Annotated in this window: 44 protein-coding genes (2 of these 44 running past the window's edge); 5 read left to right on the top strand and 39 right to left on the bottom strand. The window is 49.6% G+C overall.

Annotation, left to right across the window (positions count from 1 at the left end; genetic code table 11):
• The 3 genes in view from larE to PJDR2_RS09210 are tightly spaced (at most 27 nt apart) and all read right to left on the bottom strand, a layout consistent with a single transcriptional unit that may run on beyond the window.
• Nucleotides 1-503, bottom strand: partial view of an ATP-dependent sacrificial sulfur transferase LarE gene (gene larE / locus PJDR2_RS09220; RefSeq protein ID WP_041613387.1) — the 5' portion only. 307 nt of this gene lie to the left of the window's left edge; 503 of the gene's 810 nt are visible here — the first part of the coding sequence; its start codon is at nt 501-503; its stop codon lies off the left edge, out of view.
• Between the two features lie 8 nt (nt 504-511).
• A complete protein-coding gene (locus PJDR2_RS09215) occupies nt 512-1,285 on the bottom strand; it encodes an SDR family oxidoreductase (RefSeq protein ID WP_015843397.1) in 774 nt (257 codons plus the stop codon).
• A 27-nt stretch (nt 1,286-1,312) separates the two neighbouring features.
• Entirely contained in the window at nt 1,313-2,581 is a 1,269-nt protein-coding gene (locus PJDR2_RS09210) for a lactate racemase domain-containing protein (protein ID WP_015843396.1), read from the bottom strand.
• A gap of 174 nt (nt 2,582-2,755) precedes the next feature.
• Between PJDR2_RS09210 and PJDR2_RS09205 the strand changes: the two genes are divergently transcribed.
• Nucleotides 2,756-3,919 (top strand): ROK family protein, encoded by a 1,164-nt coding sequence (locus PJDR2_RS09205; protein WP_015843395.1) that lies wholly within the window; start codon nt 2,756-2,758, stop codon nt 3,917-3,919.
• Nucleotides 3,920-3,964: 45 nt separating this feature from the next.
• Here PJDR2_RS09205 and cysI read toward each other — a convergent pair whose 3' ends face one another.
• From cysI to PJDR2_RS09180, 5 genes are all read right to left on the bottom strand, one after another.
• On the bottom strand, nt 3,965-5,689 hold the full coding sequence (gene cysI / locus PJDR2_RS09200) for an assimilatory sulfite reductase (NADPH) hemoprotein subunit (protein WP_015843394.1): 1,725 nt from the start codon (nt 5,687-5,689) through the stop codon (nt 3,965-3,967).
• Between the two features lie 71 nt (nt 5,690-5,760).
• Nucleotides 5,761-7,620: an assimilatory sulfite reductase (NADPH) flavoprotein subunit gene (locus PJDR2_RS09195; protein WP_015843393.1), complete on the bottom strand. Its 1,860-nt coding sequence runs from the start codon at nt 7,618-7,620 to the stop codon at nt 5,761-5,763.
• Nucleotides 7,621-7,761: 141 nt separating this feature from the next.
• Entirely contained in the window at nt 7,762-8,625 is an 864-nt protein-coding gene (locus PJDR2_RS09190; RefSeq protein WP_015843392.1) for a phosphotransferase family protein, read from the bottom strand.
• Entirely contained in the window at nt 8,622-9,191 is a 570-nt protein-coding gene (locus tag PJDR2_RS09185; protein WP_015843391.1) for a TetR/AcrR family transcriptional regulator, read from the bottom strand. The genes PJDR2_RS09190 and PJDR2_RS09185 overlap by 4 nt, the downstream gene beginning before the upstream one ends.
• A 133-nt stretch (nt 9,192-9,324) precedes the next feature.
• Nucleotides 9,325-10,314, bottom strand: a complete 990-nt coding sequence (locus tag PJDR2_RS09180; protein ID WP_015843390.1) for a cell wall hydrolase — start codon at nt 10,312-10,314, stop codon at nt 9,325-9,327.
• A gap of 308 nt (nt 10,315-10,622) precedes the next feature.
• On the opposite strand from PJDR2_RS09180, the gene PJDR2_RS09175 reads away from it, so the two are divergent.
• Complete coding sequence (locus PJDR2_RS09175; RefSeq protein ID WP_015843389.1) at nt 10,623-11,273, top strand: hypothetical protein; 651 nt, start codon at nt 10,623-10,625, stop codon at nt 11,271-11,273.
• A gap of 897 nt (nt 11,274-12,170) precedes the next feature.
• Here PJDR2_RS09175 and PJDR2_RS09170 read toward each other — a convergent pair.
• The 17 genes from PJDR2_RS09170 to PJDR2_RS09090 all read right to left on the bottom strand — a co-directional run bounded on the left by PJDR2_RS09170 (nt 12,171) and on the right by PJDR2_RS09090 (nt 35,762).
• On the bottom strand, nt 12,171-14,219 hold the full coding sequence (locus tag PJDR2_RS09170) for a GxGYxYP domain-containing protein (RefSeq protein WP_015843388.1): 2,049 nt from the start codon (nt 14,217-14,219) through the stop codon (nt 12,171-12,173).
• A gap of 266 nt (nt 14,220-14,485) precedes the next feature.
• Entirely contained in the window at nt 14,486-15,016 is a 531-nt protein-coding gene (locus PJDR2_RS09165) for a hypothetical protein (RefSeq protein WP_015843387.1), read from the bottom strand.
• Nucleotides 15,017-15,156: 140 nt separating this feature from the next.
• Entirely contained in the window at nt 15,157-16,908 is a 1,752-nt protein-coding gene (locus PJDR2_RS09160) for a glycoside hydrolase family 2 protein (protein WP_015843386.1), read from the bottom strand.
• Between the two features lie 22 nt (nt 16,909-16,930).
• The gene (locus PJDR2_RS09155) at nt 16,931-17,830 is read right to left on the bottom strand and encodes a carbohydrate ABC transporter permease (protein ID WP_015843385.1); all 900 of its coding nucleotides are present in this window, start codon (nt 17,828-17,830) and stop codon (nt 16,931-16,933) included.
• A gap of 18 nt (nt 17,831-17,848) precedes the next feature.
• Complete coding sequence (locus PJDR2_RS09150; RefSeq protein WP_015843384.1) at nt 17,849-18,763, bottom strand: ABC transporter permease; 915 nt, start codon at nt 18,761-18,763, stop codon at nt 17,849-17,851.
• A 96-nt stretch (nt 18,764-18,859) separates the two neighbouring features.
• Nucleotides 18,860-20,605, bottom strand: a complete 1,746-nt coding sequence (locus tag PJDR2_RS09145; RefSeq protein ID WP_015843383.1) for an extracellular solute-binding protein — start codon at nt 20,603-20,605, stop codon at nt 18,860-18,862.
• Nucleotides 20,606-20,800: 195 nt separating this feature from the next.
• Entirely contained in the window at nt 20,801-21,754 is a 954-nt protein-coding gene (locus PJDR2_RS09140) for a family 43 glycosylhydrolase (RefSeq protein WP_015843382.1), read from the bottom strand.
• A gap of 218 nt (nt 21,755-21,972) precedes the next feature.
• Nucleotides 21,973-22,812, bottom strand: coding sequence for a helix-turn-helix transcriptional regulator (locus PJDR2_RS09135; protein ID WP_015843381.1), 840 nt, complete (start codon nt 22,810-22,812; stop codon nt 21,973-21,975).
• Nucleotides 22,813-22,926: 114 nt separating this feature from the next.
• The gene (locus PJDR2_RS09130) at nt 22,927-24,012 is read right to left on the bottom strand and encodes a peptidylprolyl isomerase (protein WP_190276185.1); all 1,086 of its coding nucleotides are present in this window, start codon (nt 24,010-24,012) and stop codon (nt 22,927-22,929) included.
• Nucleotides 23,963-25,447, bottom strand: a complete 1,485-nt coding sequence (locus tag PJDR2_RS09125; RefSeq protein ID WP_015843379.1) for an alpha-L-fucosidase — start codon at nt 25,445-25,447, stop codon at nt 23,963-23,965. Before PJDR2_RS09125 ends, PJDR2_RS09130 begins: the two co-directional genes overlap by 50 nt.
• A gap of 21 nt (nt 25,448-25,468) precedes the next feature.
• On the bottom strand, nt 25,469-26,299 hold the full coding sequence (locus PJDR2_RS09120; protein ID WP_015843378.1) for a carbohydrate ABC transporter permease: 831 nt from the start codon (nt 26,297-26,299) through the stop codon (nt 25,469-25,471).
• A gap of 1 nt (nt 26,300) precedes the next feature.
• Nucleotides 26,301-27,185: a carbohydrate ABC transporter permease gene (locus PJDR2_RS09115; RefSeq protein ID WP_041613386.1), complete on the bottom strand. Its 885-nt coding sequence runs from the start codon at nt 27,183-27,185 to the stop codon at nt 26,301-26,303.
• Between the two features lie 242 nt (nt 27,186-27,427).
• Nucleotides 27,428-29,560, bottom strand: a complete 2,133-nt coding sequence (locus PJDR2_RS09110) for a discoidin domain-containing protein (protein ID WP_015843376.1) — start codon at nt 29,558-29,560, stop codon at nt 27,428-27,430.
• A 184-nt stretch (nt 29,561-29,744) separates the two neighbouring features.
• A complete protein-coding gene (locus PJDR2_RS09105) occupies nt 29,745-31,211 on the bottom strand; it encodes a carbohydrate ABC transporter substrate-binding protein (RefSeq protein WP_015843375.1) in 1,467 nt (488 codons plus the stop codon).
• A 135-nt stretch (nt 31,212-31,346) separates the two neighbouring features.
• The gene (locus PJDR2_RS09100; RefSeq protein WP_015843374.1) at nt 31,347-32,906 is read right to left on the bottom strand and encodes a response regulator transcription factor; all 1,560 of its coding nucleotides are present in this window, start codon (nt 32,904-32,906) and stop codon (nt 31,347-31,349) included.
• Nucleotides 32,899-34,674, bottom strand: coding sequence for a sensor histidine kinase (locus PJDR2_RS09095; protein WP_015843373.1), 1,776 nt, complete (start codon nt 34,672-34,674; stop codon nt 32,899-32,901). Before PJDR2_RS09095 ends, PJDR2_RS09100 begins: the two co-directional genes overlap by 8 nt.
• A gap of 140 nt (nt 34,675-34,814) precedes the next feature.
• Nucleotides 34,815-35,762: an aldo/keto reductase gene (locus PJDR2_RS09090; protein ID WP_015843372.1), complete on the bottom strand. Its 948-nt coding sequence runs from the start codon at nt 35,760-35,762 to the stop codon at nt 34,815-34,817.
• Nucleotides 35,763-35,923: 161 nt separating this feature from the next.
• Between PJDR2_RS09090 and PJDR2_RS09085 the strand changes: the two genes are divergently transcribed.
• Complete coding sequence (locus PJDR2_RS09085) at nt 35,924-36,589, top strand: TetR/AcrR family transcriptional regulator (protein WP_015843371.1); 666 nt, start codon at nt 35,924-35,926, stop codon at nt 36,587-36,589.
• A 22-nt stretch (nt 36,590-36,611) separates the two neighbouring features.
• On the opposite strand, the gene PJDR2_RS09080 is transcribed toward PJDR2_RS09085, so the two are convergent.
• The gene (locus PJDR2_RS09080; RefSeq protein WP_015843370.1) at nt 36,612-37,565 is read right to left on the bottom strand and encodes an AraC family transcriptional regulator; all 954 of its coding nucleotides are present in this window, start codon (nt 37,563-37,565) and stop codon (nt 36,612-36,614) included.
• 147 nt (nt 37,566-37,712) lie between these two features.
• Between PJDR2_RS09080 and PJDR2_RS09075 the strand changes: the two genes are divergently transcribed.
• On the top strand, nt 37,713-40,421 hold the full coding sequence (locus PJDR2_RS09075; RefSeq protein ID WP_015843369.1) for an MGH1-like glycoside hydrolase domain-containing protein: 2,709 nt from the start codon (nt 37,713-37,715) through the stop codon (nt 40,419-40,421).
• Between the two features lie 52 nt (nt 40,422-40,473).
• Here PJDR2_RS09075 and PJDR2_RS09070 read toward each other — a convergent pair whose 3' ends face one another.
• From PJDR2_RS09070 to PJDR2_RS09035, 8 genes are all read right to left on the bottom strand, one after another.
• Nucleotides 40,474-42,279: a sensor histidine kinase gene (locus tag PJDR2_RS09070; protein WP_015843368.1), complete on the bottom strand. Its 1,806-nt coding sequence runs from the start codon at nt 42,277-42,279 to the stop codon at nt 40,474-40,476.
• A 28-nt stretch (nt 42,280-42,307) separates the two neighbouring features.
• A complete protein-coding gene (locus PJDR2_RS09065; RefSeq protein ID WP_015843367.1) occupies nt 42,308-43,753 on the bottom strand; it encodes a response regulator transcription factor in 1,446 nt (481 codons plus the stop codon).
• A gap of 144 nt (nt 43,754-43,897) precedes the next feature.
• Complete coding sequence (locus PJDR2_RS09060; RefSeq protein WP_015843366.1) at nt 43,898-45,511, bottom strand: extracellular solute-binding protein; 1,614 nt, start codon at nt 45,509-45,511, stop codon at nt 43,898-43,900.
• Between the two features lie 117 nt (nt 45,512-45,628).
• Nucleotides 45,629-46,525, bottom strand: coding sequence for a carbohydrate ABC transporter permease (locus PJDR2_RS09055; RefSeq protein ID WP_015843365.1), 897 nt, complete (start codon nt 46,523-46,525; stop codon nt 45,629-45,631).
• Nucleotides 46,519-47,463: an ABC transporter permease gene (locus PJDR2_RS09050; protein WP_015843364.1), complete on the bottom strand. Its 945-nt coding sequence runs from the start codon at nt 47,461-47,463 to the stop codon at nt 46,519-46,521. The genes PJDR2_RS09055 and PJDR2_RS09050 overlap by 7 nt, the downstream gene beginning before the upstream one ends.
• Nucleotides 47,464-47,677: 214 nt before the next feature.
• Nucleotides 47,678-48,574: a haloalkane dehalogenase gene (locus PJDR2_RS09045; protein WP_015843363.1), complete on the bottom strand. Its 897-nt coding sequence runs from the start codon at nt 48,572-48,574 to the stop codon at nt 47,678-47,680.
• A 94-nt stretch (nt 48,575-48,668) separates the two neighbouring features.
• The gene (locus PJDR2_RS09040; protein WP_015843362.1) at nt 48,669-49,517 is read right to left on the bottom strand and encodes a helix-turn-helix domain-containing protein; all 849 of its coding nucleotides are present in this window, start codon (nt 49,515-49,517) and stop codon (nt 48,669-48,671) included.
• Between the two features lie 18 nt (nt 49,518-49,535).
• Nucleotides 49,536-50,186 (bottom strand): MarR family transcriptional regulator, encoded by a 651-nt coding sequence (locus tag PJDR2_RS09035; RefSeq protein WP_015843361.1) that lies wholly within the window; start codon nt 50,184-50,186, stop codon nt 49,536-49,538.
• A gap of 166 nt (nt 50,187-50,352) precedes the next feature.
• Between PJDR2_RS09035 and PJDR2_RS09030 the strand changes: the two genes are divergently transcribed.
• Nucleotides 50,353-50,970 carry an NAD(P)H-dependent oxidoreductase gene (locus tag PJDR2_RS09030; protein WP_015843360.1) on the top strand — a complete coding sequence of 206 codons (618 nt, stop codon included), beginning with the start codon at nt 50,353-50,355 and terminating at the stop codon, nt 50,968-50,970.
• A 48-nt stretch (nt 50,971-51,018) separates the two neighbouring features.
• Here PJDR2_RS09030 and PJDR2_RS09025 read toward each other — a convergent pair whose 3' ends face one another.
• The 5 genes from PJDR2_RS09025 to PJDR2_RS09005 form a co-directional block, all read right to left on the bottom strand.
• Nucleotides 51,019-52,065, bottom strand: a complete 1,047-nt coding sequence (locus PJDR2_RS09025) for a glycoside hydrolase family 88/105 protein (protein WP_041613384.1) — start codon at nt 52,063-52,065, stop codon at nt 51,019-51,021.
• Nucleotides 52,066-52,121: 56 nt separating this feature from the next.
• A complete protein-coding gene (locus tag PJDR2_RS09020; protein ID WP_015843358.1) occupies nt 52,122-53,783 on the bottom strand; it encodes an ABC transporter substrate-binding protein in 1,662 nt (553 codons plus the stop codon).
• A gap of 37 nt (nt 53,784-53,820) precedes the next feature.
• Nucleotides 53,821-54,720 carry a carbohydrate ABC transporter permease gene (locus PJDR2_RS09015; RefSeq protein ID WP_015843357.1) on the bottom strand — a complete coding sequence of 300 codons (900 nt, stop codon included), beginning with the start codon at nt 54,718-54,720 and terminating at the stop codon, nt 53,821-53,823.
• 72 nt (nt 54,721-54,792) lie between these two features.
• Nucleotides 54,793-55,758, bottom strand: a complete 966-nt coding sequence (locus tag PJDR2_RS09010) for an ABC transporter permease (RefSeq protein WP_015843356.1) — start codon at nt 55,756-55,758, stop codon at nt 54,793-54,795.
• Between the two features lie 245 nt (nt 55,759-56,003).
• Nucleotides 56,004-57,671 carry the 3' portion of an AraC family transcriptional regulator gene (locus PJDR2_RS09005; RefSeq protein WP_015843355.1) on the bottom strand. 600 nt of this gene lie beyond the right edge of the window, so only the last 1,668 of its 2,268 coding nucleotides appear in the window; its start codon lies off the right edge, out of view — the gene reads right to left on this strand; the stop codon is at nt 56,004-56,006.

The raw sequence follows: 57,671 nt of genomic DNA, 5'->3' as shown, positions 1-57,671 counted from the left end.
GGCAGACCGAAAACTTTCGACAGTTCCCGAATTTCCTGTTTATATAAATCCGCCTCCAGAAGCGGCCCTCTCACGCCTCTTTCCTTGGCCGCCTGCATGCCGGGACGATGTTCATTTTTGTCATCCGCAATAACGCCATACACGAGATTGGCGAAAGAACGCTCTTCGAGCAGCGGATACAGGTGATCAAACAAGCTGCTTTTGCAAAAATAACAACGGTTCTTATTGTTCTCCGCATACCCCGGAATGGCCAGCTCCGAAGTCGAAATGACTTCGTGCTGTACGCGGATTTGCTTCGCCAGCTTCTTGGCCTCTTCCAGCTCGCTTGTCGGATAAGTCTCCGAATCGGCCGTGACGGCAAGCACGTTCCCCGTTCCAAGCGTCTCCACCGCCGCTTTTAACAGAAAGGTACTGTCCACCCCTCCGGAAAAAGCAACCACAACCGATCCCATCTCGCGAAGAATGTCCTGCAGGGCAACATATTTTTCAGTTGGCACTTCCATTCCCCTCTCTAGATCGTCATGCTGCCGAAACCGCCGTCCACGCGGATCAATGTTCCTGTTACGAAGCCCGATGCTTTCTCCGAAGCCAGCCATACCGCTGCGCCTTGAAGCTCCTCCGGCGTTCCGAACCGGTTCATCGGCGTATGACGCATGATGGAAGCAACTCGTTCCTCGCTTAATATTTTACGGTTCTGTTCAGCCGGGAAGAACCCCGGAATAATGGCATTAACCCGGATGCCTTGCTCCGCGAATTCGCGGGCGAGAAATTGCGTAACGCTGTTAAGACCGGCCTTGGATACCGAATAAGTGAATACTTTGGATAACGGAGTTGTTGAAGATACGGACGAAATGTTAATAATGCTGCCCGTCCGCTGCTGCTCGATCATCCGCTTCGCGAAGATTTGGCAGGTCAGCACGATCCCTTTCAGGTTGACGTCCATAATGTCATCCCACTCTTCCATTTCCAGCTCGAAGAATGGAGTTGGGCTGTTTTTACCCGGAGCATTCAGCAGAATGTCGCATCCGCCTCTCCATGCTTCAATTTCCGACTGTACCTTAAGCAGCGATTCCTTCGACAATACATCAGCCTGGAACGCCTTTGCGCTGCCGCCATCGCTGATAATGGAGTCTACCACATCCTGTGCCTTTTCGAGATTCCGTCCAACAATCGCAACATGAGCGCCGTGAGCGGCAAGACCTGCTGCCATGTAAGAACCAAGTACGCTGTTACCGCCAATTACAACCGCTGTTTTCCCCGTCAAATCAAATAAGTTAGTCGTCATATCTCTTCTATCCCCTTTGACTCTGATCTAGAACAAGTTTCCATCGATATTGAAATCAAGGTCATACAAATCCTTTACAACTTCCATGCGCGGATGATGCTTCACGTATTCCAGGAGAGCTTCCGAGACTTCAATCTCGCCAATCTCCAGCGTGTTTTTGATCCGCACCATTTTCACCTGGTCAAAATGCAGAATATTGCAGGTCTTAATCGACGCCTGAATCGTCTCACGGTCATTAGGAAGCGTAGTGGCTATCTTGGTCGGCGCCACAACCGTCGAAGTCAGACCGTTTGCGTACGTTTTCTCCAGATCCATCTTGTCCACGAGACGCTGCGTCGTAAAATCCGCCGTTCCAACGCCGTTTGCATTGCCTTCCGTCTGATGCGTCAGGTCGAGCACGGCCATTTTGTTCACGTCCGGCCCGCCATGAGCGTAAGGAGTTGGATAACGGCCCGTAATGTTAGGATCCATTCCGTCGCCGCTGATGTTCTTGCCGATTTGATCAATAATGAGAACATCCAGCTGGTCGAAGAACAGCTTCGGCAGCAGCTCTTTCGCTTGGGCGAGGAATTGCGGCTCCCGCTCTACGATTTCATCCGGCGTAAGCGTTTCGATGAACCTGACTTTATCAAAAGCATTCTCGATGGACGCTACGCCAAACAATACCGGCTTCTGCTCCATAATAAGCTTTGCCATAGCCGGAACATTCTCCGCCATGTATTTGAAGCCAAGCTGATGGCACGCCTCCGCGCCTCTTTGCTTGCCAAGACCGATGCTGATCATCTTCATGATACCGCTTTCCACATTGCCTCTAAATGCCGTATGCGGCTTCACGCGGTTAATCACTACAATGCCGTCCGCTGCGGCAGCGAATTTATCCAGATAGACGGGAAGGCCGTTCGGAAGCTCGCCAAGCTGTACAACTCCCATTGAAGAGCGAATCTCGCATCCTGCCGTTTCCTCCGTTACGCCCAGATGAGCAAGCACTTCGCGTTGACCTTCCGCCGTTGCTCCGCCATGGCTTCCCATGCTTGGCACGATAAAAGGCTTCGCTCCGGCATCCTTCAGGAACTTCACGGTTACCGCCGTTATCTCCACCAGACGGTCAAGTCCGCGGCTGCCCACCGCGATTGCAATCTCCATGCCCGGTTTGACGCGGCTTGTAATTTGCTCCCGCTGAAGCTTCGGCAGCAGCTCGCTTGCGATATCCTCAATTTTTGCATCGTCGAAATTCACTTTCACCTTAGCCATGCGCGGAATCGGAATATCCTTGACCAGATCCTGCAAAATACCCATCCTGTCATCGCTCCTTTTTTCGCTCTTATATTTTGTTTGTTTAATGAACAAATTAATTGTATTATAAATGTAACAAGCACTTTCTCCATTGTCAATTCCGTATTTATGCTACTATGCTTACGATGCAAGAATCGTCACAAAAAGCGTGTGACGATTCTTTTTAGGAGGAAAAAAATGATTACCGGCGACGCTTCTTATATAAAGAAAATGAATCGCTCTCTGATTCTGAAAGAAATTTTGAAGGAAGGCATGCTTTCGAGAGCCGACGTCTCCAAAGTAACCGCCCTCACCCGGGCAACGGTATCGGGTCAGGTCGCGGATCTGCTTGACGAGGAATTGGTTATCGAGACAGAAATCGAATACAATCAGGTCGGCCGCAAGCCAATTATGCTGTCCATCAATGCGGAGGCCGGCTACGCGATCGGCATCGATCTGGAGTATGATCAGATATCCTTTGCGATCTCGGATCTTAAAGGCTCTCTTGTCCTGACCGACACCATTAAACTGCAAAGCCATGCTTATGCAGATATCTTGTCCTTACTGACCGGGCAGATCAAGCATTATCAGGAGCGCTTCGCTGCCAGCCGTTACGGTATTATCGGCATTGTAATCGCCATTCACGGCCTTGTCTCAACGGATGAAGTGATTCATTATATCCCGTCCTTTGGCTGGCATGACGTACCGCTGAAGAGTGATTTGGAGAACGCCCTTGGGCTGCAGGTCAAGCTGGAGAACAACGCGAATCTCAGCGCTTTTGCAGAACGCGTTTTTTTTCACCACGAGACTGACGATTTGATAAGCGTGACACTCTATTCCGGAATAGGGATGGGCATGATGATTAACCACTCCTTCTTCCGGGGACAGGACGGCTTTGCCGGGGAGATCGGCCATATGATTGTTGTTCCCGGAGGCCTTCCATGCAATTGCGGCAATAAAGGCTGCTGGGAGAAATACGCTTCCGAGACAAGCGTCTTCCAACTATTGCGTGCCAAGAAGCCTGACGCGGACATCACCTACGCGCAAATCGGGAACTGGATCGAAGCGAAGGAACCGGATGCGACGGAGCTAATTGAGCAGTTCATCTATTATCTGTCCATCGGCCTAAATAACATTATCAATATTTATAATCCCGAGGTTGTTGTTCTGGACAGCGAATTACTGCGGATTTATCCGGACTCCCTGCAGCATATTGAATCGAATTTGAACTCCAGAGTCAGCCACTACCGGGAAATCAAGATTTCTACCATTGGGAAAAAATCCTGCGTGCTTGGCGCATGCGCGATTGCGATCCAGAACTTCCTGAGGGTCCCCGTCTTGAATCTTCCCTATAAGAGGTAAAAAATAAAAAGCGGTGCAGAGTTTGTTCTCTGCGCCGCTTTTCTGTTAGTCGTGGAAGTTTGTTCCGTCCGTTACAGCTTTCACATAACCCGCACGGATTACAAAGTCGCCAAAATTCTCGCCTTTGTTGCGTTCAGACGCATAGCGATCAATGATTGGCGTAAGGGTATCAATGATTTCGTCTTCGCCGATGTTTTCTTTGTACATCTTGCTGAGGCGGTCGCCCGTAAAGCCTGCACCCATGTACATGTTGTATTTGCCAGGCGATTTGCCGATAAACGAAATTTCGCCAAGCGCCGGACGCGCGCAGCCGTTCGGGCAGCCAGTCATCCGGATGTTGATTTCTTGATCCTGGAGTCCTGCGTTTGCAAGGATTGGCTCAAGACGGTCGATCAGCGACGGCAGGTAACGCTCTGCTTCGGCCATGGCAAGACCGCAGGTTGGAAGCGCTACGCAGGACAATGCGCTGCGGCGGAGCGCCGAATAGTTCGAACCTTCCGCAATGCCGAATTCCTTCAGAAGAGCAACGATTTTTGTCTTCTTCTGAGCCGTAACGTTCGCGATAACCAGATTCTGGTTAGCCGTTAAACGGAAATCTCCCGTATGGATCTTGGCAATTTCGCGAAGTGCGGATCTCAGCTTATTATCTTCCGTATCTACCACACGGCCGGCTTGAACATACAAGTTCAGATTCCATTTGCCGTCTTTGCCTTTAATCCAGCCGTAACGGTCGCCCGTATGCTCGAAGTGGAATTCGCGGGCAGGCGCAAGCTCCCAGCCCAGACGGTCTTGCAATTCATCCATGAACCAAGGAAGGCCATGACGGTCGATCGTATATTTGAAACGAGCGTATTTACGTACGGAACGGTTTCCGTAGTCGCGTTGAATCGTTACGACTTTTTCAGCCAAATCCAATACTTGATCAGGCGTTACGAAGCCGATGACCTTTGCAAGCTGCGGGTAAGTCGCCGTATCGCCATGCGTCATGCCCATGCCGCCGCCAACGCAAACGTTAAAGCCGGCAAGCTTGCCGTCTTCGCCAAGGATCGCAATATAACCAAGATCCTGCGAGTACACGTCCACGTCGTTCGAAGGAGGTACGGCAATGCCGATCTTAAATTTACGAGGCAGGTAGACCGGACCGTAGATCGGTTCAACCTCTCCTTGCTCCGCACCGTCTACTACCTTCTCGCCATCCAGCCAAATTTCATGGTAAGCAGGCGTTTTTGGCGCCAAATGCGATGTAAGCTGCTGGGACCAGTGGAATACTTCGCTATGAAGCTCCGACTGGTACGGATTTGGGTTGCACATCACGTTACGGCTAACGTCGCCGCATGCAGCCAGTGTCGACAGCATAGCCGCATTGATTTCTTGAATCGTTTTCTTCAGGTTCCATTTCAATACGCCATGCAGCTGGAAAGCTTGACGCGTAGTCAGCTTCAGGCTGCCTGTACCGTATTTGTCAGCTAGGCTATCCATCAGAAGCCATTGCTCCGGAGTCGCTACACCACCCGGTGTAACGACGCGAAGCATAAATTGATAATAAGGCTCGAGCTTTTGCTTCTCGCGCTCGTTGCGATAATCGCGGTCGTCCTGCATATAGCTGCCGTGGAATTTCAGAAGTCGGTTATCCAGATCAGGAAGGCCGCCGGTAATCCGGTTTGCCAGCGAGTCGGTCAACGAGCCGCGCAAATAGTTACTTTCGAGTTTCAGATGTTCCACGTCGCTCGGCGGTCCGCCGACGGGCTCGACTTTATGGTTCTTTGCCATTGCTGTTAGCTCCTTTGCCCCATGTAATGGGTCCATACTTATCTATTTGCTATGCGCTGCCGATCGAGCGCCTAGTATACGTCGCGTTGGTAACGTCCTTGCTCTTGCAAAGCCGACAGGTATGCTGCCGCATCCTCAGGCGATTTGCCGCCGTATTGGCCGATAATCGTCAGGAGCGCGGATTGAACGTCATGCGCCATGTGCTTCTCGTCGCCGCAGACATAAACATGAGCGCCGTTTTCCAGCCACTTGTACAGCTCAGCGCCGTTTTCCAGCATGCGGTGTTGCACGTAAACCTTCTCATCCGAATCACGGGAGAATGCTACGTCCAGCTTCGACAATACGCCGTCCTTCAGCATGCGCTGCCAATCCGTCTGGTACAAGAAGTCCGTCACGAAATGTCTGTCGCCGTAGAACAGCCAAGTTTGGCCATCGGCACCCGATTCCTCGCGCTCTTCCAGGAAGGCGCGGAACGGAGCAACACCAGTGCCAGGACCAACCATGATCACAGGCGTTTCCGGACTAACCGGCGGCTTGAAGTTCGGATTCTGCTGGATAAAGACCGGCAGCTTGTCGCCAGGCTGCAAACGTTCGGATACAAATACCGAGCATACGCCTTTGCGGTCACGGCCATGCGCTTCATATTCAACCTTGCGGATGGTCAGATGCACTTCTTCCGGATGCGCTTCGATGCTGCTTGCGATCGAATAAAGACGTGGAGGCAGCTTGCGGAGCAGGCTTGCGACATCCGCCGCTTTCAGCGTCCAAGGCGCGAAATCGCGGAGCAGGTCAAGCAGATCGCGTCCGTTCAAATACGCCTTCAGTTCTTCTTTATTTTCCGGTTTAACAAGCTCAGCCAGCTTGGCATTGCCGGAGAAAGCAACGGCTTTTTCCAGCAGCGGCTTTGTTAATACCGTGATTTCATAATGGTGGAGAAGAGCTTCACGCAGCGCTGAAGTCTCTCCGGCTTTACCCGTTACGACTTTTTCATCCGCATTCCAGTTAAGAAGCGTGATGATGTCGTCTACCAAAGCAGGTTCGTTTTGCGCGTATACGCCAACCGCATCGCCAGGCGCATAAGTCAGACCGGAGCCTTCGAGCGACAGCTCCAAATGGCGTGTCTCGCGATCGGAGCCTCTGCCGTTCAGGTTCAAGCTGTCCAGCAATTCGGCCATAAACGGATTCGAACGGGAGTATTCGGACTCGCCGGCTGCTGCCGGAGAAGCCGATACTGCTGCTCCTTGCGGAGCCGCCGCTGCCGATGGTGCAGCGCTAACCGCGCCGCTAACTGCCGCAAGCCAGCCGGCTGCCGCATCTTCGAAATCAACGTCGCAGTCCACGCGGTCAACGATACGTTCAGCGCCAAGCTCAGCGAGACGGGAATCAAAGTCTGCGCCTGTTTTACAGAAGAATTCGTACGATGTGTCGCCAAGAGCCAGAACGGAGAACTTCATGCCATCCAGCTTAGGTGCGCGTTTGCCATTCAGGAATTCATAGAACGTTAATGCGTTATCCGGCGGATCTCCCTCGCCATGCGTGCTTGCGAGGATAAACAAATATCCGACTTCTTTTAATTTGTTGGTCTTAAACTTGTTCATCGCCGACAACGTTACTTCAAAACCTTGGGCTTTCAGCTTTTCAGCCAGACGGCCGGCCAGTCTTTGCGCATTGCCTGTTTGCGATCCGAACAAAATGGTAGCATCCTTAGGACCCTGCGGCACGGCAGGTACTACAGTAAGTGCAGTCACAGGCGCTTCCGCAACAGCGGCTCCTGCGGCAACCGATGCCAGAGCCGTGTTATTGCCCGCGCCGTAAAAAGCTAAATAACCGCTCAACCATTGCATTTGAGATCCTGTTAAAGTTGGGAGCAGCTTGTTAAGCAGTTCTGCCTGCTCGCCTGTAAACGGACTATTCGTCACTTGAAGTTGCAAACAACATCCACCTCACATCAATCTATAAAATCCGACTTCGATACTCTGTTTTTACTATACTTAATACTAACGCAGGCTTTCGTAAGGTTCAATGTGTTAGTCGAAAAATGTCTATAAGATATTCTGTAATATTAATCACTTTTATTTATAAAGCTGCGTATCCGGACCTATTCGGCTTAATTTTTCCCTAATTATGGCTGTAAGATGCTTTTTCTCCTCTTCCTGCAAGGCATCGGCCGATAATTTGCGGGCAGCAACCGGAAGAATCCAGGCATCAATCTCTTCATCGGTAACTCCGCTCAGCCTCTTATATTCATCCAAGAAAATGTCATTAATCCTACTGCGGTGGGCCTGGAAATAATCTTTTAATGAAGCAGGGGTTTCAGGAGGCCACACATAGGCAATAAAAATCAAAATAAACTCCGCGATGTCAGCTAACGGATTGCCTACTGTAGCGTTCATCCAATCAATCATAACCGGATTTCCATTGTGTATCATGAAATTGCCAGGGTTAGGGTCGCCGTGACAGAGGCGGTCTCCATCCGGCAGGCTGTCCAGATAAGCAAATACCCGTTGCTTCTCGCCGTTGCTTAGATAAGCAGGCCAGGCAATCGAGCGTTTCAAATCATCTTTCTGGCCATTTAAGCCGGCCGGCGTTTTTATCTGATGAATAGCATGCAGCATCCTTGCCATAACGCGTACGTCGCTGTCCATAACATCCAAGCGGACATCCCGCTCAAGATGCTCGGGAGCAAAGAGTCGCTCCTTAATTGATCGCCCAGCAAGTTTTTCATATATAATGCCGCAGCTTCCTTCGTAATCCATAAGTTCGTACGGTCTGACAGCAGGCAAGCCTGCTTCCCATGCAACCATGCTGCTTCGAAACTCATTAGATACCGCTTCTCTTGTCGTGTCGGAACGGAACAGCTTGAGCACCCGATCATCGCCCCATTCGTATACTTCCGCACAACCACCAGTACCAACACATGCTCCCGGCTTAATCATTGTTGGTCCTCCTTCATTAATAATGCTTCGTACATATCCTGAATCATCGCCGTTGCTTCTTCAATGCTGAGGTCAAGCGTATTCGTATTGATCATCGTTCCTAGCCCGATTAAATAAACGGACAATGCCTTAACGATCTTTCGAAGCTTTTCGTCGGAAATCCGAGACAAGCGCCCACGGCTGCGGAAATAGGCGGTATACATTTCTTCCGCAATAAATTTGTCTTTCTGGCTTGTGTACTTTTTATGACCGGATAGATATACCGCTTTGAACAGCTGCTTCTCCGCTTGGGCGAAATGCAGGCTGCCAATCGCCAGATTGAGTACCGGCACATTGCTGTCATTCTCGTACGCTTTCATGCTGGATAGGGCAAATTGTACTGCCTTTTCATATACATCGTCTTTCAGATCGTTCATGTTGCCGTATACGCTGTAAATCGGCTGTGTCGAGCAGCCGAGCTTCTGGGCTACGCTGCGTGCGGTCAATGCAGTCAGCCCTTGTTCCCGCACAAGTTCAAACGCGGCAGCTAGCACCTTTTCCTTGGTCATTTCCGCTTTTGGAGGCATGCATAATCCCCTTCATTAAATAACAGTTATTATATAACATATGTTATATATCGGGCTATATATTGTCAATCCTTAGTAAAAAAAGAAAAAAGCACCTCATTTACATGAGATGCATTTGAAATATCATATCCTATTATCTTGCGAAGTTATGTCCGCCAATTCTGGCTACAACCTCGAGGTTGCTCCAGAACGCCCCTCTAGTGACGTTAGGATTATAGAAATAAACGGCGTCGTATACATTATTTCTCCCGTTCAAGGCATCCTTAGCTGCGCGAAGCGCGCTTGCGTTCGGTTTGCTCTTGTCTAGCAGCCCGTTGTGGGCTGGAGGGAATTGCTTGCCGGAGTAGATTACATCGTGAATGGAATCCGGAAAACGGGAGTCCTTCACCCGGTTCAGAATAACATTCGCAATGGCAAGCTGTCCTTCGTAGGAGTCTCTGCCTGCTTCAATTTGGGAAATCTTCGCAAGCAGCGTTAAATCGCTTTGCGTAAAAGATGAGGCCGGATTATCCAGGAATGAAGGGATAACGACTTTTAATTTTGTTCCGGGCTTTACCTGTTCCTTGCTGTTTAATCCGTTGCGCTTGAGCAAAGTTGCAGCGCTGATTCCGTACTCCTTGCTGATCTCGGCAAGACCGTATTCATCGGTTACGGCCGCACGGTCCACATCAGTCAGCTTTGCCGTATTCGAATCGGTATCCCAAGCAAGATCTGCGTGGAGCGTATCAGCCAGCTGGCGGAGAGGCACATACATTCTGCCGTCTTCCATGAACGGCACCGCATCCATCTTGTAGCGGCTGCCGTTGAAATACACGACCGGTACGCCGTTGCCGAATACAACTTCATCATTATAGGCTGTATCTATTGTAAGTTCTTCGTTATTGCTGTCCCAGCTGACCTCGGCGCCAAGCATTGTAGCAATTCGCGCTGCCGGTACATACATTCTGTTCTTTTGTGTAATAATGGAATCTGACAGCTTCGCGTTCTCGCCGTTTACCCGAACCGTTGCGCCCGCTTCTGCTGCAGAAACGCTTGCAAGCGGTCCAGCACTAAGCCAGAGAAGCGCTAAAGCCATTACACAAGACATGATCTTCACAGATTTTTGCATGCTATGTATGATCATATATACCTCCTCAAATAAATGTAGGTATAAAGCCCTGAACCATTCATGCTCTGGGTAATTGTACCACATGCAAATATGAAGTTTGGATTAACATTTTCACAGAAAAGCTGAAATACGCTAGAAATTCTTTCATTTTTCTCATAAAAGAGCGATTTGTTTCTCATTTATTATTAATTTATACTATTAATAAATAGTTGGTCGTGAAGCACACGCCGTTTTGATTTTCGTTTTATCTCCGTGATAAGACGATTTCGAAGCGGCGTTTTTGTTTGTCTTCATGACTATTTTCAGAAAAGGATGTGCTGGAAATGATCAAATTTGAACAAGCCTTTGACGAGTGGATGCAGGGCATGATTAGCGAGGAAGACAACCAACGAAGACGTGAATTACTGGAGAAAGGACTGGGGCATGGCACGATAGAATTTCTGCGTTTAGTCTGGTTCCCGGCCGCCGGAAGCTTTAAACACCTGTATCCGGAATGGGAAGTGCAAGACTTCCATAACGGTTACCGCTATCTCGATTTGGCTTATATGCCGGGCGGAGACGCAAAAGGCGGCATAGAAATCCAAGGCTACGGGCCTCATGCCCGGGATCTGGATGTGCGGCGGTTTAAGGATCTGTGCTGGCGACATTGCCTGTTAGCATTGGATAACTGGGTGTTTCTGCCGCTCGCTTACCTCTCCATCGTTGATGAACCTAAACGCTGCCAGCAGCTCGTGCTTTCCTTTATAGGTAAATTTATTGCGACGGATGTGCCGGAGTCGTTGGGATGTCTTGAAGCGGAGACCATCCGTTACGCCAGAAGGCTGCTGCGGCCGTTTATGCCATCGGAGCTCGCTGCCCATCTGCGTGTTTCGGACCAATATGCACGCAGGATCCTAATCAGACTGGTTGAACTTCGGCTTCTAAGAGTAGCCAGCGGCAAACAGCGGTACCGTACTTACGCTTTACGGGTCTGATGATGGTCTGCTCACCGACCGAATAACTGCTAATGCTACTACTGCTATTGTTACTGCTGCTAAGCTAATGCTGCTGCTCCAAAAGGCTAACGAAACTACGTATCGCTATTCGCCCGTTTTTGGGGCTTTTGATATTCTAACGAAACTACACATCGTTATTTGCTGCTTTCGTGCCTCATATGGTCTCTATTCAGCCAAATAGCGTTACTCAGTTTCGTTAGAATCCGAATGCAACCGATTTCCGGGCAAATAACGATACTACGTTTCGTTAGCGCGACGAGCTACTGAAAATGTTCCAGGTTTGGTTGCTGGCGGATGGGACTGGTGCGATGATCAGAGTCTAGGGAGAATTGTGACGGTACGCCTAAAATGGATCGCGTGCGATACTCCAGTAATATGCATTGCCACCAGCTGACGCGGCAGATCCCCCGTTGCGGCCATCGGCTAACGAAACTATGTATCGCTATTCGCCCGATTTTGGGGATTTTGAAATTCTAACGAAACTACAGATCGTTATTTGCTGCTTTCGTGCCTCATATGGTCTCTAATCAGCCAAATAGCGTTACTCAGTTTCGTTAGAATCCGAGTGCAGCTTAATTCTGGCAAATAACGATACTACGTTTCGTTAGCGGGACTAGAACGACGCGGGAGTGAATGTTCGCACGCAAATACGCGGAACGAGCGGACGAGGGTGTGACGATTCGCACGTAAAGTCGCGGAACGAGCGGACGAGGGTGTGACGATTCGCACGCAAAGTCGCGGAACGAGCGGACGAGGGTGTGACGATTCGCACGCAAATACGCGGAACGAGCGGACGAGGGTGTGACGGTCCGCTCGCTAACACGCGGACATAATCAAAGACCTCCGAGAACCCCGGAGGTCTTTGATTAGATCGGGTTACTTTTTCAAGCCATTGGCATCGCGGATCAGCGAGAAGTATTGGTCCGCCAGCACAACTTGATACTCAGGACCAAGCTCGGCTGTGACATTCGCCAGATCCGTTGGCGTCATGCCCCATGCCAGGATGCCGAGGGATACGAACAGCGGCGATTTGCCGTCCCATTTCGCTTTGGCATCGGCGAGAGCTTTTTTCGTATCGTTTACGGAGCCTACGCCTTGGATGTTGGACGTAGGAACACCGTCTACAATGTCTACCTTTGTGAAGTTATCCCAGCCGATGAACAGACCAGGCACTTCATATTGATCGCGGTATGCCGCATTGTTCGCTTTGCTGAGCGGCAGGTTTTCACCATTCAGACGGTTAAGCACATACGGAATGTTCATGCCGGTTTTCTTCAGGTAGTCTTTCGTGTTTTTCAGATAATCGGTAAGAGCCTTCTCCGGCCAAGCTGCCGGGTAGAAATAACCCGCTCCGGAAGGTCCTGCGATAATCTGATCGTTAGCCGTTGCCGTGCCATAGAAGTAGTTCAGCATGGCAGGAGCGGCATCGTAGAGCAGCGGGCTGGAAGTCCAGTTGATCGGCACCTGGCCGCGCTTTGGATCATCCCACAAATTCCGCAGTCTATGCTGGTTATATTGCAGGTTGTCGCCTTCGCTGAAGGTATACGTTACGTAGATTTTGTTATCGAGCTTCACCGGCTTCGGAGCTTTAGGCTTCGAGAATTCCGGCTTTGTGCCGGAGAACACGGTCATATTGCTGAACCAGTCCGCCGCAAGCACGTATACGCCATGATTCGAAGCAACCTCTACGCCGCTGAACTCTCCTTGGAAATCGTTGCTGAACCATCCGAGGTACGGAGTTCCCGGCTTCACATCGGACAGGATTTTCTCGAACAATTCCTTCTCCGCCGGATCATTGGAATCCAGCCAGAAGACCATCGCTTTGTTCGCTACAGCATAATCGCGCAGGTAACCATATGGCTCCTTCGTCAGGGAAGAGAACGGCTGGTCATTGGTCGCGCTCACCTTGTACTCGTTCCACATCTCAACCGACATGGTCAGAGCTTTCGTGCCGGCAGGAGGCGTGAACTTGTAAGTGAAGTAGTTGCCGCCATCCGCAAAGCGGTGGCCGCCGCTGCCCGAAGAGACCTGGGAGCTTTGCGGGTCATACAGGAAAGGCTTTTCTGCATCCGTACCCGGCAGGAAATGCGCAACCTCTACGCCGTCAGCCTTCACCGTAATTTCGTGAACGGCCGATCCCCAGCCATCCTGGGTGAAAGCATCCCCGAACTTCACATACACATCAGGCTTTGCCAAAAACGAAGACAAGTCGAGATCATATACTTGACGGTTCTTGGCATCGCGCTCTTCCGTTTTCTCCTGCGCTACAACCTTGTAAGTATCAGGCTGATTCGCAGGCGGGCGCGCGGATACTTCCGGACTCAAACCAACCAGCATCCGGTGGCTTGTTTCCTTCCACAAATTCTCGTACTCCCATGTATAAGCATCTACGCGGTCTTTGAATTTGCCTTGAAGATCCTCGATTACTTTGAGATTATACGGTGCAGCTTGCAGCTTTGCGGCGAGCTCAGGGCTTACAGCCACGCCATCGCGAAGTCCGGCAAGCGTTGTTGCCACGTTTACGGAATCCGGTACGTTAGGATCATAGACAATGATACCTTTTACTTCTTTTTGGAACTTTTTCAAAAGGTCGAAATAATCGTCACGCACTTTATAGTCGACGTCCAGATCATTCAGCCATTTGTACTTGCCCTCTTCCTTGCTTTCCAGCAGGTAAATACGGGGCTCTTTACGGTTGACGATCCCCTGCAAGGTAGACAGCATAAGCTTCACATCGCCCGGAGCATCATAAATGTCGGCAACCTCCAGCTGCTTAGGCTGCTTGAAGGTCGGAAGCTGTTGTTTATCCGGCCATGAAATGGTGGATCCTTGTGCCGCTGGCTGCGGATCGGCATACGATCCTGCCGCCGTGAAAGACAGCGTACTGACAATTGCTAGACTGATTGCCGTTAACTTTCGAATCATGTTCTCACACCTCTTATGGTTTAATTAGTGATGCTGCAAGTTCGAAAACGAAACGCTGGCTCCCCACCTCCTAGCGGTGTATTATAGCTGTGGCTCACACACAAGACATATTATATATATTGTATATGTCATTTCAATAACTTCGACAAAAATTACCAAATAAATAGTGCTTTACGTCCCCATCGGGGTCTTAAGAAGGAGACATATACTTCCGCAAAAAGACAAAAAAAGACTTCCGGAAATCCGGAAGTCTTAATCTGTTAGATCTATTTGTTCTCCTTGATTACTTGTTCAGTCAGACTTGTAATAGCTGCTTCATCTAATTTGTTATACTCCAACGTTATCGAACCTTCTTCTCCGTTAAAAACAAGCAAAGTGCGCTCGCCTGCTGCAACTGCTCTCTGAACTTGCTCACCGCCTATTATTATCACCTGACTATTATCCAGTTCGGAACCATAATTACTATAGGTTATCGCAATTAACGTTTCACCTTGATAGGGTCCGTATAATATGTCCTTATTTGCTTTCTGTTCGCCTGCCGGTTTAACCAGCTTGCCTTTATGATTGGCGTAAGCAACAAGAACCTCTTGCTTGTCTCCAATGGCTTTTCCCTGCTCATCCTTTGGCGGACCGACGCGTTGCACATAAATAACTTCGTAGCCGTCTAGTTTCGGAATTTTAAAAGAGAGATTGGATTGCTCGATCTTCTCCTGGGCATTAGCTAGCCCATTATCGGAGCTCCGACATCCGTATAGTAACAGCAAGCACACACAGAATAACATTCCTAGCTTTTTCATAAAACCACCTCGTAGCTACATATTAAAGAGTCACCATCCATATTCCTCTTTATAACAAATAGAAAAAGACTTTCGGTTACCCGAAAGTCTTGCGTCGCTCAAATAACAAGAGACTTCCGGTTACCCGAAAGTCTCCCGCATCAGTCCTCTATTGCCGCCTTGCGGCTGTTAATGCGGCGGATCAGCTCGGGGTCAAATTTCTCCCGTCTGTCGTACGTGTACAAGCCGTTTACTTCCTGCTCCACGTCATACAGCTGCGTATAGCAGAAGCCAAACATCATCGGATGATCCAGCAGCGTATCCGTGAGTCCCGCGTAACGGGCTAGGAAGTCCTCCTCCGACACCGGTCGGTCTCCATAGCCCCACGACTTCTCGTCCTTCTGTTCCGGATTCCACCAGATCCCGCCGTATTCGCTGACGAAATAAGGCTGGCCTTCATACTGCTGCCTCTTAGGGAACGTATTAAACACTTCGCCGCCGTTCCTCATCGGCTCGTATCTCGCCCGGAACGTCTCCGGGTTCTGGTCGTAATCATGAACGTCAAATATATCCGTGATGACATGGAAGTTACCGCTTGTATCGATAACGGGACGCGTCGGGTCCATCCGCTTCGTCACTTCATAGACGATGCGGAGCACCTCGTTATTTTGCTTGGTCCCGTCCTTATCCCAAGTCTCGTTAAACGGGCACCAGCCAATAAGCGCGGGATGGTTGAAATCGCGTTCCATTCCTTCCAGCCATTCCGGCAAAAACCCGGCCAGCCCCTCTGAAGTCGTTATGTCCAGTCCCCAGTTGGCATGCTCGCCCCACACAAGGTAACCAAGCTTATCCGCCCAATACAGGAAACGGGGCTCGAATATTTTCTCATGCAGTCTTGCGCCGTTAAAACCAAGCCCCATCGAGATTTCGATATCCTTGCGGAGATCCTCGTCGCTTGGAGCCGTATAGACGCCATCCGGGTAAAATCCCTGATCCAGCACAAGCCGCTGGAACACGGATTTGCCGTTAATGCGGAAAGCCATCCCGTCCAGCTTCACCGAGCGAAGCCCAAAATAAGACTGGACCGAATCAAGCGTCTGCCCATCCCGAACCAGACTGATCTCCAGATCATACAATTCCGGACTGCCCGGCTGCCAGAGATGAACCGTCGACAACGGGAGCGTCAGCTTCGCCGACGGACCCGATACGGTAATTGCCGCTTCGCCAGCTGCCGCGCCTTCATACAAGGCTTTTACAGCCAGCTTGGTGCCGGCCTTAAACCCGCTTCCGCCAAGCTGCAGCTCCAGATGCGCACATGCATTGTCCGGATCCGGGACAAGCTTCATTCCTGCCAAATAAGCTTCCGGTACCCGCTCCAGCCATACCGTCTGCCAGATTCCCGTTGTTCGGGTATAATCGCAGCCTGAGGAGTAATACCCTCCGCATTGCTTGCCCCGCGGCTGACGTCCCGAACGCAGGTCGTCTACCGCGTAGACGGTAATCACATTGCTCCCCGCCGAGACAGCAGAAGTGATATCAAAGCTGAAGGAGGAATAACCGCCGCGGTGCCTGCCTACCGCCGTGCCGTTCACCCATACCTCCGCTTCGTAATCGACAGCGCCAAAGTGAAGCAGAACTCGCCCGTCGTTTGCCCAATCATCCGGAAGAATAATTTCTCTTTTGTACCAGACCGCTGCCATAAAATCCTTGTATTCTACGCCCGAGAGCTTGCTCTCCGGGCAGAACGGCACGTTAATCGTACCGGACAGCTCAAGTCCGGGCTCCTGGAAGCCGCGCTCTTTGCCGCTTTTGCCATGGTCGATTTCGAACTGCCACTGCCCGTTCAGGTTGATCCAATCAGGCCGAACCCACTGAGGACGCGGATATTCGGGACGGGGAATCGTAAGTTTCATAAGTTAGCAAGCTCCTTTGCAATTAGCCTTTAATTGAACCGACATAGACGCCTTTAACAAAATATTTCTGCAGGAACGGATACACCATCAGAATCGGCAACGTGGAGAAGACGATCGTGCAATACTTCACCAATTCCCGGAAAGCGGTCGCGCTGGATGCGCTGTCGATCACAACGCCGCCGGCGCTGCCCTGAGTCGTAGCCGTTGAATCGTTAGCCACCAGAATCTCCTTGAGCAGCAGCTGCAGCGGGAACTGATCCCGGTCCTTCAGCAGCACCATCGCGTTAAACCAGGAGTTCCAGTTGCCTACGAGATAATAGAGGAAAATAACGGCGAGCGTCGCCTTGGACAGCGGCAGAATAACGTTTACGAGCAGCTTCAGCTGGCTTGCGCCGTCAATAATCGCCGCTTCCTCGAGCTCGGTCGGAATCGACTGGAAGCCGGTACGGAGCACGATCATATTCCAAGTGTTCAAGGCCGTAGGCAGAATCATCGCCCACAGATTGTTGTACAGGCCGATATCCTTCATTAATAAGAACCACGGAATCAATCCGCCGCCAAAAAACATCGTCACGGTAATAATGATCATGATATATTTCTTGAAATACAAATCCCGCCTGGACAGAACGAAAGCGCCCATAATCGTCATGAGCATATTCACTAACGTTCCAAGCCCTACATACAAGATTGTATTCTTATAGCCCACCAATAGACTGTTATCCTTAAAAATCAGCTTGTAGCCGTCAATCGTAAGGCCAAGAGGTTTTAACAGAACGCCTTTATGCGCAACCAGTCTTGCCGGATCGCTAACGGAAGCGAAAATGATATGGACGATCGGATACAGGCAGCACAATGTTAAAACCGTGAGCAGGACATAGATCATGACATCAAATGTTCTGCTGCTGATCGACTGATACTTCATCGTAAAAGCCTCCCCTTTCTACCATAAGCTCACTTCGGATTTGCGGCTTGCTATTTTGTTCGTTACCCACAGCAGGGCAAAGTTGACTAACGAGCTGATAAGACCAACGGCCGTCGAATAGCTCAAGCTCGCTTCGCGCAAGCCTCTCCGGTAGACATAGGAAGCAATAACATCGGCTCTATCATAGGTAAGCGGATTATAGAGAAGGATAATCTTCTCATAGCTGGACGCCATGATGCCGCCTACGGCGAAGATAAATAGAATAATGATGACCGGGCTGATCTGCGGCAGCGTAATATGCCACATTTTCTTCAATCTGCCGATTCCGTCCATATCCGCCGCTTCGTACAGCGTTGAATCAATCGAGCTCATGGCAGCGAGATAGATGATGCTGGACCAGCCGATCGTCTGCCAGATGTCGGAGAATGTATAGATCGGCCTGAAAAACTGGGAATACCCGAGTAAAGAGGTATAATCCTTGCCTGTAATCAGCTGAAGCAGTTGGGTAATAACCCCTTCATCCTCCGTAAAAATATGAATCATCCCGCACACGACAACCAGAGAGATAAAATGCGGCATGTAAGTGATCGTCTGTACCAGCTTCTTGAATTTGCCGTCTCGTACTTCGTTGAGTAATAACGCCAATACAATCGGAGCGGTGAAACCAAAAGCAAGGCCCCATACGTTCAGCATCAGCGTATTTTTAACGACCCGCCAGAAATACGGCCCCCCGAAGAAATCGATAAAATGCTTCAAGCCTACCCAGTCGCTGTTCGAGAAGCCCAGCAGCGGCTTAAAGTCTTTGAATGCGATCAACAATCCCCACATCGGCCCATAGCAGAAAATGACAAACCATGCGATAACAGGTACCGCCAATAAATAGACAAACCAGTTTTTTCTAACGTCCTTTTTGATGATTTGACCCGTTCTCATGCATCCACCGCCTTATTTCCCAGGTAGGGCATCGCCGCCTGCGGAATCCGCAAACAGCCATGCCCGTATATCTCCTGTATAAACCTAAACTTGAAATTACCGCGCGTTATACCGGTCAAGCGCAGCCTGATGGATGCTCAGGAATTCGTCAAGTCCCATCTTCTTCGCTTCGCTCAGGAATTTGTCGTACGCATCTACCGGCAGCTGTCCTTTAATAATCTTGGCAAAATATTCATTGCGCAGCGTCGACAGCTGGTTGCCAAGCTCCGCTTCGCGGGAGGCTTCTTCCGTCGTGAACGTAATCGGAGGCATCGCTACGCTTGTGTCCATATTTTCCGTCCAAGTTTTCCGAATGTCGCCCGAGTAGCTGCCTTCTGCCACGATCAGCGGGTTGGAGTTATGCTCGTCGCGGATATCCGGCCAGGAGTGCATGCGGTATTTCACAAGAGTTGTCGCTACCGGCTGACCGTCCGGATCTTTGTAAATATAGCTGTCAGGCTGGAAGTAAGGCTTGCCCGTCTCGTCAACCAGATGCACCTTGCCGTATTCGCCGTAGTTCAGAATCTCCCAGCCTTTCTTGCTGTAAGCAAAATCAAGAAATCTCATAGCCGCTTCCACATCATCGGCCTGCGTCGTAACCGCAGCGGATCTGCCTGTTCTCTTGAAGTTCTTGTAGGTGGTAGCCGCCTTGTCGCCGGCGTTCAGAACCGGGTTCAGAGCGCCAACGAAGTCGATATTGTTCTGCTGCTTCCAGTAGCTCCACATCGTATCCGGGGAATCCATCATAACGGCTGTTTTAGCCGAAATGGCGCTTGCCATCCGCTGGTTGAAGTCCGCAGTCGCCCAGTCTTTGTTCAGCAGTCCCTCTTTGTTCCATTGCTGCATGGTAGCCAGATAGTCCTTCGCTTTAGGCTGGGCCGGGCCCCATTGCACCTTGCCGTCCGCATCCATAAACGTCCAGTCCCATACGCCATAAGCACCGTTGATGATGCCCGTAAAGATCTGACCGTAAGTGGAACCGTAGTTGAGCGGCTCGCTGTAGCCGACTTCCTTCGCTTTGGTCAGGAACGTATGCCATTCGTCAATCGTATTCGGCACTTCGAGTCCCGTCTTATCAAGCGCTTCCTTCTTGATCAGCATGCCGAACCACATCCATTCGGAATAAGGAGCGATGCCATAGAAGCCCAACAGCTTGCCGCTGTCCGTTACCGTTGTTTTTCTTCTTGTCTCATCGGAGTTGCGCCATTCGCTATAGTTCGGAGCGTATTTATCCATATAATCCGTCAAATCCAGATAAGCGCCGTCTTTAACGCCCGCTTCAAGTCCGCCCGGGTAACGTTCCGGCTCGATAATAATGTCCGGCAGCTCGCCCGAAGACATCATCAGCGTAAACGCGTCCGCTTCCTGGCCAACCGGAGGCGTAATGAAATTAACCTTGATGCCGGTTAATTTCTCGACCTGCTTCTGTACGACCTGATTGTTCATATCCGGAATTTGGGAATCGGCCGGCAGCCATACGTCCAGCGTTACGTCCTTTTTATAAGGGTACGCGTCATAATGGCTTGGAATTTTCTCGTCGTACAGATCGCCGAGATAAGTATCGTTTAACGTGTTGTTGACTTCATCCATCTGCTCTTGGGTTGGGGCTTTATTGCCGCGGATGGTTGGGCTGATATCCGAGAAAGCCGTCGTTACAGCCGGCGCCTGCGAGCTGTCGGTTGTTGCGGCAGGATCAGCGGACTCCTTCGGATCATTATTGTTGTTGCTGCAGGCCGCTAGAGCGGAACCGGTTAGTACGGATACAAGTAACAGGTTAAGCAAACGTTTCTTCATCGTTCCCATGTTTTTATCCCCCTGCTTCACGTTTAATGAACTTCCATACTTGAATGTCAACGTTTTCATTTTTAAATATTGGAACTAACAAAGCTGATCTCATCAATTCCCGCCTATAAAAAGGCTTTTCCTCCGTTGTAGTTCGCAGAAAAACTATTTAGTTACAGAATTGATGTATCAATCGGTAAAAAAAAGAGCTGTTGCTTATTCCCCCGATGGCACCTTCAAGGCAAACGTATCCCCGTAAGGCACTCCAAAATCAGGCGATCCGTCCGAATGCCAGCCAAACTTCTGAATACGGGTTGCACGATGCTTGGTCTCCACTCCAGGCGCATGCAGCGCATGGAAGACAATCCAATCCTCCTGATCATCAGGCGACTTGGTAAAGCTGTTATGTCCCGTCGCGTATACCCCGTTCTCAACGCTTTTCTTAAATACCGGCTGCATCGTTTTCGTCCAGGAATCCGCAGCCATCGGGTCTGCCGAATCCTCCATGGTCAGCATCCCAAGCGAATAATCCTCGGACCAGGTCGTGCTGGCAGAATAAATAAGAAACACTCTTCCGTTACGCTTCAGCATAACAGGCCCTTCATTAATCGCCATACCCCCTTGCTTCTCCCATTCCAGAGTTGGAGCCGTCAGCATGGTCTGCTCTCCGGTTAACGTCCACGGATTTGTCATTCGCATGATATAAATGGCTGAACCATAGTCCGGGAAGTGACCATAACCGGCGTATAGGAAGTACAACTGCTCCCCCATCTCAAGTACGGTTCCGTCCAGACCGGGTACAGGTGTCTGCAACGCGCCTTTCCAGGCCCACTCGCCCTCAAGCGGATCTGCCTGCTCATTCTCCAGGACGCAAATCCGGCGGGTATCATCCCCTCCTCCATCATTAGCAGTGTAGTAGATGTACCATTTGTTATTCAGGAAATGAATTTCCGGCGCCCACAGATTGCTGCTGTACGGGCCTCCAGCCTCAGGTGTCCAAATTGTTTGTTTGCGCCCCCCTGCAAGTCCTGTCAGACTAGCCGATTGCGTAAGCACCAGACGGTTCCCCCGCGTACACATGTAGTAGTAATAACCGTCCGTATGCTTATACACCCATGGATCGCCAGCGTTTGCAACAATAGGGTTGTTGAATGTTTCAGCTTGTGTCATCTACTCTCTCCTTTTCTTGCACCATCATTACGCCTTGCATCTCCTATTATCTAGGAGGCCCCACCCGCGAACAATTACGAAAGCGCTTTAATTTCTGTTCAAAAAACGGAATAGCCAAGTCGGTTTCGACGGTCGAAAAAAACCGTCTCCTGGAGAAATGCCATTAAGATAGACTTAACTTAATGACATTTCTCCAGGAGACGGCTTCATATGAATCGTTATTTCATGTTTTGTTTGCGCCATTCGAAAGGTGTCACCCCAACCGATTTGACAAAGAAATCATAGAATCGGCTGGAGGAAGTGAAACCCACCTCGGAGGAAATCGATTCAATGGCTTTGTCGGTCTGGCGCAGCAGACGCTTCGCCTCCTCCATTCGCAGGTTAATCATATACTGCTTTGGCGATACGCCAACGATTTCGGTAAACTTCTTGCGCAAATTGCTCTCCGATACAAAATGCTTGGACGCCAGCTCATGAACCGTAAGCTGACTGTAGAACCTGGCGTGTATTTCCTTCAACACTTCATGAATAACCGTCTGATCGTTCTTGCCTCCGGCTGTTTGGGAAAAAAGGGCTTGATAGCGCTGGAATAAGACGATCACTGTCTCAAACGCGATTCTCATTATATTGAAGGAATCCATGCTGCTCCGGTCCTTCTTCCATTCCTTCTCCAGCTGGCTGTAACTAATTTCCGCCCATTCGGTATCTTCCTCGGCGAGCTGAATATGATGAATTCGATTACATTCATACCCGGCATGAAACAGGTATCGGGATTGCAGCGGAATCCGCTCATGGTTGAAATGAACGGATACCCCTCTCCAAGGTTTCGTGCATACAAAGCCGTGATGCAGCCCGGGAGGAATCAAGATCAAGCTGCCCGCGCTTACCTTTATGTTTTGTTCCGGGGAGCTGTAATAGCCCTCTCCGTCCAGAACCAAAGTCAACTCATCATAATCATGGGAATGCGAGATAAAGAGGCCGTCACCTTCTTCCAAATGAAAGGTATGCGGCTTGAAACGATCGATGCTTACTATAAAACTTTCGTTGCAATGCTCCATCTTCCATCCCCCTTTTGCCTTTGCATGCTGCTCTCTCCTGAAGCTCTATTAGGAAATTATAGCAATAATTTCAAGAGTTGCTCAAGGAAAAGGACCCATAGAAGGTGGACAAATTTATTGGTCTTTCTTTAACTGATCATAAACATCCTGCTTGATTTGCACATTCCTCTTTTTCACCTGATCAGCCAGATACGCCTGAAATTTAAGCTGTAGAACCTCTTCCTGCAGCTGGGCTTTGACCGAATCAAGCGGAACGGAAAAGTTGTCGGTCCGGTTAACCAGCCGGATAATCGAGAAGCCGCTGCCACAGTCCAGGACTGGCGAGTATTCGCCGATCTCCAGCCGGGCAGCCGCCTGCTTCAGCACCGCATCCGCCTGAAGAGGAGAATCCTGGCCGCCAATAATAACCGTGTTGTCGCGAAGACCATTTTCGGTGTACTTCTTGGCGGCCTCCTCGAAAGATAAACCCGCTTTCAGCTCCTGCTGAGCTTCCGTTATTTGCTTGTATGCTTGTTCCCTTTCCCCGTCACCGAAAGGGATGGACAATTCTTTATAAGTTAATTGCGTCTGCCCCGCGAATTCAGCATGAGACTGATACCTGTCAAGAAGCTCTTGATCCGTCACTTTAAGCTCCCGTTCGCCTAGCTTTTCCGCCAGATCAAGCTTCAGATTGCTGATCGAATAGAAGTAGAACTGGCTTAAATCATATTCCCCCAAGCCATAAATCGCCTTCCCCTGCTTCAAATCCTTGGCTCTTGATTGATTGTTATCGTTCCAATTCCGGGTAAAGTCGGCAAAAGAACTGCTTTCGGCCAGTCCGTTCTCCACTGCAAGCAGCTGCAGCGTCTTTCCCTCAACGGCGTCTTTCATAGCTTGTTTCTTCAGCCGGTCAATAGGCCTTTCACCGCCAAATGCAGAAGTCCAATAATCTTTGCGATCCTCCGCCCCGTAGGTCACGCTGAAATAATTGGTTACTTCGCCTTTCGCCTTATCCATATAAAGCCGGAATTCATCGAGACTGATTGGCTGACCGCCTACGGTCGCAATCGCTTCACTACCGGAAGGACTTCCTCCCGTAGGCTGGGGCCATGCAACAGCCAATCCCGCTGACGCAAGAAGAAGCACGCCGCCTGCGATCCACCACATCCGTTTAAGGCGAGAAAAGCTTCCTTTCCTCTGATTCGCCAGGTTCCGATTCATGCTCATCCCCCATGTCCGTCCAGTATACGCCAGCTTCCCGCAAGGTTGGATACCCTCTTGATTCGGTGATGCGGATACGAATGCGATCTGTTTCAACAGGTTCAAACCGGCAAATCTTTTTATATCCGATGACTTGGCCTTCATAGAGCGGATGCCAGTCCGCACCGTCATGCCATTCGAGATAAAACCGTTCAGTCCGCTGACCTTCCCGGATATGCTCCTTCAGCGTGACGCGATCGAAGGTTATCCTATTCTTCCATTGCAATTCAATTGTGGCCGACTCGGTTCCTTCGGCTGTCCTCCAAAACGTATGGAGATGGCCATCGGTAAGCTTAGCTCCTTCATGTTCCTCATTAAGGGAAGCAGAAGCCGTAACGTTCGCTTCGCTTGCGAGATTACTCCGGTATCTTTTCTTCAGCTCGCGGCCAAGCTCCTGCAGTCGGGATACATCCTGCTCATGGATCAGCCCGCGCCGGTCCGGCGGCAAGTTCAGCAGGAAGGTGCTGTTCCCGCCAACCGTCCGTTCATATAAATCAACCAGCTCATCAACTGATTTCACTTTGTCGTCTTCATGCTTATGATAAAACCAGCCTGGACGGATTGACGTGTTTGTCTCTGCCGGATACCAGACAACCCGGTCCGTCTCCGCCAGAACCTTGCGGCTTCCCAAATCCTCTTCCTCGGAGCCAAGTCGCCTCGCGAACTCACCGCTGTCCGTCTGCTGGGAATTTGCCTGAATTTTCTCGTTATCCCGAAGGCTGGCCGGCACTACGCTCCATTCCACCAGCCGTGTATGTCCCGCTTCATTGCCGCACCAACGCACATCCGGACCGCAGACCGAGATCACCGAGCCAGGCTGCAGACGCCGGATCACTTCATAGTAGGCATCCCAGTCATAGACCTGCCTTTTGCCGTTAGGACCTTCTCCGCAAGCCCCGTCGAACCAGACGCAGAACAGTTCGCCATAGCCATCCAACAGCTCGGTCAATTGATTCACGAAATACCGGTTATAACGCTCGGAATCCCCATAGCTTGCTTCATGCCGGTCCCATGGCGAGACATAGATGCCGAACTTCAGTCCCGCTTCGCGGCAGGCTTCTGCTGTTTCCTTCACAACATCGCCGTCCCCTTGCTTCCAGGGGCTGCTCTTCACCGAATGATCCGTATATTGGCTAGGCCACAGGCAAAATCCGTCATGATGCTTACAGGTTAAGATCAAGCCTTTCATACCGGCGCTTTGGCATGCCTTCACCCACTGCCTGGCATCAAGCTCCGTGGGACTAAAGATCCCGGGCGACTCTTCCCCCGTTCCCCATTCCATGTCCGTAAACGTGTTAACGGTAAAATGAATAAACGCATAAAACTCCGTCTCCTGCCAAGCCAGCTGCCGGGACGAAGGAACGATCTGAGCGGCTTCCTTAATCGTTACGCCCAATTCATATCTCCTCCTAAGTTCTTAGCCTTTTACTCCGCCAAGCGCCATCCCTTCCGTTAACTTCTTCTGCAAGAGCGCATAAATCAGCACCGTTGGCGCCAGCACGATAACAAGACCGGCAAAAAGCGAACCCCAGTCGGTTGCGAACTGCTGGATCTGCATGAGGTTGGATAAGCCGACCGGAATTGTCTTTTTCGCATCGCTTGTCATAAAGGTCATCGCCATCACGTATTCGTTCCAGAAATCAAAGAAGCTGAATACGATTAAGGTGACAATCCCCGGCCGGGCCATCGGAATAATAATGCGGACTAATATCGAGAAATAACCGCAGCCGTCGATCATGGCCGCTTCTTCATAATCATTCGCTATCGACTTCATAAAGCCTGTCAGTAAATAAACGGAAAATGGAAGGCTGCCTGTCGCATACACCGCGCTTAACCAAAACCGGTTGTCCAGCATATGCAGTTCATTCATCATGATGAATAACGGAACAATGATATACACGCCGCCGATAAACAGGCCCGCCATGTAGAACTGCGTAATAAACCCCCTTCCGCGAAAAACCATTCTGCCTAATACATAAGCCGTCGGCACCGCGGCTATGAGCAATACCGCCATCGAGATCAACACAACAAGAACGGAATTCAGCATATAATCGCCGATGCGGGCCGTTGTAAAGGCGTCTACGTAGTTTTTCCACTGCAGGCCGGATGGCAGCTTCCAGGGGTTCTCCATTACCTCGGCATTTGTCTTGAAAGAAGCGAGTACATTCCACAATAGCGGATATACGACAATAACAGCCTGCACGATAAGGAACAGGCGCAGCGCGATTTTTCCGATGTAAGAAGACATGTCAATGCGAGCCCCTTTCCGTCAGTTTATTGCTGAGTACGGCCAGAATCATCGAAATGATGAAGATAAAGACGCCAATGGCCATCGCGTAGCCAAAGTTGGAATTCGTAAACGCCTGGGAATACAGATACGTCATTACAACCTCGGAATGCCGGTCCGGTCCGCCGCCCGTCATGACCGAGACGATAATAAAACTGATGCTGAGCACCCCGTTAATGCTAAAAATAATCGTTACCCGGATGATCTCCCACAACATTGGGATCGTTATGCGGAAAAACTGCTGGATTCGAGTGGCTCCGTCCAGCTCCGCCGCTTCGTAGAGATCCGGAGAGATGCTGTCGATCCCCGCCATAAACATGACCATATAGTAACCGGCAGCCTGCCAGATGAGCGTAACCGCAAGCGCCCAAAGCACGGTCTTCTGGTCGCCAAGCCAAGGTTTGGCCCAGCTGTGCAGACCTAGCAAATCCAGCCCCGAATTAACGAAACCCATCGTTGGATGATAGATAAACGACCAGAGAATAGCGATAACAACAAAGGACAAGATGCTTGGGAAGAAAAACACCGTCCGGTAAAAGCCCCGCTCTTTCAGCTTGGATCTGGTTAGAATCGACGCGTTAATAAGAGCGGCGATAATCGTAACAACCGGTACGACCAGCATAAGGAAGCCGGTATTGCGGAGCGACAGGAGAAACGTATCGTCATGAAACATATCCGTGTAGTTCCGAAAGCCGATATATTTAGGCTTGTCGCTTAACCCCGTCCATAAAAACATCGATTTTTGGAAAATTTGAATCGTCGGATATACCTTAAACAAGGTGAACAATAAGAGTCCGGGCAGCAAACAAGCAATGATGAATAAGGTTCTTCTTGTTCTGATGGTCATGGCCTTCATCCCCTCTCCCGCGTGATAGAGTTAATTATAAGTTGACTAAGGGAGAGGGGGATATGAACAAAAGCGACGAAGGTTATAGACGATTTTAAGATGGATATGGGCGTAATATCGTCTAGGTGGATGGGCTGCGTATTCTAATACTCCGCCCTCCCCCACCTCGCCGTTTTGTTATTTGGGGGAGGCCGCGAAAAAAAGCTGTGCGGGGATAAGAATATCCGCGCACAGCTTTTTGACTAAGTGAAGAGGCCGATTTCCGCTAACTGAATCTGGGTGGCGCCGCTGTTGGCGGTGATGTTCAAGCGGTAATACGAATAGGACGTTGTGTTGGTGAACGTATAGGTATTGGTCTGGAAACGGTTGGCGAAGGTTTCGTTCGTCCGCGTATCCAGCGTGGTCCAAGTTGTTCCGTTATTGGAGCCCTGCAATGTCCAGTTTTTCGGATCCCTTGTTGGCACGTCGTTCGCTGAAGTAATCGTGTAGGACTTCACCGCTTGGGAGACGCCGGTGGCGAATTTATACTGAATCCAGCCGGTGCTTGTCGTAATCAGCCATTTCGTTGAGGTGTTCTGGTCAAAGGCTTTTTCCTTCTCCTCGCCCGACGGGCTGCTTGTGGAGCTTGCCGTAACCGTGCCGCCTACCGCAACGGAGGTTGGGCCGGCCGGACCGCCCGTAACAGTTGATTCGAAAACGCCGATATCCGGAGCGGAGCCGTTATACAAAGCGTTGCCGTAAAAATCTTTTGTCCCCAGCTGAGGTACGTTAAAGCCCGCATTAATCAGAGGCGATGTCGTTTGAAGCTTGTAGCCGTCCCATACCGTTGCCCCGCTGGTGAAGCCGTTTGCTCCCAAGGTAGGCGCTTGACCCGGATTAACCATTTGCGGAGGAGAAATGACTTTGGCCGGATCGTTTGGCTCGCCTGCCGCGTGGCTTCCCGTTGTCACATAATAGGCATTATTGCGGAATACCGCTGTGCCGTAACCGGACGGGCTGCTTGCCCAGAAGGAAGAGGACGGCGTTGTTTTATCATAAAACACATTATTATAGAAGTAATACGGCACGCTCTTGAAATACGTCGACGCCAGGTTCGCGTTGGAGTTCGTAAATTTCGTAACGGAACCGTTGTAGATAAACACGTTATTCAGGAAATAGGTGGCCGAGGTATCCACGTCGAACCAGCCAAATTTGATAAGATAAGCCGCGTTATCGTCGCTGATGTTATACCGGGCAATATTGTTGCTGCTCCTGCCCAGGTAGCTCATCCAGCCCATCGGGTTGTTATGGGTATAGTTGAACTGGTAGACGATGTTAATGTTCGGAGAGTCGAAGTCAAAAGCCGTTCCATCGCCGTTGTTCGCGCCCGTTGTTGTTGGACCGCCGTACACTTCGTTGTTCTGGAATACGACATTTTGCGATTTCCACGGATAAATACCCGCGCTTTCCGCATTGTACCGTTTCGACCAGCCGTCCACGACGTTATACTCCACAACCGCATCCTTGGCATCGCAAATATCAATCGCGCCTTGGCCAATATTACGCATGTAGTTATGACCGATATAAATGTTTGTCTGCCACAGGTTATTAGGCCCGATCTCATCCTGAAAAGCGGTTGTTGTCGTATAGTTGAAGTTGGCAATCGCGAGCAGGTCAACCTTCTCGATTGTATTATTCTCGATCCGCACGTCGTTAAAGGTCATGTTAGGCTTCAGCGTGCCTATCACGTAGAACATGATTCCGCCGTTAAACGAAGCGTTTCCGTACTGATTCGGCCAGGCGTTTGGACTATCCACGTCATGCACGTAGTTGTCATGAATATAGATATGATCCATGACCCCATCGCCGCCAGCAGGCACTAGATCCGTATCCAGCACAACAAGGATGCCGTCCCTTATGTTCGAAGGTTTGCTGTTTGCGTATGTCACGGTTGTCAGATCGACGCTAAAGTTATCGTCGTTCGTCACTTCCAGGTTGCTGATCTCCCAATATTCCTGGTTGCGAAGCATAACGGCGCCGGTCGATTGGTATGCCCGGGCTGTTCCGCCGCCGTTAATAATCGGACGGGCCGTACCGCCGTACTTGTCGATCTTGATCGGAGAGCCAACCGTACCGGAGCCCTTCGGCCATAGCTGGCCATTCCAGACGCCTCCCGACTTGAACAAGATCTGGTCGCCCGGCTGGAAGGTGGTTGCATTAACTTTGTCCAACGTTTTCCATGGTGTGCTTGTCGAAGTACCGTTGTTGGAATCGCTGCCGGAAGCCGAATCGACGTAATACGTCGTATTCGCTGCGCTTACCGTAGCTGGCACGATAGTTAGAAGGACGGAACACAGTAACAGGAACGCCAGCAAAGCTGAGGTTTGTTTTTTCATTTCCGTTTCATACCTCCTACAAAGAATTGTCACATAAACAACCTGGACCAAGCTCTCTTAAACGCACCATCCCCTCTGCAATAGATTTGTCATTCCAAGCTTACTGCGCAAGTATGCTCTAATCATAAAACCTGCCGACTTGCATCAAGCACGGCAGGTTTTACGAGAATCGCTTATTTGGAATTTACTGCGATCCGGCGGCTTCCAGCTCCTTTTTAATCGCGGTATATACTTTGTACAGCTTCTCGCTGTATTGATCCAAGGTCATCTGCTTGCTCATGATCGAGGAGATGGGTTTATACACTTCATCGCTAGGATTATACTTGCTGCCTTTGGCAACCGGCTTGAAGGTGCCGTTAACCGCAACCATGCCGTCATCGGCTGCTTTGTAGACGTTGTAGGTGGTCTCCGAGATGTATTCCTTCACCAGATCCGGCGCGCCTTTTACCGCCATGACCGCCTTGGCTTTTTCGCCGTTCAGCTTGATCGCTTTTTCCGTATAAATGTACTTCAGGAACTCCTTCGCGAGCTCGGGGTTTTTCGCTTTGGCCGGAATAACCATCGTCTCTACGCTTGTCAGCGCGGACACCTGTTTATCTGCCGTGAACGCCGGTACGCCAAGATAACCAAACTTGAAGCCGTCTTCGCGCGGGGCATCCTTCATCTCGTCCTCAAACCAGGTACCGTTCGGGATAAACATTGCTTTGCCTTGCAGGAACGCCGTTTGCGATTGGGTATGGTTCAGCGCAACAGTACCTGACATCAGGGCATTGTCTTCTTTAGCGATTTTATCGAGAAGACCCCATACCTGCTTAAACGTATCGCTCTTCCAGAATTCCGGATCATAATCGAAAAATTGCTTAAGCGCATCCTGACCGCCCGCAGCATAGATCGCCGGAACAATCATTTCCTCCAGATAACCCGGATAGATGCCTTGGTAGGTCATTAATGCGCGTCCGTTTTCTTTCGCTGCAGCGTTAGCCGCAAAGAAGTCATCCCAGGTTTTTGGCGGAGTAATTCCCTTGGCATCAAACAATGCTTTGTTGTACCAGAGACCCATTACGCCAAAGTTGTACGGGGCGAGATAGACTTTGCCGTCGTCATAAGGCGAGCTTGCGCGGGAGCCGAGTACGCCGTCCAGAATTTTATCCTTAAGCGGAGTCCCGTCAAGAGCAGGACCGTTAAATACGTCCGTCAGATCAAGCAGAGCTTTATCCTTAATGAGGCCGTCTACAAGCGGCGTGTTATCGCTGCCTGCAATGTACATGAAATCAGGCGGGTTGCCTGCCACGATTTTCGGCCGGATCATTTCGGCTATTTTGGGGCTGGCCGTGATGTTGATTTTGGTACCCGGATAATCCTGCATGAACGCTTCCGCCACACTGTCCCAGAACTCCCGGCCATAGCCGCCTTGGAACACCGCAACATCAAGCTCCGGATTATCGAAGGTCTTCGTCTCTGGCGAAGCGCTTTCGGAAGGCGCCGCGGATGGAGACTCGGATTCTGCCGCCGCGGAAGCAGTCGGGGATGGGGATGGGGAATTGCTGGAATTCGAATTCGGGTTCGAGTTGTTGCCGGAACCGCAGCCGGCTAATACCGCGGACAGCAATACAATAACGGAAGTTAACGTATACCACTTCTTGTGCTTCATCACGTTGCATGACCCCTTTCGATTTGTGATGAGCCTAATTATAAGGACGTTGACGAAGTTGCCATATAAACAAAAGAACGGATGATGATGGATAATTTTAGCGCCTTTTGCGTCGTGACCTATACGATTTTAAGATCAGCCTTTAACATTCTTGGGAGCTACCCCATAACGCTTGCGAAACAGCCGATTGAAATAAAACGGATCCGGGATGCCTACCTCAATCGCAACCTGCTTGACCAAATAGTTGCCCGATGCCAGCATCTCATGGGCTTTATTCAGGCGAATCTCGTTTAACCGGGTCAGGATACTGCTGCCCGTTTCCGTCTTGAACACCTGGCATAGATACGGCTCGGACAAGCCGACATGCGCGGCTACATCCGAGATCGCTACCCGCTCCGCGTAATGCTCCTCGAGATACGAAAGCGCCTGCTTGATCTCCCCGCGGATCGCCGCGGCTGCGGGAATGCGTCCGATAACATCATAGAGCTGATCGGATGAATCTTTAATAAGAAGCAGCAGGCCGGAATCCGACTCCGCCGCTTCCATCTTTTCAATCCAGACCTGTTCATTCCATGGCTGGCCGTTCCGGACAGGCGTGGTATTCGATAAGCCCCAAATACTGCCGCTTAAGATCCTTTTTAACGTCCTGGGCGGAACCCGATGTGCCGCAGCCGATTCAACCAGGAGAAACGAGCTTTCCACCCATAGCTCCACGGCGCTTCCCCCGGATTTCCTCAAGCTCTCCCGCAGTCTTGCTTCCGATTGATGGAATCCCTCTTGGTTAATGGATTGCCGGGGCAAGCTGGAACAGCAGCCTTCCGTGTATCGGGTATAAAAACGCAGCTCATCGGCTTCCTTATTTAACCTCAGCTGCAGAAGCAATTCCTCAAACGAAGTGGCCGCTTGGCCAAAAAAGACATTGACATGCAGACCGTAATACATCTCTGCGAGCTTGACCAGACGGTGCGCAACCTCTTCCGGCTCCGCCGGATTAAGGCTGCGGGGAACCGTAATAATAAGGGAATATCGCCCTGCCCCTGCAGGAATAACAAATCCATGCTGTTTCCCAGGAAATAATCCATCAGCCAGCTTGTCTAAAATATCCGCGATATCCGACTGCTCCTCCTCTTCCTGCGCATACACGGCAAACGAATAACAGCAGGCACCGTTTAATCCGGTTACTCCTTTGTGCTCCTCGCCTGTTAGACGATTAAAGGCTATGCTTTCTCCATGCTCGGCTCTATTTAGCAGCTGATAGAGGCTTGTCCGCTCACCGCCTGCAGCGTTCTTCACCAATCCTTGCGGAGCCAGCTGATGTCCTCTGGCATCAAGCTTTGCCGCCATCTCGTCCAGGGCCGCCATAAAGGCCTCTGACTTCAAGGTCAGCTTCAGCATATAATCATGAGCGCCGCATTTAAGCGCTTCGCGCACCAATTCGAAGTCGTTGTAATTGCTGAGAACCAGCACCTCTCCCCGAAAATCGCCGGCCACCAGCTTTTTGATCAGCTCGAGTCCGTCCATCTCCGGCATCTTGATATCCGTAATGATGATTTCCGCACCAGTCCGGGCTGCCAGCTCGAGTGCGGCTATGCCATTCGCGGCAGAACCCGCAAATTCGAATCTGTCCCACTTAATCAAAGTTTTCACCGCATGCCGCACGATCATCTCATCATCCACAATAATGACTTTATACATCGATTTGACCCTCTTTCATCAGGATTGGCAGCCGGATTAACGTTTCCGTTCCGACATTCAGCTCGCTTTTGATTTCAATCCCATACTGCCGGCCGACATGCAGACGGATCCTTTCATCCACATTAGACATTCCGATTCCGGACAGCTTCTCATGGGACTGCTTGCGCTCCTGTACTTCCGCCATATCAAACCCTTTGCCGTCATCCGCGATAGTAAGCTGCAGAATGCCTTCTACGATTTCTCCTTCCACCCGGATATGCACTCTCCGGCCTTCGCTGCTTCCCGCATGGATAATCGAATTCTCTACAATTGGCTGGAGAATAAATCTTGGAACCAGGCAGCGGTACAGCAGCTCATCACTCATGCTGCATTCCAACTTGAAGGAATCGCCGTACCGGATCCGCTGAATAACGGCATAATGGAGCAAATTGTCGATCTCCTTTTCAAGCGGAATCATCTCCTCCTTAACCAGAATCGTGTTGCGCAGCAGCTCGGATAAGGAGCCGATGCCTTGTTCCACCACTTCATTCCCGCTCATCATGGCGCTCCACTTCAGCGAGTTCAAGGTATTAAACAGGAAATGCGGATTAATCTGCGCCTGAAGCATCTTCAGCTCCGCTTCGCGCTTGGCCTGCTGCTCCTCCTCAACCTGATAGATCAGCAGCTTAAGCCGGGCAACCATCTGGTCAATCGTCTCGGATAATCTGCCCATTTCATCCGGATGCGTTCTCGACAGTCTGGTTTCGAGCCGGCCAAGCTTAATTTGCTTCGCGTATTGGAGCAAATCGCGCATCGGCTTGTTTATGCTCCTGTAAATCCACATGGCCAGCGCTCCGGCCAATAAGACGATAAGCAAGCAGATGTAAATGAGATTTTTGCGGATGGCATCCAATTCGGAAATGATATACGTATGCGGAACCAGTCCGATCATATACCAGTCCGCTGACCGGATATAAGCGCTGCCCACCAGCACCCGTTCGCCATCTGCTTCCGTGTAGAAGGTTGTATTTGGCTTCTGTGCGTTCATTTTTTTAAACACGGCATCCTGATTATAGACTTGTCCATGCGCAATGGAGGGAGAGACGGAGGATACAACCACTCCCCGGCTGTTCGCAATGTAAATCCGGCCTCCTTTGCCGAGATCCACATGCTCAAACGTATTGCGTGAGAACACCTTCTCGTCAATAACGATAATTAGATATCCGAGTCTTACGTTCAGATCCTCCTCGGAATATATAATGCGGCTGAGGGCGATTTTGTCGGATCCGCGGTTAGACCTGAGATACGTCCACTTGATATTGCCGGGAGCAGTCGCAAGGTCTTGCAGAGCGCTGACAATCTGATTATTCGGGTACCACTCAAAGCCCAAATCAAAGAATGCCTCCCCGCCATTCGTTAACAAAACGACGTTAGAGATATTGCTCAGCCGGAAGACCTGCTCCCCCAGCTCATCCTTCAGGTTGGTCTGCAGCTCGTATTTCTCGTAATCGTTCATGTGGCTTACGTTCTTGAATCCGTCCTGAATCAGATTGTTAATAATAATAGATTCGCTAAGCGTCTCGTATTGCGCCAATTCGCGGGTTGCATTGATGGCCGACTCCGACAGCACCTGAAGGGTCGAAGCACTCAGCTTCTCGGAGATCGAGGCTTCGTATCTCATGTTGGAATAAAAGGCAACGGCGAATACGGGCAGAAGCGAGGTAATGAGGAAAGCGATTAGGAGCCTATGCTTAATGGATAACTTGCGAAGAAAGGTGGATTCCTGCATCGTTTGACCTAGCTCCCCTCGATTTTCGCGTTAAAAAAAACCACGCATCAAGGAAGTACTTAAACTTCGCTGATGACGTGGTTTCTGCGTTATTCTTTCTTTATATTAATGGAATCCGTCAAAAAACAAAACTACGATTATTATTCCATCCCCGGATAACGCCCGCCGAAGGCTTTTGGACTAACCGCATCAATACTGGCTAGATCCTCGGAAGAAAGCTTAATATTTATGGCACCCGCATTTTCCTCCAGATAGGTTCTGCGTTTTGTTCCCGGAATCGGCAGTGCGCCTTTTGCGATTGTCCAAGCAAGAGCCAGCTGCGCGACCGAGCAGTTTTTCTCTTTGGCGATTTCCGCAAGCTTGTCGACGACGTCAACATTCTTTTGGAAGTTCTCCCCTTGAAACCGGGGCAGGATTTGACGCATGTCATCGGCTTTGAAATCCTCGAACTTGCGAAGCTCCCCCGTGATGAAGCCCCTGCTTAGAGGACTGTAAGCAACAAAGGTAATTCCCAGTTCTTTTACGACGGGGAGAATTTCCGCTTCAACATCCCGGCTCCAAAGGGAGTATTCGGTTTGCAAAGCAGAGATCGGATGTACCGCATGGGCTCGGCGAATGTTGGATGCATCTGCTTCGGAGAGGCCAAGGTAACGTACCTTCCCTGCTTTAACCAGGTCTGCCATTGCGCCAACCGTCTCTTCAATCGGGACTTTAGGATCGACGCGATGCTGATAATACAAATCGATATAATCAAGGCCGGTACGCCGCAAGCTCTCGTCAATGGCTTTCTTGACATAGTCCGGATGTCCGCCAATGAATTCCCAGTTCGGGCCAAACGTAAATTTGGTTGCGACTACAGCCTGCTCCCGTTTGCCATTTAACGCTTTCCCCAAAAGCTCCTCGTTATGTCCATTGCCGTAAGTGTCCGCCGTATCCAGCAGTGTAATCCCAAGCTCCAGAGCCCGATGAACGGTTTTTATGGACTCCTCGTCATCTATCGTGCCGTAAATGCCCGGAGACATCCCCATCATCCCTAATCCAATTGAAGAAACAACAAGTTCGCTATTGCCAAGCTTTTGTGTTTTCATCCCGTTTACCCTCTCTTCCTTCAATTCGCTTCGTAGTAATCTTAGCACAACAAACTTACATGGTAAACAAAATATATAAAAAGTGTCTATTTTATTCATTATGTATCAAGTTTATATACGAAATCGCGATTCCGGTTATAATGAAAAAAGGGGGTAATGATTTGAACAGGAATGAAACGGATAAAAAGCATGAAGCACGATCGAAGCTTATTGTGAAGCTGATCCCTTATCTGCGCAAAAACGGATTGCAATCCGTTCGGATGGATGAGATTGCGAGAGTAATGGAGGTCAGCAGAGCGACTTTATATAAGTATTTCTCAACGAAAGAAGAGATCATCGGATTTATTATTGAAGGCTTTATCGGGTACATTAATGAACTGACTATACAGCCGCTTGATTCCGAGCAGAGCTTCAGCACAAGGTTCCAGCTTATATTCGAGCAGACCGTCTCGCTTAACGAATATTTCACGGAAATCTTCCTGAAGGAGCTCGAGACCAGTTACCCGGAATGGCATGACAAACTTGATGAAGCCATGAAGCAGAGGGAACGGCTGATATTAGCTTTCTATGAAGAAGGCGTTCGGAAGGGGATTTTTAATAACGTCAACGGGAAGCTGCTGATCAAGCAGGATGAGATATTAAGAGGAATGTTTAACGTTAAATATCTTATGACGAATCAATTAACCGTTGAGCAGGTCTTGCAAGATTATTATCAGCTGAAGAAAATCCAGTTGTTTAAACCCGATAAGCTCTCAGCCGTTGATGATGCCAGCATGATGCCAAGAATTGAGCATTTGACCCATAAAATTACGAAGCACCTTTTCTGATCGATAAGGGATGGGACCGCCGTTATAGCGGAACCATCCTTTTTTGCTCTCCGCTTTCCCATTGCATAAGCGAATACTCCCCTATCGACCCGTTATCCCGTCGATGACGGCCTGCAAACTGCTTCGGCGAGCAGCCGAAATGCCTCTTAAACAGCTGATAAAATTGAGCGGGGCTTTCAAATCCCACTCTGCCGCTGATTTCCGTTACCGACCAAGTCTCCGTAAGCAGGAGCTGCGCGGCCCGCTTCATTCTTCGCATTTGCACGTAAGACGTAAACGTCATTCCCATTCCTCTCTTGAACAGCTTGGCAAAATAACCGCCGTTGTAATTCAACTCCCTGCCGATATCGGCGATCAGGCAAGACGACTCCAGCTGCTGCTCAATAAGAGCTAAAGCAGGACGCAGTTTTTCCGCCAGCTGCGGGTCCATTGGCGCGATAACCTTCCTATCATCGATTTGAATGAGCCTATACAAAAGCATTTTGAAGCTGGCGTTGACGGCAAGCTCGTAACCTCTTTGCCTGACGGTAATATCCCGGTGCATCCTATTGAGCAACTCATAGACTTGTCCCTTAGACCCGGATTTGCGTAAAGGCTCGTTCAGCATCGTCAGATTGGCCGATTTGCCGGTAAAAGCCGCGTAATACGTAAGCAGAGAAGGGTCCATAAAAGCGGTCATATCAACGTGGCACACGATGTACACCAGTTCGAAATGTCCGTATTTACGGGAACGATGAAGCTCATTTGAGCCTAGCAGCATCACATCGCCGCTCTGCAGCGGGTAATGATGATTCGTAGTTTCAATGGTCATCGCGCCCTTCAGAACAGCAATCCACTCGACTTCCTCATGATAGTGCCATGGACCGTACTCCTCGGAAACTTGACTTTGATGATTGATCGTCCATATTTTCATGCGAAAATTGGGATCTTGGTAATCGACCTGTTCCCTGTCGTAAGCACTGAAACTCACCGTCATTTTCGCGCCTCCACATTGGCTATTATGCCTTTATCGTATCATGAATGTCCGTTTTCAAGACAAAAGGATCGGCTATCAAGAGGCTTTTTCAAGCACCTTGCCTTTACAATGAAGAGAAAATGCCACAAGCCGAAGGAGTCGTCCGACATGAATGATTACCAGCGTCTTTCCAATAATCACGACTTGAACCTACCTTCCTGGGGACCTTATGCCAAGCAATATATCGGCATCTCCCATATTAACGATCCGTCGAAAGGCGTTCGATTTGATTTAAGCTTAATGCCGGGATTCTATCGAAGAAAAATAGATATTCCTAATGTCTTATGGGAATCCGGCTACCATCCTTGGGAGTCTTCGCCGGATTTCAGCCACTTCTCCCACCGCCATGAGCTGGAATGGAAGGATCGGGTCTACGCGGATATATCGTTCAGCAGAATCGATGAGCAGAGCCGGCTTATCCGCGTTAACTTCGCTAACCAAACGGAGCATCCGCAAAATCTAGTGCTGCACGCGATGGCTTCGCTCCAGCCTCCCCGGCTGCCAGGACACGGAGCAGTCCAAATCTTCTCGGAAGCACAGCTTCCTGATGGAGCAAAGTGGGTAGATGCGCTGGAGTACAAGGAATTGATCTTTGCCAAGCCGCGGCCCGCAAACGGTCTGGTATACGATGGATTGGCGCGCGGAGAAATTCGCGGACAGCACTTTACGGGAGGATCGGCTATCGGCAGCCCGTTCGGTACGGATGCCGGAGATCTGCTCCGCTACGAGATAAACATTGAGTCCTCCCTGAAGAACGCCATGTTCCTGTTGCGCGGTCAAGCTGTACGGGGCGCGGAGCTTGAGCTTCGGCTCGGGGAGCAGGACTACCGGCTTCATCTTGAACCATCCGGCAGCTTAACGTTGTCGGAACTGCCTATTGGGAGCCTGCCTGCAGGCAAGCTTTCTGTCAGCCTTCGCACGCGAAACGCAAGCCCGCTTGTGCTTGACGGCTTTATGCTTGTCGAGCAGCATACCTCCAGAGAGGTTGCGTTTACGGATCAGCCTTGGCGCACGGAACCGGAGCTGCTGGAAGGTCCCGTTCCCGGCAGTCTTATTCTTCACTATCCGGATAGTTCCTGTTATTACGGCTTGTTGTGGAATTATCCCGATGCGGAGATCAGGCAGTTCAGAAGCGATGAGCTTGATCGATTCGCACGCCATACGGTGCACGATCATGTGAATGCTATTTTGCAAGGCAACGGAAAAGGACATTTTACGAATGTATTTATGCGTCCTATTCCCGTAAATCCGGCTTCCTCCCTTGTTCTTCACGGCATGGTGTGCTGCGGGACTTTGGAAGAAGTGCATATCCGTCTGGCCAGCTTTTCATTGGATGCCAAGAGCTGCGAGTCTATCTATCGGGCGGAGCGCAAGAAGCTGGAGATTGCTCCCGCTTATCCTTCAGGCGACCGGTATTCCTTCAGCCAGCAGCTCATGCGGGCGACTTTGCTGACAAATACGGTGTTCCCGGTCTACACCAAGCGCAAATTCATTCGTCACAACACCCCGGGGAGATGGTGGGATTCCCTGTACACCTGGGATTCCGGGTTTATCGGACTGGGCTTTGCAGACCTTGATGTCAGCCGGGCGATTGATTGCTTAAATGCTTATATGACGGAGCCCGGAGACCCCGAAGCAGCCTTTATTCATCACGGCAGCCCGGTGCCCGTGCAGCATTATCTGTTTCACGAACTGTGGAACGGCAAGCAGTCTCCAGAGTTCCTAGACTATTTCTACCCAAGATTACGGCAATACTACCTATTCCTCGCAGGCAAAATTAACGGTTCAACAACGGGCGTATTTCAAACCGGTCTGCTTCAAACCTGGGATTATTTCTATAACTCGGGGGGATGGGACGACTACCCGCCTCAGAAATACGTGCATGAGCAAAAATTAGAACATAAAACGGCTCCCGTCATTACAACGAGTCAGGCCATTCGAATCGCCAAAATCCTCATAATGGCGGCGGCAACATCCGATAATTGGAAAATGGATATCCATATCCAGGAATACGACAAGGACATCCGGCGATGGAGCGATGCCCTCGACACTTATGCCTGGGATGAGAAAACCGGTTATTACGGCTACGTGCTGCATAACGAAAAAGGAGAATACGAAGATCTTCTGCATCACGGCTCCGGAGCGAATTACAATAGGGGGATGGATGGCCTTTACCCGCTCCTGGCAGGGATTTGCAAGAAAGACCGTGCCCAGCGTCTTATTGACGCCTTATTTGACGAACAACGTTTCTGGACGCCAATCGGCTTATCCACCGTCGATCAAAGCGCCCCGTATTATCGCGCGGACGGTTACTGGAACGGTGCGGTCTGGATGTCCCATCAGTGGTTTTTCTGGAAAACGATGTTTGATTACGGTTACCCGGACCTCGCTTGCCGTATTGCAAGCACGGCGTTGGAATTATGGAAACGCGAGACCGAAGCTACTTACAACTGTTACGAGCATTTTATCGTTCAGTCGGGACGCGGCGCAGGCTGGCATCACTTCGGCGGGTTATCGTCACCTGTCATCAATTGGTTTGCCGCCTATTATCAGCTGGGCAAGGTTACGACAGGCTTAAACGTCTGGATTCTGCATCAACACATGAAGGATGACTATACGGAATACAGAGCTGAGTTTCATTACGCCGGGGAATCCGATCAGCCTTTTCATATAAGAGTCAATCTGGCTGAAGGATTGCCATACGCGGTTACCGGCACCGGATGCGAAGTATTATGCACAAGCCATCCCAGCGGAGGCGTGGAGCTTATGGTCATCAACTGCCTGACGCAAGCGTCAATCCTAATACAACCCGCTTAGACGGATGTGAAAGCCTGAATGCGCGATGCATTCAGGCTTTCACATCTGCTGGCTATTTCAGCGCCGGAATTTTGACGGTTACGGTCGTTCCGTATCCCGCCCTGCTTTCTATAGTGATTCCGTAGCTCTCCCCGAACAGGAGCCGAAGCCTGTTATGAATATTGGTTAATCCTATGCTTTGGGACGGTTGGCCGTCTTGCGCGCGTTCCGGATAGTCCGCGGCCAGCTTAGCCTGGAGAGCGGCCAGCTCCTCCGGTTCCATTCCTTTTCCGGTATCCCTAATACAGAAGTACACATCCCCCTGCTCATCCATGCTCCCGGTAACCTCGAGCTGTCCTCCTTGATCCATCCGCTCGAGCCCGTGATAGACGGAATTTTCCACAATAGGCTGGAGAATCATCTTGGGGGTTCTCATCCGAAGCAGCCCCTCTTCGATATCCATCTTCATGGCGAATTTATTATCGTAACGAATAGTGATAATTTTTATATAGGCCTGAATACAGTCCGCTTCTTCCTTGATCTGCACAAGCTCATCTTGCTTGATGCTGTAACGGAAAATTTTAGACATGCTTGACGTCATTTGCGCGATTTCCCTGCTTCCGTATTCCAATCCGATGCTGCTGATGCAATTCAGCGTATTATACAGGAAATGCGGGTTGATCTGGCTCTGCAGGGCGGAAAACTCCGCTTGCTTCTGGCTGAGCTCGGATTTGTACAATCTGGCTTGGGTATTGAACATATCCCTAGTCATTTCCTCCATCTCATCCATCATCCGATTGATGTCGCGGGCCAGCGAGCCTACTTCATTGGTAGAGCGGACTTTGATCCGGAAGCCTCTGTCCCTCCTACCTACCCTTTTCATATCCATAACAAGCCCCATCACCGGATTCATCAGGCTATTCATGAAGAAAATGCCCATCATAATCAGAATAAGGATAATTCCGATCCCCACGATTATGCTGACCTTTCTCATGGGGTTCATGTCCGCTGTCAGTTCATGAACCGGAATCATACTCACAATCCGCCACCCGTCCGCCTGCTCCAAGCCTTTGACCTGAACGAGAATATCTTCCCCGTCGATGGTTGTTTTCACGCCGTCACGCAGGTTGTCCTTATCCATAGACAGCAAATCCTTGAACAAAGAGCCTCGTGCCTTGGCATTCGTGGACGCAATAACCTCTTCCTGGCTATCCAGAATGTACAAAGTGGAGTGCGGCGTCAATTCCGTATTTTCCACAAGCCCCTGCAGCTTGTCCATATTAACCATTACGGTGAAGTAACCCGTTATTTGGGAGAAATAGATTCCCCCTATAGATTCCACAATCGGCGCGATATAAAAAAACTGTTCCGATTCCATGCTATCGTCTTTTAAGGTTGTGGTGAACATCCCCTTTTCCCGAAGCGAGGGATCTTTTTTATAAGCTTGGATAAAGCTTGCATAGCGATGGAGAAAGAAAATATCGCCGCCCGAGGAATCCAGACTGTAAAGCTGCTTCCCCCGAACGTCATCAATCACGATTCCGCTCACATACGAATTAAAGGATCTCATATAATCCATGAGATCCAGTGCGTAATTACCGCTATCAAACGCTCTTTTGTAATCATCATCCACTACGGCATATTCCTGAATCAATTTACTGTTGACCGCAATGCCGGTGCTGACCCGGATATCATTAAACACGGTATCAATCTTGCTTCGCGTCTGCTCAATCATTTGATTGCCGAAATTGGCGGCCCTGCTCTGGGTCAGATGAGAGAAGCTATAGAAGAAATAAAGCACCATGACCGTAAATATAACGATAGCGAAAAAAAAGATAAGCCATATCTGATGCTTCAATTTCAGTCTACTGGTCTTCATGGCCTGCCGCTCCGTTCTCCGTTCATCGTTAACTGCTTTTTCTGAATTTAGAAGGCGTTATCCCGCAATGCTTTTTGAAAACTTTATTGAAATAGTAGTATTCCACATACCCGGTCTGAATGGCGATCTCTTCGATCGACAGATCCGTTTTCTTCAATAGCTCACGGGCTTTCTTAATCCTGAGCTCCGACACGTATTCGGAGAAGGTTTTGCCCAGATTTTTCTTGAATAACTGGCAGCAATAAACTTGATTAATGTAGAACTGGGCGGACAAATCCTTCAAATACAACTTCTGTTCGTAGTGGCTGTCGATATAGGCTACCATCCGGTTAAAGCAAGATAAAATGTCCCCTTCCTGCAAGGAGCGGCTGTTCCCTTGCGTAATGGAAGCGAGGACGTCATGCAAAAAGCTGCACAAAGACTCGAAGTGTTCGAATCGTTCCTTAATCTCCGAATAATTAAGGAATTCCATTTCCATATCCTTCAATTCCTCGGCATAGGCGTTTATAAGAATCCCAACGGCCTGGTTCCATAGGTAAACAACCTCACTCATGCCGAGATGCTGATCTTTAAAGTAAGCCTGCAGCCCGTTGATGTACGCCTCCATGTCGTCAAATCGGTTCCCCTGAATGATCCGGTAAATTTCATCGATACATGGCTTCACCAAATAAACCTTCGGCTCGTAATGAACGACGCTTGCGCCATCGTCCAAAAAAGCTTGCGAGGCTGACAGATCTGCTTCTTTAATCAGCTTGCCCATATTCGTTAGCTGGCTGGAAATGCTGCTGATGCCCACCGTATTCATGCCGGTATTTTTCACGGCTAATTCATCCCGAAGCTCTTCAAGGCAATCTTTATTCTCCGCCATCAGAACGATCAACCTTTTATTTGCTCCGGCTTCTACTTCCACAGCAGTAACCGGCTTTCCTTCCAAAGTAAACAGCTTTCCGAAATCCTTGTTGTCGCCTTTGAAATCGATGGAAAGCACTTGGTAATAACATACAGCGCCGCAATCGGGAAGCGGTAAATAACGCTTTATCTCGTCCTCGTTGGGCGAGGTCAGGGCATCCAGAAGAAGCTGGTTGCGTGCTGCGCCTCTCTTGGAGAAATGCATGGCAAGCTCCGCTATAAACGAATCAGCCATATCTACGTCCAAAGGCTTCAGGAAATAGTTAAGCGCGCCGTAGCGCAGCGCTTCCTGCGCATATTTAAATTCCGCATATCCGCTAACGATGACAAACTCAATGTCCAGATCATGCGATTTGGCTCTCTTCATAAGATCAAGCCCGGAAATATCCGGCATGCGTATATCCGTAAATACCAAGTCAGGTTTCTCTGCTAGAATAGCATCCCACGCTTTGTAAGCGCTTGTAAATTGGCCTATAATTTCAAAACCGTATTTATCCCAGTCAAAGGCGTTTCGAATTCCTTTAATCGCCCACGACTCATCATCTACAATCATGACCTTGTACATGGGAATCCTCCTGAACATGTGGGTTTCTCCAAATATATGGATTCTCCGAATATAGCAAATCTGTTCGGGAATAACAACCGAGCAAAATACGGATAAACCATGTTGAAGAGCAATCGATGGCTTATCCGTATCCTATGAATTGAATTACTTGCTGCTTCCTTTAATTTCTTTGTAATGCTTCACATTCTCATCTTGAACGGCCTGACCGCCAGCGTCCATATATTCTTTCACTAACTTATCGTATAAGGCGTCAAATTCTCCCGGCTTGGCAACGATAAGCCTATCCATCATTTGCTTGTTCATATCTCCGAGCGTTTTGCCGTACTTGATGCTAGCTTCGTTCGGAACCCCATAGTAGAAGCCGGTAAAGCCGTCTGTCGTATTAATCTTATAGGAATCAACAGCCATCTGCTCATAAGCCTTATCTCCGGTTGCCAAGGCTGCCGCGTACGTTTTGACATTCTTTTCGGTATCGCCCAGCTCCGCACCGTTTACGACCAGCGTATAATCCAGATTGAGATTGCTCATTTGCATATTTTCGCCGGTTTGCGCAATTCCTTGCGGGATGCCGTCTACCATGTTGTGGTTGACGCCTTCTTCGCCGAACTGCAGGAAGAACAACACTTCCGGATCAGCCATCCAGTTCAGATACTTCATGGCCAGCTCCGCATTTTTGCTGCTTTTCGGGATGAAGGAGAAAAGTCCGTTTTCATTATACGTTTCTTTTATATATTTCCCTTCTGCGTTCTTGAAGGTATCGATAGGAACATAGTTCGCATCCGGCGCATTTTGTTTCAGCGGCTCGCGAATTTTTGCAGTAAGCGCATAATCCCAGTTCGCCCCATAGAAGCCTACCTTGCCGTTGGTTACATCCGCATCCGCTTGCTTAGCCGTTTTGTCTAAAGCAAAGTCGGGGCTGATCAGCTTTTCCGAGTAGAGCTTATTCAGCCATTTATACGCATCCTTGTTACCGGGCTTCAGCCAGTTGGTGGTGGTAACGAATTCCTCCTCCGACATTGGGCCCCAGAAGGATGGAACCAGGTTGCCGAACGTATAGTTCATGCCGGCAGCCGCAGTCGCCCACGGAATGACACCATTTACATTGCCAGGGTTCTTGTCGCGGAAGGCAACGAGCGTATCGTACAATTCATCCTTATTAGTTGGAACAGGAAGTCCCAGCTTATCGAGCCAATCTTTACGGATGAACAAGCCGTTCCAGGCAAGCAAAGTCCGCTTCGCCGGGATGGAGACTTGTTTGCCCTCATATTTCCCGTAGTCAAGAACGGTATCGCCGAGATAAGCTTTCAATTGCTGGCCATCCTTCTCGAGCAATTCGTCCAGAGTATAGAGACCTTTGTTTTTGGCAAAGCGAGTTACGGTGGTTCCATCGTAGGTGAAGGAAATATCGGGAGCTTCGTTGGCTGCCATGAGCACATTCAGCTTGTCGACTTCCTGGGAACGAGGCACCGTAACATATTTTACAATCGCATTATTGGGCTTGCCGAATTTCTCATTAACATATTTGGTCCACGTGTTGTTGCTCAAGTCCGGCTGTCCCTGAATACCTCTGTCGAATACTTCCACCGTCAAGGTTACAGGATTACCCGCAGGCGCTGTTGATGCTGCAGCGTTAGATGACGTTGCGTTTGACGGCGATGCATTGCTGTTGCTGTTGTCTTTCCCGCAGCCTGCCGCTACGCTGGCCAGAATCACTGTACTAAATAGAATTGCTGCTTTCTTCTTCATTCCCGTATTCACTTAAAACCACCCTTTCAGATATCTATCATACAATCATTCAACCTCTTGCAAACATCCTCGCATCCATCTTCCGCCAAGCCCGGGAATCACCCCTCTCATTCTTAATCCGTATCCTCATCAGCCCTTGATAGCCCCCGTCATCACGCCATCTACGAAATACTTCTGCAGTTTGGGATAGACGAGCAGGATCGGGATGGTTGTAAACATAACGCTCGCCGCTTTCAGAGATTCCGGCACGATGTAGGCGCCGGCGCCCCCTTCTCCGCCTTGCTGGCTGTCCAGCTGTTGATTGGCCGAGATGATCTGGTACAGCTTCATTTGCATCGGATACAAATTTTTGTCCGTAATATAGAACAGCGCATCCTGAAATCCGTTCCATCTGTCCACCGCATAGAAGAGGCTTAACGTGGCGATCGAAGGCAGCGACAGCGGGAGCACAATCTTCATAAGAATGCCCAGATCCGAACAGCCGTCAATCGCAGCCGATTCTTCCAGACTCTCCGGAAGGTTGTTGAAAAACGTCTTGAGAATGATTAAGTTAAACACGCTCATCGCGCCCGGCAAGACCAAACTCCACACCGTATTCATCATGCCGAGGTTTTTAACCAGTATATAAGAAGGAATCAGGCCGCCGCTGAAATACATGGTGAAGACCAGTGCGGACAGGATAAAGTTTCTTCCCATCAGCCGTTTCTTCGTTAACGGATACGCTCCGCAAATGGTCAGGAACATACACACCACGGTGTAGAGTACCGTAAGCAGAATACTGTAACCAAGCGTATACAGCATCTCCACGTCGCTTAGGATCGTTTTGTACGTTTCCAGCGTGAAGCCTACCGGCCACAAGCCTACTTTTTGCGAAACAATCGCTTCGTTCGAGCTCAAGGAAAGCGCAATCATATAAAGGAACGGAACGATACAGGTGAAGCATAACGCCACGATAAATACGATAATCACGATATCCGCTACGCTCATTTTTTTCTTTTGTCCTATACTGCTCGCCATACTCACCATATCCCATCCTCACCCAATTTCTTCGCGATATAGTTAGCAGCAATCAGCAAGATCAGGCCAACGACGGATTGGAACAATCCGACCGCTGTTGCCTGGGAGAAATCCCCCGAGCTAATACCAACTCTGTATACGAATGTACTGATAACATCGGAGTAATCGCTAACTAGCGAATTACCCATAACGAACGGACGATCGAAACCGATGGAAACCATTCTGCCAATCTGGAGAATGAGCAAAATATTAATCGTAGACTTAATGCCGGGCAGCGTAATATGCCATACCTTGCGAAGTCTGCTGCAGCCGTCAATATCCGAGGCTTCATACAATTCCTTGTTGATCCCGGTCATGGCAGCCAGATAGATGATCGTCCCCCATCCGATATGCTGCCATACGCCAACGGAGATATAAGTGACTAACCAGGGCACCTTCTGCGACAGAAACTCGATCTTCGCGAATCCGAGGTTTGCCAGGAACGTATTGACCATACCGCTGTTGGAGAACATCAGATAGACCATGCCGCCTATAATAATCCAGGATAAAAAGTGAGGCAGATACAACACGGTTTGCGTTATTTTCTTGAATCTTGCCATTCTCAATTCGTTAAGCAGAATAGCTAGAATAATCGGCGCCGGGAATCCAGCTATTAAGTCATAGACATTCAGAGCCAGCGTATTCTTGAGCGCACGGTAAAAGCTGTCCTGCTGGAAAATGAATTGGAACACATCCAGTCCAACCCACTCACTCCCCTTTATTCCCGCAAAAATGTTGTAATCCTGAAAGGCCATAATTACGCCGTAGATTGGGGCATACTTGAAGATCAAGATATATGCAAAGGGCAGCAGCAGGAGAGCGTATAACCATTTGTCTCTTTTGATATTGTGCAGAAATTTGTTTGGCTTCTTTTGTGAAGCGTAGTCTTGTTCTAAAACCGCTTTCATTTCTCTCATCCCTCCGGCTGTATTAAGGAGCTCTCATGTTTTCATTATAGCTACCGGGGAAAATTAGAAAATGTACTCATTTAAATGAATTTGGTAATAACTTAAATGGTTGAAGAACTACATCCATATAGAAAAGAAAAAGCACGCCACCGGGGGCGTGCTTCTTCTTTATGTTGCTTGGCGTCATTCTCCTTAATATCTGGCTGAGGATTCGTTAACGAGACAATGTTCCCGCCCAGCGCTGCAGCTCCTGTCCGATAACATGAGGATTTTCCTCCAGCAAATGATGGAAGCCTTTGCCGATCGGGAACAGCGTGAGGTTCTTCAGATGCTCCCGGCACCACGCCATTTGCGGCTCGCGGATGGTGCAGCCTGGATCGGCATAGAATAGAATTTTCGGAATTGGCGTCTGCGTAAACCATTCATTTCGCAGCTCAACCGCCTTCGCAACTTCATCCGGCTTGCCTTCGATCGGAATCTGATTAGGAAATACCCACGATGGCTTACGGCTGTCCGGCACCCGAAAAGGCTCCCGGTAAAATTCATGCTCTTCGACAGTAAATGTCCGGTTAATGATAATATGGGGCATGCCCTCCACAAACACGTTATTGTCCCGCATAAACGGCCAGCCCTCTTCCGGGTCACGAAGCTTCTGGAATAGCTCGGCTGATTCGGCTGGCGTAAAGGCCTCCCAGTCCGGGCAAGGATACAGTGCCTGAGGCTCGAGCATCGCAACGGCTGTCACGTTCTCAGAATGACTCCCGGCATATTGCAGGCCAATCGCCATTCCCCAATCATGTCCAACGATGATGATATCCTTCAAGCCCAATTGTTCAATAAACTTGCTGACATAATCCACTTGTTCGAGAAACGTATAGCCGATATCCGGCTTTTCCGACCGGCCCATGCCAATCAGATCTACGGCGATGCAGCGCCCCAGCTTGTCCAGATAAGGAATGAGATTGCGGTACATGTAAGACCAGGTTGGATTGCCATGCAGCAAGAGAATGGGATTTCCGCTCCCCTGCTCGATATAATGCAGGTTGTGTCCGTTAACGTTCAGATAGCGGGATTCAAAGGGATAGTCTGCACGGATAGTCATATTTGTCATAAGCGATACTTGCTCCTTTTGTCTTTTTCCTCATCATACTCTTCTTAGAAAAAGACGCATTGTAATAATGCGACAAGTATCCGCCATTCATGCCTTATTGATACATATTTTGCTCTAGTAATGATTCACCTTCGTTAAAGGTCTTGGATAATTCAGGCTGTGCCTCGTTTTGGAAGAACTGCTCCGGCGTGCTCCCGGCATAAGCCTTGAAGTCCTTGGCAAAATGGGCATGATCCGTATAGCCGCAGGCCTCTACGATATCCAGGTAATCATAGCCGGATTTCCGCAGCCGAATCGTATGCTGAAACCGGATAATCGTGGCGAACTTTTTGGGCGATGCCCCGATTACCGCATTGAATTTGCGCTCGAGCGTTCTTCTGCTGACATATGATTCTGCTACCAGCTGCTCCACGTTAACCTTCCCCTCCCGCCGGATCATTTGAAAGGCAATTTGCTGAATCAGACGATCTTCTTCTCCCTCTCTTAAGACAGTCAGGAAGAATCTCTCGACAATCGTTACACGCTCTTGAGCAGAACTCGCATAAGCAAGCTGCTCCTCCAGCAGAGCAACATGCTTCAGAGGGAAGATATGCTCCAGCTCCACATTCAAATCCTGAAATTCGTGAACGGGATAACGGGTAAAACGCGTTAATCCGCCAGGCTTGAACCGGACGATAATCGTACCGATGCTTCCCGTGCTGACATATTCTTTTGGGGTTGTCTGCAACCCCGTAAGACCGCTTGTTCCCATCTTATGGGTTAGGCCGTTCTCGATTCTCAGCATAGGCTTTCCGTATTGAATGCCGATCACAATCATCGAGGTCGGCAGCACCTTAACCGGATTCCGGTTGGCAAAGTTATGCGGGTTGAAGTCCTCTTGAACAAGGAAGCTGTCTATATAGGGGTCAAGCGGTGGGGTTGGCGTAAAAGGCAACAGCAGCATCGGTCGATCTCCTCCTCTCTACTCCAAAAATGCGATCTGAATGATCTCCTTCGCCTTCTTCAGCTGACGATCGTCCAACTGCTGCAGCAGCCCTAGTACCTCCCCCATAGCACTAGTCTCCTGAGGGGCTTCCGCCTCCTGCTGCTCCACCTCATCCCCAACCCATGAGGTTTGTACCGTATCCTTCATGCATTGCACCAGAAACTTCATCTGCTCGACGTTATATTTGCCTAGAAATTTCCGGACATTTTGCCCGATATGGGCATGCAGCCGATTATGGATGTCATAAATTCGTTGTCCCAATGGGGTTAAGGTGAACCACACCTCTTTTTTATTGTCCGGCAGGCTTTCGCTTTGAATCACTTCTTGTTCAAGCAGCCTTCTGGTGAGCTTGGATATGCTGCCTCTCGGAATGCCGAAATGCTTCGAGATTGCGATCCCGTTTACCGGCTGCATCTCGCCAATCGCATCAACGACATGCAGCATAATGATTGTTGACTCCTTCAGAAACTGAATAACCTCGTGGTCGTTGGTTTGAGCCATCATCCAGCGTTTTTCTTCATCCTCGCCTTCCGACTGGAACCTCTTCTGTATGAGACCTACCTGAACAAGCATGTCGTTCAGCAGGATTTCCTTCTCCATTTCTTTATCTGCAGCGGAATGTCCCATCCCTCATTCGCTCCTTTTAGTCAACTGTAGCCAGTATAACAATGATTGGACGCCAAATAAACATCTAGAGAAACATTATTGACTTCAGGGAAACAAAATAATATGATTGTTTCCATCGAATCTATATTGATTCTTAAAATTCATTTCATTGTCGAGGTGATCCTTCATGAACGTTGTTATTGTATTTGACCATCCCTACGGAGCTGCCGCATCGGAAAATGTTGTTCACAACAGAAGCTACTCTGCCGCGTTATTAGCAGCTGTTAAGCGAGGCCTGACCACGAGCGGCCATCATATCGATCTCATTGATTTGCACGCCGACGGCTTTAATCCCGTTACATCAGCCGAGGATCTTGCGATGTGGCGGCAAAGACAAACAAACGACCCGCTAGTGCTTCACTATCAGCAGCGCCTTATGGCGGCTGATCATATGATTTTTATTTTCCCGATCTGGTGGGAGGCCATGCCGGCTTTGACAAAAGGCTTTATCGACAAAGTGTTTGTGAAAGGCGTGCTGTTCGATGAAGGAAAAGGCGGCCGGCCCTTTTATAGCCTGATGCCCAAGCTGAAGCAGGTTTCTCTATTGACGGTTATGAGTACGCCAAACGTGGTATACAAGTGGATTTTCGGCAATCCGATCACCAAGATTTTATTCCGGGGGACCTTCCGCAAGATGGGGATTCACAAGCTGAAATGGTATAACTACGCGGGTATGGAGCACCGCGGTATGGAGAAACGTCGGCAGATCCTGCTGAAGACGGAAAACAGATTTGCCCGGCTATAAAGAAGTGAAAAAAGAAAAAACCGCAAGGGCTCTTAAAGCCCTTGCGGTTTAGCCCTGCTTACTATTCTCGTTCTCGATAACGGCGGCAAGCAAAGCTAGCGCCAGCCCTTGCCCCCAGCCTTGCGCCCATTTCTTGCCGATGCTGAGATAGCCGTCAATATCGTTCATAACGGCCGTTCCGCCGGATACGTTTAATACTCTACCGCTAGACGTAATGTTGGCAAGAACGCCGTCCAGCGCCTTCTGCACATACTTGCCGTGCAGCGGATTGTTCTGCGTAACCATCGCAGCGGCAATCCCTGCGGTCGCCGAGACTTCACCATAGGCTTCCGGATAATCGAGTACCGTTCCCCAGAGACCATCCTCCTTCTGCAGTCTCTTGATCGCGGCAAGCTGGTCTCGCAGAGAGCCCCAAATATGCATCATTGGCGGATACAGATAACCTTCCGGCACTCCCCTTGCCGCCCGGGACATCGTATACGCCGCCCAAGCATTAGCGCGTGCCCAGTACATGCCGGACATATGATCCTTGTTGATATGATTGTAGCCATGATACCATAAGCCGTCTTCCTCATCCTGCAAGTAATTGATATGCCAATAAAATTGATGAAGGGCATCCTCAATCAGATCCTTGCGGCCTTGCATGACGCCTACCCGCAAAAGAAAATAGGCGGCCATAAACAAAGTATCCGCCCAGCACTGCTCCGGGAAATCATTTTTCGAGGATACGGTGTGCTGCAATACCCGGTCGCCAAAGCGCAAAGCTTTATTTTCAAGATAATCGACCTTGCTCATAATGATATCGAGATATTTCCGATCCTGCGTATGCTCGTACAAGGTGAGCAGCATATGTCCCATCGCGCATGTATTAACCGTCCAGCCCGGAAGGCCAACTTCTATATATTCATCCACCCAGGAAGCCATCCGTTCCAGATAAGCTTTCTCTCCCGTTACTTCGTACGCCCGGCTTACCCCGTAAAAGGCAACTCCGCCCGGCCAATCCCAGGTCAGATCCATGCCAAACGTATAATCCGCCACTTGTCCGACGATTTGCTTCAAATCGATTGCCGTTGCATCCAGCTTCACGGTCTTCATGCCTCCCCATATCCAAAGCCCCCGCTTTCGCAGGGGCCCGAACGTTATTTTAGAGATTACTTAAATTGGCCTGCGTCGATCGCTTTTTGCTTCTCATCGAGAATTTCCTGATAGCCGGCATCCAGATACGTTTTCTTCGCATCCCCATAGACTTTGTCGAACTGATCCTCCGGAGCCAGAGCCACCTTCACGTACAGCTCCTGGAAGAGCGAGTTCAGATCGGTTTTGTACTCGTTTACTTTCTCAAGGACAACGCTGAACAGAGCATCCGGCGTACGGAATTCCGCTAACTTCTCAAAATTATTCAGCACGTCTTCAGCAAGGTTCTCGTAGCCGGGAGGCGACCAATTTTGCAAGTAGGCTTTGCGCGTTACAGCCGGATCCGTATATTGCACAACTTCACTGACGAGTGCGAAATAGTCTTTATTGTTGTTCTGGGATAGTACAGCTTCCCCTTTGTAATCCGGATTCTTAACGGCAAGACCGTCTGCATCCAGCGTATAGTTCTGACCTTCAACACCGTTCTGGAGGTAGAACAGGTTCTTCGGCTGGCTCATCCATTCGAGGTACATCCATACAGCGGCACGTTCCTCATCCGTCGATTCATAGTTGATCCCCATAATCAAGCCGAATGGCCAGTATGCACGGCCTTGCGGCTTGTTGCCTTCCGGAACTCCAGCCGTACCTGGAAGCACTGCAAATTGTGCATCCGGATTGTTCTTCAATGTAGCAGTCAGAACGTCGGTGTTGCTAGCGAGATAGAAGCCGTATGTGCCTGTTTTGCCTGCAACGAATTCCGCTTTCGTCTTCGCATCGTCATTGCGCAAATAGAATTCTTTGTCGATCAGCCCATGATTGTACTGGTAGTTCAGGTTTTTCAGGTACTTCTCTGTTTCCTTCGTAGTCAGGTCCGCTACGCCAAGATCGGAATACAGCGCGCGGTATTTCGGGTCAATCGGCCAATCACGGAAGGCATAGTTGAAGGTATAGTTATTCTGCAAGAGGGCTGCGCCGGCAACCCCAAGTCCAGCCGCCTTCCATTTCTCTAACATTTCGTTATATTTCTCAAGGGAGGTCAGATCCTCCACTTTCATGCCAACCTTCTCCACCCAATCTTTGCGGATCAGCGTGGTGAAGTTATCGGCTGGCGGACGCTGTGCAAAGAAGAATACGTTTTTGCCGTCTACGACACCGTATTGCTTGATTGTCTCGCTCATATTTTTCCAGTAAGTAGGCGCGTAGTTGGCGATTTCATCGTAGTCCAGCTCCTGCATGACATCCTCGCCGTAGTAGGCAAGCGCTTGCGGCATATCGTAGTGGAAAATAATATCCGGTGCTTTGTGCGAAGCAAGCAGCTGCTCATAGTCCGTAACTTCGCTGTTTCTTGTGATCGGCACGAATTTTACGTCGATATTGTACTTATCGCCGAATTCCTTCTGAATCCAGCGCGTATAGTAGTTGTCGGAGACGTTCCAGCCTTCGAAAGCGCGTTCATAAACCGGGATCTGAAGAGTAACCTTCTCCGGGAAGCCTTTCGAATAATCCGGATACTTGCTTGCCGGACTATCGCTTGGCGTATTGCTGGCTGTATCGCTTGCGGAAGGAGAAGGTTCGGTAGAGCTCTTTGTATTCGAATTGTTGTTATTCGTGCAGCCCGACAAAATGCCGAATACCACAAACAAAGCCATAAACATGGATACCATATTTTTTTTGCTCATTGCTTGTTCCCCCAATTATTAATTTTCGTATTCGAGGTTATTCCTTCACGGCCCCAAGCATAACGCCTTGGACAAAATACTTCTGGATAAACGGGTACACGCAAATAATGGGAAGAGTCGCGAACACCACGCAGGATGCTTTAAGCACTTCGGGATTACTGAGCGATACCTGAGTCGCTTCCAGCTGGAAGCTTTCGCTCGCTTGAATAACCAGGTAATACAGCTTCAGCTGCAGCGGCCGCATATCCACGTTTTGCTTGATGTAAAACAATGCGTCTTGGTACGTATTCCAGCGCCCAACCGCATAGAAGAGAGACAAGGTTGCAATGATTGGTTTGGACAGCGGCAGCACAATGCTGACAAGAATCCGGAAATGTCCGGCTCCGTCAATCCTAGCCGATTCCTCCAGACTGTCCGGTATGCTGCTCGACAGCGCCGTCTTCATGATCAGCAGGTTAAAGGCGCTGAAGGCCGGCGGCAGGATAATAGACCACATGGTGTCCAGCAGCCCCAGGTTGTTAACCAGCAAATATTCGGGAATGATACCGCCGCTGAAATACAGGGTGAAAATAAAGATGAAGGTCAGCACGGTACGTCCCTTTAATTGTTTACGGGATAACGGATACGCGGCGCATATGGTAATAATCATTCCAATGATTGTGAACAGCACCGTCACCATGACCGATACATACAAGGAACGCAAAATACTGTGATCCGCGAAAATCTTCTTGTATGCTTCCAAAGTAAACCCTTCCGGCCAGATGAAAACTTTATTCGCAATCACAAATGCGTCTTCGCTTAAAGATTTGGATACGACATGCAGAAAAGGCAGCAAACAGGCAAGCGAAGCGAGGATGATAGAGAGGTGGATCAGCACATCCCAAATATCAAACCGCCTTCTGCGATGAACAGCAAGTGCGCTGTTAGAAGCTTTCATGGTTCACCTCTCCTAAAAAGAATTGCCACGTGTCTTTGGTTTGGTGGAAATTCTTGCTTCGTAAGCATAAGCCTATAAAATTCCGTCCTCGCCAAGCTTCTTCGCAATCCGGTCCGCGGCAAGCACAAGCACAAGTCCGATGACAGCCTGGAATAATCCAAGCGCCGTTGCCCGGCTGAAGTTGCCGCTTTCAATCCCCCAACGGTACACCAACACGGGAATCGTAACCGTGTATTCCGTCGTAGCCTTGTTTTGCAGGGCAAATACGCGCTCGAACGAGCCCTCCATGACTTTGCCTAGATTCATGATAAGCAAGGTAACAATCGTTACGCGGATCGATGGCAGCGTCACGTTCCATACCTTCCTCCAGCGCCCGGCGCCGTCAACGATGGCTGCTTCGTACATTTCCGGGTTGATGCTGCTGATCGAGGCAAGGTAGATGATCGTTCCCCAGCCCATGCTCTGCCAGACGCCAATCGCCAGATAACTGATCAGCCAATTGGTATCATCCTGCAGGAACGGAATCCGGTCGCCGCCCATCATGGCAATGAGATTATTGATCGCGCCGTTACTCTCGCTAAGCAGCTGGTAAGCAATTGCTCCGATAATAATCCAGGATAGAAAATGCGGCAGATACAGCAGCGTCTGATTCACGCGTTTAAATCTTACGCCTCTTACCTCGTTCAGCAGCAGGGCCAGCACAATCGGCATCGTAAAGCTGAACAACAGATCAAGACTGTTAAGCAGAAGCGTATTGCGTACGGCGCGGCCAAAGTCATGCTTGGCGAATATTTCCTGGAATACTTGAAAGCCTACCCAGTCGCTGCCCCAAAATCCTTTGGCAATTTTATAGTTTTTAAATGCAAGTATGAGGCCTGACATCGGTGCGTACTTGAAGGTCAGTACAAAAGCCAGCGGAATCATTAACAGTGCATAGAGCTGCCAATCCCGCCGAAGATAATACGTCATTCCTCGTCTGTTTAATCCGAGATTTTTTAAAGCGGCTTCATTTTGCTGTGAAGCGCTTTCAATTTTCACATTCTCACCCCCTCAGCAATTATCTTTCCCCGGCCCTTGTGCTCGCCTCAGACATCGTCCGTGGCTGACATCATCATACCTCCGGCATTTCCGAACGGTAAATCTTGAGTATTGATTCTCTCTGTCATTTTTGATTGCGAATGCATCATTTGTGCTTATCCGGCGCGGTTTTTGATCAAATCTGATAGGTATGAGCAAAAATAAAAGCTGTCCTGCAGGCGGCATGACAGCTCTCATTTTTTCGCTTACGATGTCTTGGATCTCGATGTCTTATAGCTGCTTGGCGGCATCCCTTCATACTTGCGGAAAAACCGGTTAAAGCTTTGAACGTTATAGTAGCCCACTTCGGAAGCAATTTGCGTTATCGTCATTTTTGATTCCACAAGCAGCTGCTTCGCCTTCTCGATCCGTAATTGATTCATATAATCGATGAGGCTTTTGCCGGTTAATTCATACACGATCTTCCGCATATAGGAATAGCTGATGCCAATCTCCTTCGCCATCTCCTCGAACACGATTTCCTTGCGGAAATGTTCCTCCAGATAACGAATAATTCGTTCGCCGTGATTCGCTTCTCCCGTACTCCGCTCCAGATGCTGAACAATCTCGGTAAAGAAATCGCGCAGATAGTTCTCCAGCTCGTCAATCGTGTCGGTGGAAGCAATCGCCGAGTAGATATTTCCCCGTCCGGAGAAAATCCGCGAAGTGCTGATGTTATTCTCCCGGAGATGACGGATGGTAACGCCAATCAACTGGTTGTAGATAAACAGGATATTGTCATAGGAAACGTGAGAATCGGAATGAATTTCGGCCCGGATACTCTCCAGTTCCTTCAGAATGCTGCCCAGGTCGGCACGCTCCAGGAAATTCACGATACGCCGTTCGCTGTTTGTCGGGTAAATGTATTTCTTGCCGCGGTCTTCATCAGGCTTCCAGTAAAAAATACAACCGCTCCCTTTAATCATGCGGTGTTTGATTGCATCCGTTGCCTCCGCAACCCGCTCGGGGATCGACTCCCTGAATTCCGTCTGGCCGCTGACTCCGGTCGTAACCGAATGTCCAAGCAGATCAAGCGCCGTATCCCGGATTTGAACAAGCGCAGCCTTTATTCCTTGAAGCCCGTTCTCCATCTCTTCCTGTCCGTAGTTGATCACAAATACGAAGCAGCCGTCGCCTTGATAAATTCCCCGGGCATACAGGTCTTCCGGGAATAAGCTCTCGCATTTCGAGAGCAGAAGATAACGGTGGAAGCTGCGGGTCTCCGGGTTATTCTTGCTGACGTATCTCCTGTACCTGTCAATGGAGACAACCGCAACGGTATAATAGGGCTCGGGGAACATCTCCGCAATCTGTTTCTTCACTTCGCCGCGCAGCAACTGATGAACCGATAAGCTTCGTGTATCCTGCTCCCGCTCCTGAAGCAGCGTATGCAAGCCTTCCTCCTCTTCCTGCATCCGCCTGAACGCCGACTCCAGGAAGACCAGCTCGTTTTTGTTCGTGCCGCCGAGATTGCTGCGTTCGCGCATCGTCCTGACAAGCCTCCGGACCGGCTGGGACAACCAGGTGGCAAGTAGAACGGCAAGAATAGTGCCAGCGATGATGATTATACCCGTAATAAAAATAATGCCCTTCTGAAGGTTATACGTCTTCGTCATTAACTGATCCATCGAATAAATATTTACGTTCCACCAGCCGAGCTGCTCCGAGCGGGACCAGGTATACAGCAGCCGTTCGCCGTTTAATACATGGTAGGCATATCCTTCCCTTTTGCTATTACTTAGGATTTGCTTGATAAACGGCTGCTTATTGCCGTCTGTCAGAAGCAAGGACTTGTCATTATGCGAAATAATCGTGCCGTCGGATTTCAGGAGCATAAAGCCTTCCGAACCAGGCTCAAAGGATCTTAAATAACT

This window comes from Paenibacillus sp. JDR-2, from assembly GCF_000023585.1.
Lineage (GTDB): Bacteria > Bacillota > Bacilli > Paenibacillales > Paenibacillaceae > Pristimantibacillus.
This window is presented reverse-complemented; position numbering and strand designations above follow the sequence as displayed.

Excerpts from the sequence above, each read along its gene's own strand:
- PJDR2_RS09215 (WP_015843397.1), bottom strand. The coding sequence starts at position 1,285 with ATGACGACTAACTTATTTGATTTGACGGGGAAAACAGCGGTTGTAATT.
- PJDR2_RS09210 (WP_015843396.1), bottom strand. The coding sequence starts at position 2,581 with ATGGGTATTTTGCAGGATCTGGTCAAGGATATTCCGATTCCGCGCATG.
- PJDR2_RS09205 (WP_015843395.1), top strand. The coding sequence starts at position 2,756 with ATGATTACCGGCGACGCTTCTTATATAAAGAAAATGAATCGCTCTCTG.
- cysI (WP_015843394.1), bottom strand. The coding sequence starts at position 5,689 with ATGGCAAAGAACCATAAAGTCGAGCCCGTCGGCGGACCGCCGAGCGAC.
- PJDR2_RS09190 (WP_015843392.1), bottom strand. The coding sequence starts at position 8,625 with ATGATTAAGCCGGGAGCATGTGTTGGTACTGGTGGTTGTGCGGAAGTA.
- PJDR2_RS09185 (WP_015843391.1), bottom strand. The coding sequence starts at position 9,191 with ATGCCTCCAAAAGCGGAAATGACCAAGGAAAAGGTGCTAGCTGCCGCG.
- PJDR2_RS09180 (WP_015843390.1), bottom strand. The coding sequence starts at position 10,314 with ATGATCATACATAGCATGCAAAAATCTGTGAAGATCATGTCTTGTGTA.
- PJDR2_RS09175 (WP_015843389.1), top strand. The coding sequence starts at position 10,623 with ATGATCAAATTTGAACAAGCCTTTGACGAGTGGATGCAGGGCATGATT.
- PJDR2_RS09170 (WP_015843388.1), bottom strand. The coding sequence starts at position 14,219 with ATGATTCGAAAGTTAACGGCAATCAGTCTAGCAATTGTCAGTACGCTG.
- PJDR2_RS09165 (WP_015843387.1), bottom strand. The coding sequence starts at position 15,016 with ATGAAAAAGCTAGGAATGTTATTCTGTGTGTGCTTGCTGTTACTATAC.
- PJDR2_RS09160 (WP_015843386.1), bottom strand. The coding sequence starts at position 16,908 with ATGAAACTTACGATTCCCCGTCCCGAATATCCGCGTCCTCAGTGGGTT.
- PJDR2_RS09155 (WP_015843385.1), bottom strand. The coding sequence starts at position 17,830 with ATGAAGTATCAGTCGATCAGCAGCAGAACATTTGATGTCATGATCTAT.
- PJDR2_RS09150 (WP_015843384.1), bottom strand. The coding sequence starts at position 18,763 with ATGAGAACGGGTCAAATCATCAAAAAGGACGTTAGAAAAAACTGGTTT.
- PJDR2_RS09145 (WP_015843383.1), bottom strand. The coding sequence starts at position 20,605 with ATGGGAACGATGAAGAAACGTTTGCTTAACCTGTTACTTGTATCCGTA.
- PJDR2_RS09140 (WP_015843382.1), bottom strand. The coding sequence starts at position 21,754 with ATGACACAAGCTGAAACATTCAACAACCCTATTGTTGCAAACGCTGGC.
- PJDR2_RS09135 (WP_015843381.1), bottom strand. The coding sequence starts at position 22,812 with ATGGAGCATTGCAACGAAAGTTTTATAGTAAGCATCGATCGTTTCAAG.
- PJDR2_RS09130 (WP_190276185.1), bottom strand. The coding sequence starts at position 24,012 with ATGAATCGGAACCTGGCGAATCAGAGGAAAGGAAGCTTTTCTCGCCTT.
- PJDR2_RS09120 (WP_015843378.1), bottom strand. The coding sequence starts at position 26,299 with ATGTCTTCTTACATCGGAAAAATCGCGCTGCGCCTGTTCCTTATCGTG.
- PJDR2_RS09115 (WP_041613386.1), bottom strand. The coding sequence starts at position 27,185 with ATGACCATCAGAACAAGAAGAACCTTATTCATCATTGCTTGTTTGCTG.
- PJDR2_RS09110 (WP_015843376.1), bottom strand. The coding sequence starts at position 29,560 with ATGAAAAAACAAACCTCAGCTTTGCTGGCGTTCCTGTTACTGTGTTCC.
- PJDR2_RS09105 (WP_015843375.1), bottom strand. The coding sequence starts at position 31,211 with ATGAAGCACAAGAAGTGGTATACGTTAACTTCCGTTATTGTATTGCTG.
- PJDR2_RS09100 (WP_015843374.1), bottom strand. The coding sequence starts at position 32,906 with ATGTATAAAGTCATTATTGTGGATGATGAGATGATCGTGCGGCATGCG.
- PJDR2_RS09095 (WP_015843373.1), bottom strand. The coding sequence starts at position 34,674 with ATGCAGGAATCCACCTTTCTTCGCAAGTTATCCATTAAGCATAGGCTC.
- PJDR2_RS09090 (WP_015843372.1), bottom strand. The coding sequence starts at position 35,762 with ATGAAAACACAAAAGCTTGGCAATAGCGAACTTGTTGTTTCTTCAATT.
- PJDR2_RS09080 (WP_015843370.1), bottom strand. The coding sequence starts at position 37,565 with ATGACGGTGAGTTTCAGTGCTTACGACAGGGAACAGGTCGATTACCAA.
- PJDR2_RS09075 (WP_015843369.1), top strand. The coding sequence starts at position 37,713 with ATGAATGATTACCAGCGTCTTTCCAATAATCACGACTTGAACCTACCT.
- PJDR2_RS09070 (WP_015843368.1), bottom strand. The coding sequence starts at position 42,279 with ATGAAGACCAGTAGACTGAAATTGAAGCATCAGATATGGCTTATCTTT.
- PJDR2_RS09065 (WP_015843367.1), bottom strand. The coding sequence starts at position 43,753 with ATGTACAAGGTCATGATTGTAGATGATGAGTCGTGGGCGATTAAAGGA.
- PJDR2_RS09055 (WP_015843365.1), bottom strand. The coding sequence starts at position 46,525 with ATGGTGAGTATGGCGAGCAGTATAGGACAAAAGAAAAAAATGAGCGTA.
- PJDR2_RS09050 (WP_015843364.1), bottom strand. The coding sequence starts at position 47,463 with ATGAAAGCGGTTTTAGAACAAGACTACGCTTCACAAAAGAAGCCAAAC.
- PJDR2_RS09045 (WP_015843363.1), bottom strand. The coding sequence starts at position 48,574 with ATGACAAATATGACTATCCGTGCAGACTATCCCTTTGAATCCCGCTAT.
- PJDR2_RS09040 (WP_015843362.1), bottom strand. The coding sequence starts at position 49,517 with ATGCTGCTGTTGCCTTTTACGCCAACCCCACCGCTTGACCCCTATATA.
- PJDR2_RS09035 (WP_015843361.1), bottom strand. The coding sequence starts at position 50,186 with ATGGGACATTCCGCTGCAGATAAAGAAATGGAGAAGGAAATCCTGCTG.
- PJDR2_RS09030 (WP_015843360.1), top strand. The coding sequence starts at position 50,353 with ATGAACGTTGTTATTGTATTTGACCATCCCTACGGAGCTGCCGCATCG.
- PJDR2_RS09025 (WP_041613384.1), bottom strand. The coding sequence starts at position 52,065 with ATGAAGACCGTGAAGCTGGATGCAACGGCAATCGATTTGAAGCAAATC.
- PJDR2_RS09020 (WP_015843358.1), bottom strand. The coding sequence starts at position 53,783 with ATGAGCAAAAAAAATATGGTATCCATGTTTATGGCTTTGTTTGTGGTA.
- PJDR2_RS09015 (WP_015843357.1), bottom strand. The coding sequence starts at position 54,720 with ATGAAAGCTTCTAACAGCGCACTTGCTGTTCATCGCAGAAGGCGGTTT.